The sequence below is a fragment of the Glycomyces sp. NPDC050141 genome, assembly GCF_055586545.1.
The window spans coordinates 57,076-112,413 of record NZ_JBVJHZ010000015.1 but is presented as its reverse complement, the minus strand read 5'-3'; the positions used below and the strand labels follow the sequence as shown (position 1 = coordinate 112,413).

Sequence of the window (55,338 nt, the reverse complement as noted above, 5' to 3'; positions counted from 1 at the left end):
TTCTTCCCTCCCCCCCCCCTTAGGGAGAAAAGGACCCTAGCGGAAGTCTGGGGCTAGCCTCCCCCGAGGAGAAGGGGGAGGGGTCGCACCAAAGGGACTGCCCCCCCCCCCCCCCCCTCCCCCCCCCCCCCGGGACTGGTCAGGAAAGGATGGGGTCGAGGGCTTCGAACCAGTTGGCGGCGAGTTTGACGTAGCCGTCCTCGTCGGGGTGGACCCCGTCGTAGGTGTCGACGGTGGTGTCGAAGCCGGTCCACTGGTCGACCACGATCACCGGCGAGGCGGTGGTGGTCTGCCCGGCGGCCCAGGCGGGGATGGCGGCGTTGAAGTCGATCGCGCGCTGCGGACAGGCGTCGCAGTCCGCGGGTTCGAGCGGGATGATCTGGGCGACGAGGATGACCGCATCGGGGTTGAGTTCGCGCAGGTCGGCGACGATCTGGGTGTAGGCCGCGAGGATCTGGGCCGGCGGGATCGAGGACCAGACGTCGTTGGTCGCGAAGTGCATCATGAGCACGTCCGGGGTGTTCAGCTCCAGCCAGGAGCGGACGTTGCCGTTGGCGACGGACTGGGTGACCTGGAAGCCGCCGTGGCCTTCGTGGTCGGGGTCCGAGCCGGTCGGGTTGCAGGCCTGGGAGAGGGAGCCGACGAAGTCGACTTCGTGGCCGGCCTGGTCGAGGAGGTCCCAGAGGTTGCCGCGCCAGCAGCCGGGGCTGCCGGTGATGGAGTCGCCGAGGGGCATGATCTTGACGGCCTCGCCGGGCGGTTCCTGGGTGGGGGTCGCGGTGGGGCTGGTGGGCGGGTTGGTGGGGTCGACCTGGCCGTCGCAGAGGTCGCCGTTGATCCTGATGTTCTGCGGGGCGGCGGTGCTGCCGGAGCCGATGAAGCCGAAGACCTCGCGGGTCTGGCCGGAGGCGACGGCGGCGTTCCAGCCGACGTCGGCGCCGGTGAAGGCGGTGCCGGACTGGGTCCAGCCGACGTTCCATGCGCTGGTGACCTGGGTTCCTGCCGGGAAGTCCCAGGTGAGGTCCCAGCCGTTGACGGGCTCGGCGGCGGTGATGGAGACATTGGCCTGGAAGCCGCTGCCCCAGCTGCTGACCACGTTGTACTGGACTTCGCAGCCGTCTTCGGCTTGGGCTTGGTTGGCGGTCGCGATCGTCAGCGCTCCCGCGCTGAGGGCCGCGACCGCGGCGGTGGTGAGGGCCAGCCGCCTGTTTCGAGTGCTTCGCATATCGCAACGTCCTTTCGGGAGCGCTCCCGATGAGCGTAGCGATATTTTATTTACGTAGTCAAGTATATGGATCTAGTCGGCGCGCGGCCTCGGCTCTTCGGCCCGGCCCGCCCACCAGCCGATGGCGTGGCGGATGTGCTGGCGCATCAGGGTTTCGGCGGCGTCGGCGTCCCCTGCGGCGAGGTGGTCGAGGAGGCGGTGGTGCTCGTCGGCGGAGGTGTGGAGGCGGCTGGACTCGACCATCGAGACGAGACCGACGAGGCGGGTGCGCTCGCGGAGGTCCGCGATGGTCTCCACGAGGACGTCGTTGCCGAGCAGCGCGGTGAGTTCGAGGTGGAACCGCTGGTCGGCGAGGAGGTAGGCGGGCAGGTCCCCGGTGCGGGCACCTTCGACGATCGCGTCAGCCTGGGCCCGGAAGTCCGCGAGGCGGTCGGCCGGGAAGGCCCCGGCGAGGCGGGCCATCGCTGGCGGTTCGAGGAGCAGCCGGATCTCGACGAGGTCCTGGAGGAGCTCGTCGCTCACTGCGGTGACGCGGAAGCCCTTGTTGCGCACCGTCTCCACGAAGCCGCGCTTCTCCAGGTCGAGCATCGCCTCCCGGACCGGGGTCGCCGAGACCGCGAACCGCTCGGCCGTTCGCGGGACGGTGAGCAGCGTGCCGGGCGCGAGTTCGCCGGAGATGATCGCGAGCGAGAGCATCCGGCCCACGCGCACGCGCAGGCTCTCGCCGGGTTCGAGGCGGCGGTCCCTCATCGCGGGCCGTCCTTCCCGGGGATCACGAGGCGCCTGCGCGGTTCCTCGTTGCCCGCGCGGTCGGTCGCGGCGTACTCGATGACCTGCGGTTCGGGGCCGATCGCGCGCACGAACGCCTCTTGGAAGGTGCCCCAGAACGTGCCCGGGCCCTCCCACTGAATCCGTTCGACGCCCGAGACCCCGTCGTCCGCGTGGAGGGTGATCTCCCAGCTCGACCCGAGTTCCTTCACAGTGGCGCGGGAGACCGGCGGGGCCGTGTCGATGCTGAGTTCGCGGCCGGTGGTCGCGAAGGTGCCGTCGCTGCCGTGGGCCCGGGCCTCGATGTACTGCACCCCTTCGGTTTCGATGGTGACGGGCGCGGTGTAGGGCTGCCAGTCGCCTGCGCCGATGCGGAGTTCGAGGTGCACGGCCGCGTCTTCGAGCGTGCGGAGGCGGACCTTTGGCGCGGTCGTGTACCAGCCGGACGGGGCCGGTTCGCCCAGGATCTCGATCGCGACGGGCGTGGCGGCGCTGAGGGCGATCTCGGGTTCGCGGGTGCGGACGTACATGTGGTACTTCGTGTCCAGGCCCGACCAGCACGGCTCGAACTCGGTGCCGTCGAGGACCACGGTGCCGTTCGCGGCGAGGTCGGCGAGCAGTCCGGCCGTGTCGTTGATCGACTCTGGGTCGAACGGGAGCGCCGTTGTCAGCTCCGAGCGGGCGAGGAGGAGGGTCGGGCCGAGGAAGAGCGCGCGCTGGCGCGAGTCGTCGACCGCCGGTTCGGCGCGGAGCCGCACCGGGGTGGTGAGGTGGAGGACGTCGCCGGATTTCCAGGCGCGGGTGACGCTCGCGTACTCCCCCGGGACGAGGTCCGCGCTGACGGCTCTGCCGTTGAGGCGCAGTTCGCGATCGCCTGCGGCCCATGAGGGGACGCGGAGGTGGATCGTGCGCGGCTCGGTCGAGGCGCCCTCGAAGAGGAGCGTGAGGCCCTCCCCCAGCGGGTAGCCGGAGCGCAATCGGACGCTGAGCCCGGCCTCGGCCCAGTCGAGATCGGAGTCGAACGGCAGGTTCACGTAGAGGCCGTCGGGACCGTGGAAGTAGACCGTGTCCTGGTACTTGACGTGGTTCTCCAGGCCGGTGCCGCCGCAGCAGGTGCCGGTGTTGCCGTACTCGCGGAACGCGCCCGCGTGCACCGGGAACATGTACGTGACTTCGGGGCTGGTGTCGGACCTGACCGCGCGGCGCGAGCCGAGGACGTGGTTGAGGACCGTGCGCTCATAGTAGTCCATATAGGCCGGATCGAGAGTGTGCGCGAAGAGCCTGCGGGCGAGTTTCAGCAGGTTGTAGGCCGCGCAGGTCTCGGCGTTGCGGTGGCCCGTGTCCCCGGCCACGGTGCCCGGCGGGCCCCACAGCTCGCTCTCGCCGGTGCCGCCGTGCGCGTACATGCGGCCGGGCACGATCTGCGCCCAGATACCTTGCGCCGCTTCGAGGTAGCGGGCCTCACCGGTCTGCTCATATTCATCGACGTAGCCGATGAGCTGCGGCAGGTGCTGGTTGGCGTGCATGTCCGTGAGGATGTCGGTGCCCGAGGCGCCCGCTTCGAGGACGTTCTCCTGGTCGAAGAACGCGGCGGTCTCCAGGAACAGCGGCACGCGGGCCACTGCCGCGAGGCGGGCCATGGTCTCGTTCATGCCGCCGAACTCCCCCGCGATGTACAGCGACCACATGCGCTGGCGGCGTTCGGGTTCGAGGCGCACCAGGCGCTGGTGGACCCAGTGGCCCATCGCGATGGCGATGGGGAGCGCCTGCTTGTTGCCGGTGTGCTCGTGGGCGTCCAGCAGCCCGGCCATGAGCTTGTGGCAGGTGTAGTAGGGCGCCCAGATCTCGCCGTAGGGTGCGTACTCCTCCAGGCGGGAGAACTGCCATTCGCCGTAGGCCGCAAGGAAACCCGGGTGGGAGTAACGGCCCGTGGAGGCCAGCGCGGCCTGGACTTCGCCCAGGCCCATGACGAAGCCGTCCACTTTGGCTTTCAGGACCGGGTCGCGTTCGCCTGCGGCCGCGAGGGCGAGCATGGAGAGGAAGTGCCCGGCGTAGTGGCCGCGCAGGAGGTTCGCGGTGGGGGCGTGCTCGCGGCCGGGGTAGTCGGCCTCGCCCCAGGCCTCTTCGTCCGGGTGGCCGAAGTCCTCCCAGTTGCCGGGGGGTTCGGCGCCGCGCGTGTCGAGTCCGGCGTTGCGGCGGAAGACGGCGAGGAGGCGGTCGACGGGGTAGACGCGGGCGAGGTGCAGCATCTCGTCGCGGGCGCGGGCGAAGACGCTCGCGTCGCCGATGCGGACCGCGCCGAGCGGGAAGGGCCGCAGGGCGGGTGCGGTCATGGGGTTTCCTGCAGGCGGGCCTGCGTCCAGGCTTCGACGCCCGCGGCGTCGATGGGGAGGGCGCCGGAGAGGACTTCGGCGCCGTCGGCGGTGACGAGGAGGTCGTCTTCGAGGCGCACGCCGATGCCGCGCAGTTCGGGCGGGACCGTGAGGTCGTTGGCGTGGAAGTAGAGGCCGGGTTCGACGGTCATGACGACGCCGGGTTCGAGGGGCGCTCCCGCGTACTCCTCGTATTCGGCGTGGCCGCAGTCGTGGACGTCGAGGCCGAGGTGGTGGCCGATGCCGCACGCGAGGTAGCGGCGGAACTGCTGGCCCTGCGGGGAGAGCGCTTCGTCGACGGAGACCTGGAGGAGGCCCCAGTCGTGGAGGCCCTGGGCGATGACCTCCATTGCGGCGTAGTGGAAGTCGAGGTATTCGACGCCGGGGCGGATCTGGGCCATGCCGGCGCGGTGGGCCTGCTCTACGAGGTCGTGGACTTCGCGCTGCTGGTCGCTGAAGGTGCCGCTGGCGGGGAGGGTGCGGGTGACGTCGGCGGTGTAGAGGCTCTTGGCCTCGACGCCCATGTCGAGGAGCAGGGTGGCGTCGGGGAGGACGGGTCCGTCGCAGCGGGTCCAGTGGAGGATGGGGGCGTTGCGGCCGGAGCCGACGATGGTGGTGTAGCCGACCCCGTTGCCGTGGGTGCGGGCGTGGCGGTCGAAGGTGCCTTGGAGCCAGCGCTCGCCGAGGCCTTCGCTGACGGCGCGCGGGATCTCGCGGGCGACGGCGGCGAAGCCGGTGACGGTGGTGTCGACGGCGAGGCGCATCTGGCCGATCTCCCACGCGTCCTTGACCATGCGGAGGACGGAGAGGTGCCGGTCGAGGTCTTTGGAAGGTTCGAGGCCGTGTTCGGTGGTGAAGGCCGGGTCGGCGGTCTGGATCGTCAACGCGCCCTTGACGTCCAGGTCGGCGAGGGTGTTGAGGGGCTGGACGTCGACCTGGAGGGCTTCGGCCCAGGCCTCCAGGCCGGGTGAGGCGCCGACCCAGAGCTCGCCGTGGTTCATGTCGCGGAAGAACCCGTTCTCGCCGGGGCGGAAGGGCGGCGGGAGATAGAGGCGGGCGTCGTGGCCGCCGGGGCGCGGGGTCATGACGAGGACGGCGTCCTCGGCCTGGCATCCGGTGAGCCACACGAAGTCGCTGTCGGGCCGGAAGGCGTACTCGTTGTCGTCGTTGCGGGTCGGCGCGGTGCCGGAGTGGACCGCTATGGACTCGCCGGGGAGGCGTTCGCTGAGGCGGCGCCGGTGGTCGGCGGCGGCCTCGGCGGCGCCCGCGACGGGGTTCGCGGGGACGGGGGTGGTGTCCCAGCCGGTGGCGATGAAGTCGGTGAACGCCTTGATCTCGGCGATCCTGGGGCTGCGGGTGCCCGCGTGGGGCGGCCTTGCTTCGGTCATCGCTGTTCTCCTCCTCGGTCGCGCACCAGTTCGCGCAGGCGGGCGAAGACCCGCTCGGCGCCGATGCCGTCGTGTTCGTATTCGTTGGTGACCCAGGCCTGGGCGTTGCCGAGGCCGCGCAGGGTGTCGAGTTGCAGTCCGGAGTCGACGAACATGTCGTCGAAGTAGACGGCCGCCGCGACCGGGACGGTGTTGGCGGCGAGGCGTTCGGGGTCCAGGACCGGGCTCCACTCCTCGCGGGCGGCGAGGGCGTGGACGGCGGGTGCGAAGCCCTTGAGGAGCCGGACCTCCTCGAACATCCACGGGAAGGCCATCTCGCCGGTGAACGGGAGGGGCCTGCGGCCCTCGTCGAACTCAGGGCGGCGATCGCGTTCGCGCTGGGCGGCCCAGGCGGTGGGGCCGTTGGGGCCGTCGCCGTAGATGGACTCCTGGAGGGTCCAGAAGAGCGGGTTCCCGGCGGAGGAGGTGCGGGCGAGGACGCCTGCGAGGAAGCCTTCGGAGAGGCGGTCGCCCCTGATGAAGGCGTCTTCGACGAGCCAGTGCATGCGTTCGAAGCCGGGTTTCATGCCGAAGTCGATGCCGAGGGACTGGAAGCGGCGCACGGTGAGCACGTCGCCGTCCGGGAGCAGGACGGGATCTGCCGCAAGGCGGTCGGCGATCCTCGCGACCTGGTCGACGTCGTGCGGGTAGCGGCGGTAGTACTCGGCGGTCTTGGCGGCGACGCGGTCGAAGGTGCGGCGGTAGACCTCGTCGGCGCTCATCGGGTTGCCGGGGATGCCGCCGCACACGTACGCGGCGGCGAGGGCCTCGGGCGCGTGCGAGAGGTAGGCGAGGGTGAGCCAGCCGCCGTAGCTCTGCGCGAGGGTGGCCCATTTCCGTCCGTTGTAGACGGCAGTGCGGACGTGTTCGAGGTCGCGGACGATCGAGTCGGCCCTGAAGTGCGCCAGGTAGTCCGCACCAGACTCGGCGTCCATTTCGGAGAGGATCTGGGCGTCGAGCGGGGTGCTGCGGCCGGTGCCGCGCTGGTCGACGAGGACGATCCGGTAGTCCTGCAGCGCCTCCTTGATCCAGCCGCCCGGTTCGAGCGGGCGGGGGTTCGACCCGCCGGGGCCGCCCTGGAGGTAGGTGAGGAGCGGGAGGTCGTCGCCGCGCCTGTCGGGGTCGACGAGCTCGCGCACGAAGACCTCGATCGCGCCCGACTCGGGGCGCCACCAGTCGAGCGGGACTGGGACGTACTGCTCGCGCACCCAGATCCCCGGCAGCTGGTACTCGCTCATAGTGCGGCATCCTCTCGTTCGCGGCGGGCCGCTTCGTTCCGCCTCCGTGCGGCGTCCCATTCTGGCCGGATGCGCGGCACGGCCGCGAGGAGCTTGCGGGTGTAGGCGTCCTGCGGCGTGTCGAACACGGCGTCGCGGTCGCCGGACTCGACGATACGGCCGCCGTTCATCACCGCCACGCGCGTCGCGATCTGCCGCACCACCGCGAGGTCGTGCGCGATGAACAGGTAGCTGAACCCCTCCTCGTCCTGGAGGCGGCGCAGCAGGTTGATGACCTGCGCCTGCACCGAGACGTCGAGGGCCGAGACCGCCTCGTCGGCGATGATCAGCTTGGGCGAGACCGCCAGCGCGCGGGCGATGCCGATCCGCTGGGCCTGCCCGCCCGAGAACTGGGCGGGGAAGCGGGTCGCGTGGTCGGGGTCGAGGCCGACGCGTTCGAGCAGCGCGCCGGTGAAGACGCGCGCGCCCCCGGGGATCGGGCGGCGCTGGTAGGCGAGCGGCGCGGTGACGATCCGCTCCACGGTGTGCTTGGGGTTCAGCGACGAGTACGGGTCCTGGAAGACCATCTGCACTTCACTGCGGAAGGCGTGCAGGGACTTCCCGGCGAGCGTGTGGACCTCGCGGCCGTCGAACTCGATCGTCCCGCTCGTGGTGTCGATGAGCCTCGCGATGAGGCGCGCGGTGGTGGATTTTCCTGAGCCGGATTCGCCGACGAGCGCCAGGGTCTCGCCTTTGCGCACCTCGAGCGAGACGTCGTCGACGGCGCGGAACTTCGCGGCGCGGCCCAGGAGGCCGCCGCCGGAGACGGTGAACTCCTTGACCAGGTTCCGGGCGCGCAGCAGGGGTTCGCCGGTCATCGGGCCTCCTCGGTGTGCGGCATGGTGCGGAGCAGCCCGATCTCGTCGTCGATGCGGGGCACCGCGTCGAGCAGCATCCGGGTGTAGGGGGCCTGCGGGTCGGTGAAGATCCGCTCGGCCGGGCCCTGCTCGACGAGGTCGCCGTCGCGCATGACGACGATGTGGTCGGTGACCTCGCTGACGACGGCGAGGTCGTGGGTGATGAGGATGAGCCCGGCGCCGGTGTCGGCGCGGATCTCGGCCAGGAGGTCGAGGATCTGGGCCTGCACGGTCACGTCGAGGGCAGTGGTGGGCTCGTCGGCGATGATGAGTTCGGGGTCCATGCTGAGCGTCATCGCGATCATGACGCGCTGGCGCATGCCGCCGGAGAACTGGTGCGGGTAGTGGTCGACGCGTTTCGCGGCGTCGCTGATGTGGACGCGCTCCATCGCCTCGATCGCGACGGTGCGGGCCTGGCGGCGGGTCACGCCGGAGCGGTGCGAGCGGTAGGCCTCGCTGATCTGCGTCCCCACGGTGTAGTACGGGTTGAGCGAGGACAGCGGGTCCTGGAAGATCATCGCGATCCGGTCGCCGCGGACGGAGCGCATCGCGCGCTCGGCCAGCATCGTCAGTTCGGTGCCGTCGAACTCGATGGAGCCGGTGCGCTTGGCGCCCTTGGGGAGCAGCCCCAGGATGGCGAGGCTGGTCATGGACTTGCCGGAGCCGGACTCGCCGACGATGCCGAGCGCGCCGCCTCTGGCGAGGTCGAAGTCGAGGTTCTTGACGACGTCGTTCGGACCGAAGCCGACGGTGAGGCCGCGGACGCGCAGCAGGGTGTCTGAAGTGGTCATGCGGAGCTCCCTACTCGCACTCGCGGGTCGATGGCGGTGTAGAGCAGGTCGACGACCATGTTGCCGACGACGACCAGGAAGGCCGCGAGCAGCGTGACGCCCATGATGACCGGCTGGTCGTTCTTGGTGATCGAGTCGGCGGCCATCTTGCCGATGCCGTTGAGCCCGAACACGGTCTCGGTGATGAGGGCGCCGCCGAGGAGCCCGGCGAAGTCCATGCCGAAGATCGTGACGATCGGCGTGAGCGCCGGGCGCAGGGCGTGCCGCCGCCATATGAGTCCGGGGCTGAGCCCCTTGGCGCGGGCGGTGCGCACGTAGTTCTCCTGCAGCGTCTCGATGACGTTCGCGCGCGTGAGTCTGGTGTAGACGGCCGCCATGCCGATGGCGAGCACGATCCAGGGCATCAGGAAGTTCTGGAACCACTGGAGCGGGTCCTCGGTGAACGCGACGGCGTGCGGGAACGGCAGCCAGCCGAGCGTCACGACGAGGAGGAACTGGAGCGAGAGCGCCAGCACGTAGTTGGGGATCGACATGCCGGTGAGCGTCAGGCCCGCGATGAAGCGGTCGGCGAACTTGCCTTCCTTCACGGCGCTGAGCAGGCCTCCGGCGACGCCCGCGAGGAGCCAGAGCACGGCGGCCCCGACGGCGACGGTGGCGGAGACGGGCAGGCGCTGCACGATCATGTCCGTCACGGCCTGGCTCGACTGGAACGAGTAGCCCAGGCACGGTGCGGCGCAGTCGATCGCGTTCGGTCCCGTCCCGTACGTGCGGCCCGCGAAGAGCGCGGTCAGGAACGTCCAGAACTGGGTCCAGAACGGCTGGTCGATGCCGATGTTCGCGCGGATCTGGTCGATCGCCTCGGGCGTGCAGTTCTTGCCGCAGATCTGCACCGCCGGGTCGGGCGAAAGCACGAAGAAGATGACGAAGGTGAACAGGCACACCAGGAACAGCACGACGACCATGCCGAGCACGCGGTTGGCGACGAAGCGGATCATGCGGCCCCCTCCCCGAGGAGTTTGCGGATGCGGTCGCCCAGCACCGTGAACGAGAGCACGAGCAGGAACAGGAAGGCCCCCGGGATGAGGAAGTACGCCGGGTCGACCGCGTACCAGGGCACGGAACTGGCGATCATCTGGCCCCACGACGGGGTCGGCGGGACGACGCCGACGCCGAGGAACGACAGGCCGGCCTCGGTGCCCACATAGCCGGGCACGGCGAGCGTGGTCATGACGATGATGGTGGAGGCGAGGTTCGGCAGGATCTCCTTGAAGATGATCTGCGCGCTGGTCGCACCGGAGGCCTTCGCGGCCTCCACGAACTCCCTTTCCTTGAGCGACATGGTCTGCCCGCGCACGATGCGCGCCAGGTACGGCCAGCCGAAGAACGAGATCACCAGGACCAGCAGGAACTGGCGGTTCTCGGCGGGCAGGGCCGAGAGCACGGCGATCATGAAGATGAGCGCCGGGAAGGCCATCAGGAACTCCATGACGCGCGAGACCACCATGTCGACGCGGCCGCCGAAGTAACCGGCGATGAGCCCGAAGACCACGCCGAGGAAAGTGGTCAAGAGCGTCGCAGAGATCGCGATGAGCATGGAGACCCTGGCGCCGTAGACGATCCGGGCGAAGATGTCGCGCCCGTTCCCCGGCTCGACGCCGAACCAGTGGTCGGCGCCCATGCCGCCCGCGGTCCCGAGCGGGATGCCGCCCAGGTTCGGGTCGACGGCGGCCTGGTCGAATTCGAGCGGGCCGTACCCGCTGATCTTCACCAGCAGCGGCGCGGCGACCGCCATCAGGATGATCAGCAGGATGTAGACGGCGCAGGCGACGGCCGCCTTGTCGCGGAGGAAGGCGCGGGCGATGTTCCGCCCGGAGGCGGGCGGCGCCGCGCTGCCCTGCAGCGCTTCACCGCCCGCCGCGCCTTCGGCTTCGAGTTCGCTCGGAGCGAAGGACATCGGAGATCAGCCTCGCGACGGGTCGCTCAGGCCGATGATCGTCAAGTCGGTCATGCTCGTGTTCGGGATGTACCCGGCGATGTTCTCGCCCGGCAGGAACACGCTCGGCTCCTGCAGCAGCGGGACCATCGGCGCGTGCGCCATGACCTCCTCGTCGAAGTTCCCCCACTCGACGTTGGCCGCCGCGAGGTCGGTCATCGCGCGGATCTCGTCGATCCTGGCGTTGATGGCGGGGTCGTCGAACATCCCGATGTTGGTGTTGCCCTTCTCGGTGATGACGCGGCCGTCCACGAGCGGCGGCACCATGGTGCTGGAGCTGGAGGCCCAGTCCGGGCACCAGCCGGTGATCGCGGCGTCGCTCATCTGCGAGGGCGTGCCGATCGTCTCGTAGTAGGTCGAGACGTCGATGACGTTCAGGGTCACGTCCACATTGATCTTGGCCAGCGCCTGCTGGATGGACTCGGCCTGCGCCTGCATGATCGGGTTCGAGCGGATGTCGAGGGTGAACGAGAAGCCGTCGCCCAGGCCCACCGATTCGAGCAGGGCCTTGGCCTGCTCGGGGTCGCCGTTGTTGCCTTCGCTCGGGTAGAGGTCGAAGTCCTTGTGACCGTTCACCGCATTGGGGATGATCGTGGTGGCCGGGAGGGCGAGCTGGGTGCCGCCCGAGGCGGTCTGGAGCGAGGTGCGGTCGACGGCGTAGTTCATCGCCTGGCGCACTTCGAGCTTGTCGAACGGGGCCTCGCTCGTGTCCATGCCCATGTAGGTCACGCAGTAGGCCTCGGCGCTGATGACGCGGTCCTGGAGGTCGGGGCTCTGGAGGCGCGCCAGGGTGGCGGGCTGGATCTTGCCGGAGATCGCGTTCACGTCAGAGCCCTGACCGGCGAGGAGGCGCTCGTCGATCGTGGCCCCTTCGAGGCCGATCTCGAACTCCCACGCGTCCGGGTAGGCCTTGCGCACGTCGTCCGTGTCGGCGCTCCAGTGCTCGTTGCGCACCAGCTTGATCGAGCTGCCGGGCGTGTACGAGTCGAGGGTGTAAGGGCCGGAGGCGATCACGTCCTTGATGAACTCGTCGCCGGCGCCCGTGCCGACCGGGAACGGCACGGCGTTGACCTGGGCCACGACGTTGTCGAACTCGGGGAACGGGGCCTTGAGGTGGAAGACGATGGTCTTCTCGTCGGGCGTCTCGATGCCCGGGTGGTCGCCGGTCTGGTAGGGGCCCTTGTAGTCCTCGGGGGCCTCGACGGTGTTCTTGAGCCAGGGCGAGCCGATGCCGATCTCGGGGTCCCAGGCGCGGGAGATGCCGAACTCGAGCTCGGCGGAGGTGATGGGGTCGCCGTTGTCGAACTTCAGGCCCTCTTTGAGGGTGTAGGTCCAGGTGAGGCCGTCTTCCGATGCGGTGCCGAGGCTTTCGGCCATGTCGGGGACGACGGCGTTCGGGTCTTCGGCGTCGCCCGCGGCCTGCATGGTGAGGCCGCGGTAGATGAGGCGGTAGAAGGCGTTGACGCCGCCGTCCCAGCCGCGGGCCGGGTCGAGGTAGGAGAAGTCGGCGTTCTGGAGCATGTGGACGGTGCCGCCCTGCTGCGGCTCACCGCCCGGTCCGCTGCCGCCGCCACCGTCGTCGCCGCCGCCGGAACAGGCGGTGAGGAGCAGCGCCGCGGCTGCGAGGGCCGCCGCCGCGCGGGTCGCTTTTCTGATCATGGGGGGATTTCCTATCGCTAGTTCGCGCCGTAGGCCGCGTCAGCGGAGTGGGGGTGCGCGCCGTTGGAACCCTCTGACGACCGGCCCAGACTTCGGGATTCGCAGTAACATATCACATATCACATACCATTGGAATGGCGCGAGATTCCGATTTCATTAACCCGGTTAAGTACGGTACTGTGCCCCTCGACATGCCGAAACGCGCCGCGGCGCCATACGAACGACTTCCCAAGCGCCGCAAGCACTGTCCTCACATTGAAGGAACGACGTGAACCAAGGAACCTGGACCCTCCTGCGCCGCGACGGCGTAGCCCTCGTCCTCAAGGCCGCCGACGCGGGCCTCCCGGCCGTACTGCACTGGGGTGCCGACCTCGGCCCGCTCGAACCCGGGGACCTCGACGGGCTCGACCAAGTGACCGGCCGCCAGACCGCGCCCGGCACGCTCGACGCCGCATGGCGGCTCTCGTTGGCGCCGCAGGAATCCGAGGGCTGGTCGGGCCGCCCGGCGCTCCTCGCGACCCGCGACGGCCGACCGATCTTCCCGCGCTGGCAGGCCACGGTGGAGCAGCAGGGCGAAGCCACGGTTGCTATCACGGCCGTCGATCCCGAAGCGGGCCTGACGCTGCGGACCCGGCTGGAGATCGGCGCGGGCGGGCTCGTCCTGGTCGACCACGAGCTGCAGAACGACAGCGAAGGGGCCGTTGAGGTCTCGTGGCTGGAGGCGACGCTGCCGGTGCCGAAGGCCGCCGACCACCTCACGTCCTTCACCGGCCGCTGGGCCCGCGAGAAGGCACCCGTGACGATCGCGATCCCGCGCGGGTCCACGGTGCGCGAGTCGCGTCGCGGGCGCGGCGGCCACGACGCGCCGTGGGTCACTCTGGCCTCCAACGGGACCCCGCGCAACCGCACCGGCGACGTGTGGGCCGTGCACCTGGGCTGGAGCGCCGACGTGCGCCACCGCACCGACCGCCACACCGACCACGTGACACTCATCGGCGCCGGGGAGCTGCTGCGCCCCAGCGAGATCCGCCTGGAGAACGGCGAATCGTACGCCGCGCCGACCGCGTACTTCTCGTGGTCCGGCACCGGGCTCGACGGCATCGCCGACCGCTTCCACACGTGGATGCGCGCCCGCCCGCAGCACCCGCAATCCGCGCGGCCGCTGGTGCTCAACACCTGGGAGGCCGTGTACTTCGACCACGACCCGGCCCGGGTGGAGGCCTTGGCGCGCAAGGCGGCCGAGGTCGGCGTCGAGCGGTTCGTGCTCGACGACGGCTGGTTCATGGCGCGCAGGCACGACCGGGCCGGGCTCGGCGACTGGGAGGTCGACCCGGCGGTCTGGCCCGAGGGCCTGGAGCCGCTGACCGAGCTCGTCAGGTCCCTGGGGATGCAGTTCGGGCTGTGGTTCGAGCCCGAGATGGTCAACCTCGACTCGGATCTCGCACGCGCGCACCCGGACTGGCTGCTCGCCAGCGCCGAGTCCGTGCCGGCGCCCGAAGGGATCTCGTTCCGCACGCAGTACGTGGTGGACCTGGCGAACGATGCGGCATTCGAGCATGTGCGCGTGCAGATGTCCCACATCGTTGACCGGCTCGGGATCGCGTTCATCAAGTGGGACCACAACCGGGACCTGGTCGAGGCGGTGCACGAGGGGCGGCCGGGCACGCACCCGCAGACCCTCGCGGCCTACCGGCTCATCGACCGGTTGAAGGCGGACCACCCGGGCCTGGAGATCGAGTCGTGCTCCTCGGGCGGCGCCCGCACCGACCTGGGCATCCTTGCGCGGACCGACCGCGTGTGGGCCTCGGACTCGAACGATCCGGTCGAGCGCCAGGACATCCAGCGGTGGACCGAGCTCGTGCTGCCGCCGGAGATGATCGGCGCGCACGTGGGCCCCTCCCCCGCCCACTCCACCGGGCGGGCCACGGGGCTCGCCTACCGGATCGCGACCTCGCTGCAGGGTTCGGCCGGGTTCGAGTGGGACCTCCTGTCCTGCAATGAAGAAGAGACCGAGCAGATCAAGGCGTTCGGCGCGCTGTACAAGGAGCTGCGCGGGCTCCTGCACACCGGCAGTGTGGTCCACCCGGATGTCGTTGACCCGGCGCTGCGGGTGCGCGGCGTCGTCGCGGCCGACCGCTCCGAGGCGGTGTTCACCGTAGCGACCGTGGCGTCCCTCGAAGACGCACTGCCGCAACGGCTCCGGCTCGACGGACTCGACCCCGAGCGGCGGTACGCGCTGCGCGTGCGGGACGAGATCGGCGCGTCGAAGCACGGTTGGACGACCCCGCCGTGGCTGGGCAAGGACGAGGTCCGGGTCTCCGGCCGGGTGCTGACCGAGGTCGGCGTGCAGCTGCCGGGCCTGTGGCCGGTGCAGGCGGTCATGATCCATCTGACCGCCGAATGATGTAGCGGCGCAACACGATCCATGCGGGGTCGTCCGTCTCGGCGGGCGGCCCCGCGTTTTTCTTGGAACTGCCCTCTTGTAGATCGGTCTACATCATGTGTAGATTGATCTCCATCACTAGGACCAGGGGGTTCCCATGGCGGCGCAGAAGGCCGGATCGGTCACCATCGAGGACGTGGCCCGCGAGGCCGGGGTCTCGCGGGCGGCCGTCTCCAAGGTCATCCGCGACGCCTACGGGGTCAGCCCGGCCATGCGCGAGCGCGTGAACACGGCGATCGGGAAGCTCGGCTACCGGCCCAGCGTCTCGGCGAGGGGTATGCGCGGCAAGACGTTCACGCTCGGGATCGAGATCCCCGAGCTGTCGAACCCGTTCTTCCCGCTGCTGCTCGCGGGCGCCACGGCGGCCCTCTCCGGCTCGCCGTACCAGCTCATCATCGCCCCGGCCGACCCCGCGCACAGCGAGGGCTACCGGGCCATCCAGGCCCTCGTCGACCGGCAGGTGGACGGGGTCATCGCGGTCTCGCCGCTGGTCGAACCGGCCTGGCTGAGCGAGCTCTCGGCCACGGTGCCGGTGGTGATGCTCGGCCGCCACGACCGGGCCGAGGGGTACGACACCGTGGTGAGCGACGACGAGGCCGGGGCCCTCCAGGTCATGCGGCACCTCATCGGGCTCGGGCACCGCGACATCGCCCACCTCACCGGCGAACCGGAACGCACCAGGCCCGATTCCGGTGTGCCGCAGGCGATCCGCCTGGAGGCCTACCGGAAGGCGATGCAGGAGGCCGGACTCGGCGACCGCATCAGCATCGCGCGCGCCGCCGACGTCACCGCCGACGCGCACCGGACCGCCCTGCGGCTGCTCTCCGGCGCGGAGCGGCCCACGGCGGTCTTCGCCTGCCACGACGAACCGGCGCTCGGCGTCCTGCGCGCCGTCGCCGACGCGGGCCTCACCGCCGACGAGGTCTCCGTCGCCGGATACGACGGCATCGAGATCGCCGGCCACCCCGGCATCTCGCTCACCACCGTCCACCAGGACGGCGAGCGGATGGGCCGCCTCGCCGTCGAGCTCCTGCTCGAACGCATCGCCGGGCGCACCGAGGCGCGGCACGAAACGGTCCAGCCCGACCTCGTCGTCCGCTCCAGCACCCGGCCGCCGCGCCCGCGCGGCACCGCCACGCGCGTCGGCGCGCTCGGCGACCACTGAAAGCAAGCCCTACGAGCACAACCGCATACGCGATCCCTCACGAAATGAATCGTTCCAATCGGGACGTGAAGGGCTAGGAGACACGAATGCACCCATCAGTCCACAGTGTCCGATCCGAGTACCGCACCGACTCGGCCTTCGTAGGCACGAGCCGCCCGCGCCTGTCGTGGAAGACCGAGACCACCGCCCCGAACTGGACGCAGACCGGCGCCGAGATCGAATGGCTGCGGGGCGAAGCCGTCGCCGTGGCGCAAGTCGAAGGCCCCGAATCGGTGCTCGTCGCGTGGCCGTTCGAGTCGCTGCTCCCCCGCGAGCGCGGCGAAGTGCGCGTGCGGGTCCACGGCCCGGATGGGACCTCCGAGTGGAGCACGCCGCTGGCGATCCGCGCCGGGTTCCTCGCCGAAGGCGAGTGGCGGGCGAAGTTCCTCACCGTGCCCGAGCCCGCCGATATCGGGCAGCCGGTCCTGCTGCGCCGCGAGTTCCAAGTGCGCGAAGGACTCCGGGCCGCGACCCTGTACAGCACCGCGCGCGGGCTGTTCCAGATCGAGATCGGCGGCGTCCCGGTCGACGATGAGCGGTTCAAGCCCGGGTGGACGGCGTACAAGAGCCGCCTCGTGCACGAGACGAACGACGTCACCGCGCTGCTCGTCAAGGGCGCGAACGCGATCGGCGCCGCGCTCGCGGGCGGCTGGTACACCGAGAGCTTCGGTTTCCACGGCGAGGCCCGGCCGTACTACGGCAAGTACCCGAGTTTCGCGGCGCAGCTCGTGCTCGAATACGAGGACGGGACAACGGAAACCGTCGCCACGGGCGACGAGGGCTGGCGGGCGGCCGCCGACGGGCCGGTCACCGCGAGCGGGATCTACGCGGGCGAGGACTACGACGCGCGGCGCGCGATGCCGGGCTGGTCCGCGCCGGGCTTCGACGACAAGGCCTGGCTCGACGCGCGCCACGACAACACGAAGGCGATCACGCCCGTGCCGCGCACGGCACCGCCGGTGCGGGCCACCGAGGAGCTGGCGGTCGCCGAGGTCATCACCACCCCTAGTGGACGTACGGTGCTCGACTTCGGGCAGAACCTCGTGGGGCATCTGCGCATTCGCGTCTCCGGCCGCGAGGGCGACACCGTCGTGCTGCGCCACGCCGAGGTCCTCGAACACGGCGAGCTCGGCGTGCGCCCGCTCCGGCACGCCAAGGCCACCGACCGGTACACCTTGGCGGGCAACGGGGTAGAGACCTGGGAGCCCGCGTTCACGTTCCACGGGTTCCGGTACGCCGAGGTCCAGGGCTGGCCGGGCGAGTTCGATCCGGCCGACGTCACCGCCATAGTGGTGCACTCCGATATGGACCGCACCGGCTGGTTCGACTCCTCGCACGAGCAGTTGAACCGCCTGCACGAGAACGTGGTCTGGGGCATGCGCGGCAACTTCCTGTCGATCCCCACCGACTGCCCGCAGCGCGACGAGCGCCTCGGCTGGACCGGCGACATCCAGGTCTTCACCCCCACCGCGTCGTACCTCTACGACGCGAGCGGGTTCCTCGCGAGCTGGCTCGAAGACCTCGCGCTCGAGCAGGAGGCGATCGACGGGGTGCCGTTCATCGTGCCGAACGTGCTCGAATGGGCCAAGACCCCCGCGGCGGCCTGGGCCGACGCCGCCACCGTCGTGCCCTCCGTCCTCTTTGAACGGTACGCCGACCGCGCGGTGCTCGAACACCAGTACCCGAGCATGAAGGCCTGGGTCGACCAGGTCGCGGCGCTCGCGGGCGAGCGGCGGCTGTGGGAGGGCGGCTTCCAGTTCGGCGACTGGCTCGACCCGAACGCCCCGCCGGACGAGCCCGGTCAGGCCAAGACCGACCACGACATCGTCGCCAGCGCCTACCTGTTCCGGTCCTCGCGGCTCGTAGCGGACGCGGCGCGGCTGCTCGGTCTGGAGGAGGACGCGAAGCGGTACGAGGTGTACGCGGAGGAGGTGCGCGAGGCCTGGCTGCGGGAGTACGTGACCCCGGCGGGGCGGATCGTCTCGGATGCGCAGACGGCGTACGCGCTGGCGATCGTGTTCGGCTTGGCGACGGATGCGGAGCTGCTTGGGCGCCTTGGGGACCGGTTGGCGAGACTGGTCGAGAAGGCGGACCACCGGATCGGGACGGGGTTCGTGGGGACGCCGCTGATCCAGGACGCGCTGGTGGGCACGGGCCATGCGGGGACGGCGCGGGCGCTGCTGCTGCAGACGGGGGTGCCGTCGTGGCTGCACCCGGTGACGATGGGGGCGACGACGGTGTGGGAGCGCTGGGACTCCATGTTGGAGGACGGCACGATCAATCCGGGGCAGATGACCTCGTTCAACCACTACGCGTTCGGGGCGATCGCGGACTGGATGCACCGGACGGTGGCGGGTCTGGCGCCGCTCGAACCGGGGTACCGGAAGCTGCGGATCGCGCCGGTGCCGCTGGCGGGGCTGGAGTGGGCGGCGACGGAGCTGGAGACGCCGTACGGGCGGGCGACGGTGCGCTGGGACGCGGGTGACGGCGTTGTAGTCGTGCGGGCGGCGGTGCCGCCCAATACGACGGCGCTGGTGGAGCTGCCCGGACGGGAGCCGGTGGAGGCGGGTTCGGGCGAGCACGAATGGACGTGTGCGGACCCGCGTCCGGCCACGGCGTAGGCGGCTTGGTCCCGGGCCGCGCACCGGCCCGGGGCCGTTCGAAACTTTTTATATGTCCCGGTAAACCAACTGTGCCCGGGAAGGCCGTTGCGGTCGGTCGCGGCATCGGCTACGGTCGATCGTCGAGGCTTGAAAACGATTCGACAAGCGGTGTCAGAGCGCCGGTGAAGGAACCATATGAGTGAGCGAAAAGCCCTGGTCGTCCGAGGCGGATGGGAGGGGCACGCACCGGTCGAGGCGACTGAACTGTTTCTACCCTTCCTGCGAGAGCAGGGGTTCGAGGTGCGGATCGAGGAGACCCGCGAGGTGTACGCGGACGCCGAAGTGCTCGCCGGGACCGACCTCATCGTCCAGAGCGTCACGATGGCCGACATCACCCACGACCAGTTCAAGGGCCTCCGCGCGGCAGTCGAAGCGGGCACGGGCCTCGTGGGCTGGCACGGCGGCATCGCCGACTCCTACCGGAACTCCTCGGACTACCTGCAGCTCATCGGCGGCCAGTTCGCCACGCACCCCTCCAAGGAGCCGGGCCTGTGCGGCGGCGGCCAGGAGGACAACTACCTGAAATACACCGTGGAGATGACCGACCTGGGCCGCGAGCACCCGATCACCGCGGGCATCGCCGACTTCGAGCTCGACACCGAGCAGTACTGGGTCCTGCACGACGACCTCATCGACGTGCTCGCCACGACCACGCACCCGGTGCAGCCGTACCACCCGTGGCACCGGCCGATCACCTCCCCGGCCGTGTGGACGCGCCTGTGGGGCGAGGGCCGCATCGTCGTGGCCACCCCCGGCCACAGCGTCGACGTCCTCAAGGACGAGAACGTCCGCACCATCATCGAAAGGGGCATGCTGTGGGCGACCCGCACGGCGTAGGCATCATCGGCCTCGGGGCCATCTCAGGCCAGTACCTCAACACCTTCGCGGACTGCCCGGCCGTCCGCGTCGCGGCCGTCGCGGACCTGAACGCGGCCCGCGCCGCCGAGGTCGCCGAGGAGACTGGCGCCGCGGCGCTCACCGTCGACGAGCTGGTCGCACACCCCGATGTGGACACCGTCCTCAACCTCACGATCCCCGTGGCCCACGCGGACATCGCACTCCAGGCCATCGCCGCCGGGAAGCACGTCTACGGCGAGAAGCCGCTCGCGGCGACGTTCGAGGACGCGCAGCGCGTGGTCGAGGCGGGCATCGCCGCGGGCGTGAAGGTCGGCTGCGCGCCGGACACGGTGCTCGGCACCGGGACGCAGACCGCGCGGGCCGCGATCGACAAGGGCGACATCGGGGTGCCGACGTTCGCCACGGCCACGATGATCGCGCAGGGGCACGAGGTCTGGCACCCGAACCCGGACTTCTACTACACCGAGGGCGGCGGGCCGCTGCTCGACATGGGGCCGTACTACGTGACCGCGCTCGTGCACCTGCTCGGCCCGGTCGTCGCGGTCACCGGCGCGTCCAGCCGCTCGCGCGACCAGCGTCTGATCGGCTCGGGTCCCCGTGCGGGCGAACAGGTCCCGGTCTCGATCGACACGCACGTCACCGGCATCCTCGAGCACGCGGGCGGGGCGCTGAGCACCCTCGTGATGAGCTTCGACGGGTACGCGACCTCGGCCCCGAACATCGAGGTCCACGGCACCGAGGGCACCGTCGGCGTGCCCGACCCCAACCACTTCTCGGGCGACGTCCAACTCGATCGCCGCGGCGGCGAACGCCACGTGCTCCCGGTCAGCGCCGGGTACGTCGACTCGGGCCGGGGCGCGGGGCTGGTGGACATGGCCCGCAACGAATCGCCCCGGGCGAGCGGGGCGCTGGCGCTCCACGTCCTGGAGGTCATGACCTCGCTGCTGCGGTCGGCCGAGACCGGTGGGCGCCTTGACATCCAGACCCGGGTGCTGCGTCCCGACCTGGTGCCGCTGACGGCGCACGCGGACTGGACCGCCGCTTAAAGTATCGAAATTGATCAATCTGACAATCTTCACATTACCGCGGAGTAACGGTAGTCTCGCTTCTACGATCCGTCGACAGCGATGTTTCCGAACAGGAGACTGCCATGTCCACTCCCCGGAACCGGATCACCGCCGCGCTGGCCGCAGCGGTGCTCTGCACCCTCTCACTCTCCACAATGGCCTCATCGGCCCAGGCGGCGGCACGGCCCGACCCCGTGCCGCTGCCCGACCACCTCGAAACCCTCCGCGCCGCCGAAGCGACCGAGCTGTACGGCAGCCCCGGCATCCGGCCCCTCGCCGAACGCCAGACCTCGCTGGTCTCCATGGGCGACAGCGAGATCTCCGGCGAAGGCGTCGGCAACTACGAACCCGGCACCCACACGGACGGGAACTGGTGCGACCGCTCGCTCGACCAGGCGCTCTTCCGCACCGGCATCGAGAGCGACCAGCAGTACAACGTCGCGTGCTCCGGTGCCGCGTCCCCGCACCTGATCCAGAGCACCGGGCAGACGCAGTGGGACGAGCTCAACCAGGGCGACCAGCTCGCGGTCAAGGCCCGCAACACGCACGTCAAGCTCGTGTGGATCGTGGTGGGCGCCAACGACGAAGGCGGCATCGAGTTCGGCCCCGTCGCCACCGAGTGCGCCACCAACCGCATCCTGTTCCTCGGCCCGTGCTGGGACAGCCACACCGACACCTGGGAGGCCCGCGTCGAGGTCAGCCAGGACGGCGTCGAGAACGCGATCGACGGCGTGCGCCAGACCATGACCGACGCCGGGTACCTCGCCTCAGACTATGACCTGGTCGTCATGTCGTACCCCAGCCCGGGCGGGCCCGACGTGGAGGACAACCCGGACTTCCCCGGCTGGTACGCGGGCGGGTGCCTGCTCTACCTCGCGGACGCGGCCTTCGCGCGCAACAAGGCCGTGCCCATGTTCGAGCGCGGCATCCGCGAAGCGGCCCTTGGCAAGGGCGTGCGGTACCTCGACGCGCAGCGGCTCTTCGACGGGCACGGCGTGTGCGAGGAGGAGCCGTGGGCGCGCGGCGTCTACGTCGAGGTCGGCGAGCTGCCCTCGGAGCACGCGTTCCGGCAGTCCTTGCACCCCAACTACCTCGGGCACGGGGCGTTCGCGCAGTGCATCACGGAGTTCTACGAGCACCCCGACTGGGAGACCTCCACGTGCGTCGACACTGCCAGCACCGGCAGCGCCCACCTCTATGAAGGGCTGCTTGAGTTCCAGGACCTCAAGAACGCTGCCGCGGGCCTGTGCGCCGACGCGGAGGGCTACGACTCGCGCAACGGCACCGACCTGATCGCGTGGGGCTGCAACGGCGCCCGCAACCAGGGGTTCTGGTTCGACGAGGCGGAGGGTTCGCTGCACGTGGAGCTCAGCCACGACCGGTGCGTGGACATCGAGAGCGGCCGTGTGCGGGCCGGGACCCCGCTGATCCTGTGGGACTGCCACGGCGGGATCAACCAGCAGTTCACCGCGAACGCCACGGGTATCCACCCGGTCGGCAGCCCGAGCCTGTGCCTCGGTTTCGACGGCACGAGTGCGGGCGCGTCGCTGGTCCTGACCCAGTGCGGCGGGGGCGCGGTCGCACCCGCCGACCGGAACTACGCCGACCCGGCCGGGTACGGCTACGACGACTGGATCGGCTCGAGCGTCTACTAGCTAGTACATGAACGGTGCGAAGACCGCTTCGCACTGGACTTGCAGCTCCGCGAGGACCGACCACATAGCGTCCTCAAGGTGCACGGCAGGGTCGATGAACGCGTACACATGCGCCTCGACCCTGCCGTACGAGTCGATCAGGCCGAACAGTTCGCGGCCGTCGTCCTGGGCGATCACCGCCGAGAACCCGCCGCCCCAGCCGTCGGTCTCGATGCCGGCCAAGTCGCTCCCGGCCCGGTTGTCCTCGACGGCCGTGGCGGCGCCCTGCTCCGTCGGCCAGAGCCGCATGAGGACCCAGCCCGTCCACTGCTGCTGGTCGCCCCACCAGCAGGTCAGCGTCGTCTCGATCGCGGCGTTGTCCGGGTCGGGGCCGATGTCGGCGTCGGTCCGGCCGGTGTCGGTCTCGGGGACGACGTCGGCGATGCCGGACGCGTCGAACTCCTCGCAGAGCTCGACGGTGACCTCGTCGGGCACGGCTGCTTCCGAGGTCGCGGACTCGGCCGCCTCGCGCTCTTCGTCGGACCGCACGAGGTACAGCGCGGACGCCAGGATCACGGCCAGGGCCAGGACGATCGCGCCGCAGGCCAGCCAGAGCATGCGGTGTCTCGCGCCTTGCGGCTGCGGATAGGTCATGAAGGGCTCCAAGGGGTGCGGGGCGGCCGCTCCACATAGTAGTGGCCCCGGGCCCGGAAGCGTGCCGCGCGGGCACCGGGGCGCGTAGGCTTCGCCTCTGGGACGCATCGGAAGGGGCGGGGCGGATGGCAGCCGAGGTACGCGAGGTCGACCTGGTCGTAGTCGGGGCCGGGCCGGTGGGCGAGAACGTCGCCGACCGGGCGGTCAAGGGCGGGCTGGAGACGGTGATCGTCGAGAGCGAGCTCGTGGGCGGCGAGTGCTCGTACTGGGCGTGCATGCCGTCCAAGGCGCTGCTGCGCCCGGTGCAGGTGATGAACGCGGCACGGGCGCTTCCCGGTGTGGCCGAAGCGATCACGGGCCGACTCGACGTGGCCGCGGTGCTGCGCAGGCGGGACTCGTTCACCAGCGACTGGTCCGACGACGGTCAGGTCCGGTGGTTGGAGAGCGCCGGGATCGGCCTCGTGCGCGGGCACGGCCGGTTGAGCGGCGAACGCGAGGTCACAGTGACCATTGAGGACGGCAGCACTGCGGTGCTGCGGGCCCGGCACGCGGTCGCGGTGGCCACCGGCTCGGTGCCGAACCTGCCGGACGTTCCCGGTCTGTACGAGGCGAAACCGTGGTCGAGCCGGGAGGCGACGAGCGCGACCGCCGTGCCCGAGAGCCTCGCGATCATCGGCGGCGGCGTGGTCGCGCTGGAGATGGCGACCGCGTACGCCGGATTCGGCGCGACGGTCAAGGTCATCGCGAAAGGCGGGCTGCTCGGCAGCGTCGAGCCGTTCGCGGCCGAGCACGTGGCCCGGTCCCTGCGCTCGCAGGGCGTCGAGATCTACACGGACACAGCGACATTCCGCGTCGACCGCACCGGCGACGGCGTGCGGATCGAGACCAGTGCCGGAACGGTGACCGCCGAGGAGGTGCTGGTCGCCACCGGGCGCACGCCCGCCACGGCCGACCTCGGCCTTGAAGCGATCGGGCTGGACCCTGGAAAACGGCTCGCCACCGACGACACGCTGCGGGTCGACGGCTTCGACTGGCTGTACGCGGTAGGCGACGTCAACGGGCGGGTCCTGCTGACGCACCAGGGCAAGTACCAGGCGCGCGCGGCGGGCGACGTGATCGCGGCCCGCGCGGCGGGCCGGACGGTCGACGACGCGCCCTGGGGCGCGCACGTCGCGACCGCCGACCACGGCGCCGTCCCGCAGGTCGTGTTCACCGATCCCGAGGTCGCGGCCGTCGGTCCGACCGCCGATCAGGCTCGCGCGCAAGGGAAGACGATCCGCGTGGTGGACTACGACCTCGGCTGGGTCGCTGGGGCGGGCCTGTCCCGCGACGACTACCAGGGCGCGGCCCGGATGATCGTCGACGAGGACCGGGGCGTCATGATCGGGGCAACGTTCGTCGGCCCGGACGTGGCGGAACTCGTGCACGCCGCGACCATCGCGGTCGTCGGCGAGGTCCCTGTCGACCGGCTCTGGCACGCCGTGCCGTCCTACCCGACGGTCAGCGAGATCTGGCTGCGGCTGCTGGAAGCGTACGGGCGGCCGGTCTCGGCCTGACCCCCGCGAGGCGGGCACGCACGGCGAGCCCCGCGCAGGCGATCACCGCGAGCCCGCCCGCGACCGTCGGCACCGTGAGCGGTTCGCCGAGAAGGATTGCGGCCCAGGCGATCGTCATCACCGGCTGCGTCAACTGCACCTGGCTCACCTGCGCCATCGGCCCGATCGCGAGCCCCCGGTACCAGGCGAAGAACCCCAGGAACATGCTCACGGCCGCGAGGTAGGCGAACGCGAGCCACTGCACGGGCGTCGCCGACGGCGGCTCCTGCGCTATCGCGATGCCGCCCAAGGCGATCATGACCGGGGCCGCGAGGACCAGCGCCCACGACACGGTCTGCCAGGAGCCGAGCTCGCGCGCGAGCAGCCCGCCCTCGGCGTACCCGATCGCGCCGGCCGCCACCGCGCCGAACAGCAGCAGGTCGCTGGCGCCGAGGGACCCGAACCCGCCGCCTTGCAGCGCGGCGAAGCACACCGCAGCGCCCGCGCCGAGACCCGCGAACGTCCAGAACCGGGCGGACGGGCGCTCCTTCACCCGCAGCACCGCCGTGATCGCCGTCGCGGCCGGGAGCAGGGCGACCACGACCGCGCCGTGCCCGGCCGAAGCGGTCGTGAGCGCGTACGAGGTGAGGAGCGGGAAGCCGAGCACCACGCCGCCCGCGACGACCGCGAGCCGGACCCATTGGGCCGCAGTGGGAAGGCGCTGCCGCGTCGCCGCCAGCGCGACCGCCGCGAGCCCTGCGGCGACTACGGCCCGGCCGGAGCCGATGAACAGCGGGGACAGGCCTTCGACGGCGACGCGGGTGAACGGGAGGGTGAACGAGAACGCCAGGACTCCGAGGAGGCCCCACCAGAGGCCCGCGCGTTGCGATAGCGCGGGCGGCTTGGGAACGATAGTGTTACTCTCTATCTTCATGTCGAATAGTAGCACTCAGCGGATCGTGGACGGCCTGCGCGCGTGGATCAAGGCCGCCCCGCCCGGATCGAAGGTCCCGACGAACCGGGAGCTGATGAGCGAGTACGGCGCGAGCCCGGTGACGGTGCAGAAGGCGATGCACGCGCTGAATGCGCTTGGGCTGGTGGAGAGTCGGCCTGGCGTGGGCACGTTCGTGCGGGCGGTGCGGGCGCCGCGCGCGGTGGATTTCGGCTGGCAGACGGCCGCTCTGGGCTCGCCGCACGCGCGGCTGCCGGTGGTGTCCTCGACGCAGCGGTCGGCCGCGCCGGACGCGATGAGCCTGCACTCGGGCTACCCGGACCGGGACCTGCTGCCGGAGCGGATGGTGCGGGCCGCGCTGGCGCGGGCGGCGAAGTCCGAAGTGGCGCTTCTGCGTTCGCCGGTGCGGGGGCTACCGGAGCTGCAGGCGTGGTTCGCGGCCGAACTGGGTAGCACCGCCCCGGCGGGGGTCGCCGCGCCGACCGCGCGCGACGTGATGATCGTGTCGGGCAGCCAGAGCGGGCTCGGTTCGGTGTTCCGCTCGGTCGTGGGTCCGGGCCGGCCGCTGCTTATCGAGTCGCCCACGTACTGGGGCGCGATCCTCGGGGCCGAGCAGGCCGGGCTCGAACTGGTGCCGGTCCCGAGCGGTCCTGAGGGGCCGGACCCGGAGGAGCTGGACCGGGCGTTCCGGCGGACGGGCGCGCGGGCGTTCTATGCGCAGCCGACGTTCGCGAACCCGACCGGCGTGCAGTGGTCGCCGGGTCGCGGGAGGGACGTGCTGGAGGTCGTGCGGAGCCACGGCGCGTTCCTCGTCGAGGACGACTGGGCGCACGACCTGGCGATCGACGCGGACCCGGCTCCGCTTGCGGCCCTTGACGACAGCGGGCACGTGGTCTATCTGCGGTCGCTGACGAAGAGCGTGTCGCCCGCGCTGCGGGTGGCGGCGGTGGTCGCGCGCGGGCCGGTCCGGGACCGGATCGCGGCCGACCAGGGCGCCGAGGCGATGTACGTGAGCGGGGTGCTGCAGGCGGCGGCGCTCGACGTGGTCACGCAGCCGGGATGGCGGAACCACTTGCGGGGCTTCAGGAACCAGCTGCGGCTGCGCCGGGACCAGCTGGTGGAGGCACTGCGGGAGCACGCGCCGGGCGCGGTGCTCGACCGCGTCCCGGCGGGCGGCCTCAACCTGTGGCTGCGGCTGGCCGACGGCACCGATGTCGAACGGCTGGTGCGCGACTGCGAATCGCGCGGGCTGCTCATCGCGCCCGGCACCGAGTGGTTCCCGGCCGAGCCCGCCGGGCCCTGCGTGCGGGTGAATTTCTCCGGCCCGGCCCCGGACCGCTTCGGCGAGGCGGCCCGGCTGCTCCAGGCGGCCCTGGACGAGCAGGCCTGAAAACGACTTGGCACGGCCCCAGAACCTAGGTACCTTAGGATAAAACCTAGGAAGGTTAGGAAACTATGCCGCGCGTAGGACTCACCCGGGACGCACTGATCAACGCCGCCGCCGACGTGGCCGACGAGATCGGCTTCGAGCATTTGACACTCGCCGTGATGGCGAAGCGGTTCGGCGTGCGGGACGCGAGCCTGTACACCCACGTGCGCGGGCTCTCCGACCTCATGGAGGGCGTCGCGCTGCTCGCGCACGACGAGTGGGCGGAGGTCCTGGGGCAGGCGGTCGCCGGGCGCTCGGGGCACGCGGCCCTGACGGCTTTCGCCGACGCGTACCGCGCGTTCGCGACGGGGCACCCGGGCCGGTACGCCGCGACCCGGCACCCGATCACGCCGGAGAGGCTCGCGGCCTCCACGGGCGTCGCGCGCATCATCGAGGCCTGCTACGCGCTGCTGCGCGGCTACGACCTGCCCGAACCCGACGCGACCGACGCGGTCCGGCTGCTGCGCAGCACCTTCCACGGGTTCAGCGATCTGGAGGCGACCGGCGGCTTCACCGCCGACCGCTCCCTTGACGCGTCGTGGCGGCGCGCGGTCGACGCGCTCCACCACACCCTGACCGAATGGCAGCGGATCTAAGACAGGAGCGAACCCCATGCACACCATCGACATCGACGACGCCACTGTGGAATACAGCGGGCGGGGCGAAGGCCCGCCGCTACTGCTCATCCCGGGCGGCTCGGGCCACGGCGGCGTCCTCGAACGCCTCACCGCCGAGCTCAGCGAGGCCTACGGCGTCGTCACCATGACCACCCGGGTGGCCTCGGCGCAGCGGCCGGGTTTCGTCCTCGGCGACCAGCACCCGAAGGTCCATGCCGAGGACGCCGTAGCCGTGATCGACGCGCTCTTCGACGAGGCCCCGATCGTGTTCGGCTTCAGCGCGGGCGCGATCACCACGCTCGAACTGCTCGCGAACCATCCGGAGCGGGTGCGTCTCGCCGTCGTGCACGAACCGCCGCTCGTGAACCTGCTGCCTGAAGCCGCCCGGTTGCGTACGGCGATCGCGTCGGTGCGCGATGCGGCGCGGGCTGGCGACTTCGAGCGGGCCGGGTCGATCATGACCGGTCTGATGATCGACACCGACCTCCGCTCCGAGGCACCGGCGCTGCGCCGCTTCGGCACCTGGCCCGAGGGGTACGCCGACACCGCGCCCGAGCCGCCCACGCCCGAACTCGTGGAGCTGTTCGGCCGCCTCGGCGATCTGCAGCCGCTGTTCCTCGAGCACGTGCTGGTCCAGTTCACCGGGTACGACCCGGACCTGCCCGCGCTTGCGGCCCAAACGGACCGGCTCGTCCTCGCCGCCGGGGTCGACTCCCGCGCCGACCTGCCGTTCCAGACCACTGCCGCGCTCGCCGCGCGGCTCGGCCTGCCCTTGACCGAGCTGCCCGGCGGGCACCTCGGCGCGGTCGAGCGCCCGACCCAGTTCGCCGGAGCGCTCAAGGCGCTTCTCAGGCGCGGCTAGGGCTCGCGGTGCGGTCATCCGGCCGCGCGGACAATGCGAGGATTGGACGGAGAACATCGGCCGCTTCGAGAGTCAGGAGTCCACATGGAGGTCAGCGGAGTCTTCACGGACGCGTTCAGCCGGGTGCAGGAGGAGGTGCACGCCGTCCTGGAGGGCTTGTCGCAGGAGGACCTGGACGCGCGGCCGGGGCCCGGGGCCAACTCGATCGGGTGGCTCGTGTGGCACATCGCGCGGGTCCAGGACGACCACGTCGCCGATGTGGCCGGGCGCGAGCAGACCTGGACCGCCGACGGCTGGCACGACCGGTTCGGGCTGGAGCTCGAGCCGCGCGACATCGGGTACGGGCACACGAGCGAGCAGGTCGCGAAGGTCAGCGGCGTCAAAGCCGACGAGCTGCGGGCGTACTACGACGCGGTGCACGCGGCGACCCTCGGCTACGTCGCCTCGCTCGTCCCGGCCGACCTCGACCGGATCGTCGACACCCGCTGGGACCCGGCGGTGACGCTCGGGGTGCGGCTGGTGAGCGTCGTCAACGACAACCAGCAGCACACCGGGCAGGCCATGTACGTGCGCGGGCTCCTCGAATCGCGTTGAGCCGAGGCCGTCGAGCTGATCCGCGAAGCGGACTGAAGGTCACTGTTCGATACTGGACAGGGAAGCGCGCTGCTGCGAGAATTGCGCCCGTTCACACCCTCACGGACGGGAAGCAACCCCTATGCGCCGCAAGTCCATGACCACGAGCGTCCTCAACGTACTCCTGCAGCCGACCATGTCGACCCGACGCGACCCCGACAAGATCTTCGCTGGCATCGTCGCGAAGTCCGCGCGCTCCACACAGGGCGACCCCGCCGCCATCGGCGAGTTCCTCGACGGCATGCGGGTCCTCACCCGAAACTTCGCAGCGAGCCCGAAGCTCAGCCCGATGGGCTGGCAGAGCGTCCAAGGCGACCTGCGCCTGCGCATCGAGAACCGCCTCCGCGTGCAGCGCCTCGTCACCGAGCACCCCGAGATCGCCGCCGAGCCGATCGAGCGGCCGGTCTTCATCGTCGGGCTCCCCCGTACGGCGACCACGCTGGCGCACAACATCATCGCCAAGTCGGCCGACCACCGCGGCCCGGCCCTGTGGGAGTGGATGTTCACCGACATCGACCGCGGCGAGGACGCGCGGGTCCGCCGCATCAGGCAGACCGAGCGCCTGGTCGGCACGTTCATGCGGCTCGCCCCGGCGTTCAAGGTCATCCACCCGCTCAACGCCCAGAAGCCCGACGAGTGCAACTACCTGCTGCCGCACGGCCACCAGCACCTCGCCCGCGTGCACATGCCGAACTACTACAAGTGGATCGAGCAGCACGACGTCCTGCCCGACTACGAGTACCTGAAACTCGCACTGCAAGTCCTCCAGTACGGGCGGGAGAGGAAGCGCTGGATTCTCAAGTCCCCCATGCACCTCGACCACCTTCCCGAGATCCGCAAGGTCTTCCCCGACGCGACCATCGTGTGGACGCACCGCGACCCGATCACCGTGCTCGGCTCCCTGTGCTCGCTCGTGGAGTCCTCGCAGGTCATGCACGAGCGCAACCCCGACCTCCACGCGATCGGCGAGACCTGGCTGCGCCTCCAGGCCACCGCGATCGAGCGCGCCCGCAAGGCCCGCGTCGACTGGCCCCGCGCCTCCTTCGTCGACGTCCCCTACCCGTGGCTCGCGGCCGAACCGCACGACAAGGTCCCGCTGCTCTACGAACGCCTGGGCGCCAAGTGGACCAACGCCGACGCCCGCACCCTCGACTCCGTCCTCGCCCGCCCCGGCATCGGCCGCCAGCACGAGTACGAGCTCGCCCGCTACGGCCTCAACCCCGAACAGGTCGAGGAGGCCTTCGGCGACTACCCGCGCATGGTCGAGAAGCTCCGGATGGAGTAGTCAGCTGCCCCGGCGGAGGATCGGGGGGTTGAGGAGGGCGGCGTCGCCGCGGCGGTAGAGGCGGGCCGGGCGGCCCGGTTCGCCTTCGGTCGAGCGGCCGGTCGGTTCGACGAAGCCCGGGGTGGTGGTGGCCTTGCGGTGGAAGTTGCGCGGGTCCAGGGTCTCGCCCCAGACCGCCTCGTAGACCTGCCGCAGGGCCGCGATGGTGAACTCCGGCGGGCAGAAGGCCGTCGCCAGCGGCGTGTACTCCAGTTTGGAGCGGGCCCGCTCGACGCCGTCGGCGAGGATGCGGTCGTGGTCGAAGGCGAGGCCGTGCTTGCCGATCGGCGTCCAGGCGGCGGCCGCCGCGTCCGTTCCCGCTACGGGCGTGGGAAGGTCGGGCAGGAGCGCCAGGTACGCGACCGTGACGACGCGGCCGCGCGGGTCGCGGTCGGGCGCGCCGTAGCTGCCGAGCTGCTCGAGGTGCCCGGCGGGGCCGTCGAGGCCGGTCTCCTCGCTGAGTTCTCGGCGCGCGGCGGCATTCAGGTCCTCGTCGCCGAGGACGAAGCCGCCGGGCAGGGCCCAGCGGCCCAGGTGGGGCTCGATGCCCCGTTCGACAAGGAGCGCGTTCAACTCGCCGTCGCGGACCGTGAGGACCACGAGGTCGACAGTGACGGCAAACACCGGATAACTCATTATCACCACCTTGACGATAACCTATCACAATTATTATCGTCAGACTGACGAGAAAATAGGAGGTCCACCCCAATGGCCGATGTCACCAAGCTCCTCTTCCTGCGCCACCTGCGCGGCACGCCCACCGTCTGGGTCCGCTGCCAGAAGCGCGGCCGCACCTCCCGCGAAGGCACCAGCCAGTCGTTCTGGTACCGCCCCCTCGTCGCCGTGCTCTCCGAAGTGCCCGTCGACGACCGCGAACTCCCCCTGATGTTCCACGCCCGCACCGCCGACTTCGCCGACGTCACCGTGCAGGCCACCGTGACCTACCGGATCGACGACCCCGCGCTCGCCGCCACCCGCCTCGACTTCTCCGTCGACCCCTACCGGGGCCAGGCCCGCGCCCGCCCGCTCGACCAGGTCGCGACCCTCCTCACCGAGCTCGCGCAGCAGCCCGCGATCGACCTGCTCGCCGGGCTCCCCCTGGCCGAAGCGCTCACCAGCGCCGTCCCGCAGCTGCGCGAGGACGTCGCCGCCGCCCTCGCCCAGGACGCGCGGCTGGCCGACATCGGCGTGGCCGTCGTCAGCGCCCGCGTCGTCGCGGTCCGGCCCGAACCGGAGCTGGAGCGCTCGCTGCAGACCCCGACCCGCGAAGCGGTGCAGCAGGACGCGGACAAGGCCACGTACTCGCGGCGGGCGCAGGCCGTCGAGCAGGAGCGGGCCATCGCCGAGAACGAGCTGCAGAACAAGATCGAGCTCGCCCGGCGCGAACAGCAGCTCGTGGAGCAGAAGGGCGCCAACGCGCAGCGGCAGGCCGAGCTCGCCGCCGCCGCCGGACTCGCTGCGGCCCAAGGCGAGGCCGAACGCGAGCGCACGCTCTCGGCCGCGCAGGCCGACAAGGTGCGGGCCGTCGGCGCGGCCGAGGCGGAAGCGGAGGCGGCCCGTCTGGCCGCGTACCGGGACCTGCCGCCCTCGGTGCTGCAGGCGCTGGCGCTGCGCGAGCTCGCGGGCCAGCTGCCCGAGATCGGGCAGATCACGATCACGCCGGACCTGCTCACGGGCACCCTCTCGCGCCTCGCCGACGGGTCGCGATGAGCGCGACCCTAGCGCCGCGCGTGGTGGTGGTGAGCCGCCGCAGTGAACTCGACGAGCTGCTGGTCCGGCACGGCACCCGCGCGGCGGCCGAGCACTTCCTGCGCCAGCGGGGCCGCGACCTGGGCGAGGTCGCGGCCCGGCATGAGGCGCTGGAAGCAGCGCTTACCATTGTGGACTCGGCAGTCCCGGCGGACTGGCGCCGGGGCCGGGTCGACCGGGAGGACCTGCCGCGGTTCCTGTTCGGGCCCGAGGACATCGTCGTCGCGGTCGGCCAGGACGGGCTCGTGGCGAACCTCGCCAAGTACCTGTCCGGGCAGCCGGTCCTGGGCGTGGACCCGGAGCCGGGGCGCAACCCGGGCGTGCTGATCCGGTTCCGCGCCAAGGCGGTCGGGTCCGCGCTGAGGGCGGCGGCCGCTGAGGCGGCGGCGGTCGAGCGGTTGTCGATGGTCGCCGCGCGGCTCGACGACGGGCAGGTCCTGGCCGGGCTCAACGAGATCTACGCGGGCCACGGCGCGCACCAGTCGGCGCGGTACCGGCTCATCGGCGCGGACGGCCGGGAGGAGCGGCAGTCCTCGTCGGGCGTGCTGGTCGGCACGGGTACGGGCGCGACCGGCTGGACGGCCTCGATCGCGGCCGACCGGAGCTGGGGCCGGGCGCTGCCGGGCCCGGAGGAGCCGTCGCTGTCGTGGTTCGTCAGGGAGGCGTGGCCGTCGCCCGCGACCGGCGCGACCCTCACGGCGGGGATGCTGCAGAAGGGCGAGGAGCTGCGGCTGGTGTGCGAGAGCGAGCGGCTCGTGGTCTTCGCCGACGGCCTCGAGTCCGACCACCTCACGGTCACTTGGGGGCAGCAGGTCGTGATCGGGCTGGCCCCAAGGCATCTCAATCTGGTCGTCCCGGGGTAGCGGACGGGCGTCGGATAGGGAATCGTTGCGGCATGACGAATCCCGACTTGACCGAGGCGCCTCGGCTGCAGGCCCGCAACTCCGCCGCGTTCTGGGCGGCCACGGGCCGTTCGCGCGGGCACGAGGTGATCCGGAGGCGCGGCTTCCTGGCGGTGTGCGGCGATGCGCGCGCCGGGATGCGCGTCCTCGTCCAGGAGCCCGAGTTGACGGGTGAGGAGCTGGCGGAGATCGCCGAGCTGCGGCACGCGGCGGCGGGGCCGGTCGACATGGAGGACCCGTTCAGCGCGACCGGCCTGGGGCACTTGGGGATGGGGTCGTGGCAGATGCCGGTGATGCTGCGTCTGCCGGGGGCCGTGGAGGCTCCTGCGGTTGCGGTGGAACGGGTCCGGGGCGAGGAGGACCTGCACGGGGCCGAGCGGGCGGTGATCGAGAGCTTCGGGCTGGACCGGTTCGAGCCGCACCGGCCCGGGGAGCTGTTCCCTATGGCGCTGCTCGACGAGCCGGGCGTCGCGGTGTTCGTCGCGCGTGTGGACGGCGTCGTCGCGGGGGCGTGTGTCACGGTGGCCGCCAACGGCTTCGGCAGCCACTACTGGGTCGGGACGACGGAGGCCGCGCGCTCGAAGGGCATCGGCCGGGCCGTGATGCTCGGTTCACTCGAACCGCTCGCGGAGGTCCCGGTGACGCTGACGGCCTCGAAGCTCGGCGTGCCGCTCTACGAGAAGCTGGGGTTCGCGGCGGCGGCGCCGTCGACGTGGTGGTCCTCGAACCGGGCTTAGTCCTCCTCGTCGGGGTCTTCGAGGAGGCGCATCTCCTCGATGTCGAGTCGGTACTGCATCTGGCGGAGCACGGCGTCGTCGATGCGGCGCTCGTTGCGGAGCCTGACGAGGACCGACCGCTTCTCGGCGAGGACGGCCAGCCGCAACCGGTCGTAGTCGCCGCGTACGCGCGGGATCGTGTCGGGCCCTTCCTCGTCGGGGTCGGATTCGAGGAAGTCGAGGTGCTCGCGCATCTCGGTCTGCAAGCGCGCCAGCGCGTCCGCGTGGACGTCGAGTTCGGCGGCGAGGCGCGGCAGGGCCTCGGCGGCGGCGTTCGAGGTCTCTAGGCGCGCGTACTGCAGCTCCTCGTCGGGTTCGGTGTCGGCGGGCAGGCGCGCCCAGCGGATTACGGCCGGGAGGAAGAACGCGGGCAGGAGCATGACGACGATGACGCCGAAGGTCACGAACACGATGACGTCGCGGGCCGGGAACGGCGCGCCGGAGGCGATGGTGGTGGGCACCGCGATCGCGATCGCCAGCGAGATCGCGCCGCGGAATCCTGAGAGGCCCGAGACGATCCGCGCCCGGCTGCTCTGGCGAAGCAGCCGCTGCTGCGGGCGGCGGTCGAGCAGGCGGATGAGGAAGACCGAGGTGAACAGGAACGCGAGCCGCACCGCGACCAGGACGAGCGCGGTCGCGAAGACCAGGCCGATCGCCTGGGCGAGGTCGGCGCCTTCCATGCCGCGCAGGGCGGCCTGCGATTCGATGCCGATGAGGACGAACAGGGCGCCGTTGAGCAGGAACGTCGCGAACCCCCAGGTCGCGAAGACCTGCCGCCGGGCCGGGGCGCTGCCGTAGACGGGGCTGGTCTGGCTGACGATGAGCCCGGCCGCGACCGCCGCGAGGACGCCCGAGGCGTGGACGGACTCGGCGAGGAGGTAGCCGGTGAAGGGGATGAGGAAGAAGATCGTGCACGCGGTGAGGGTGTCGGTGACCTTGCGGCGCAGCCAGACCCAGAACAGGGCCGAGAGCACGCCCGCGGCGATGCCGCCCGCGTAGGAGACCAGGAACTCCCAGCCGACGAGCGCGAGGCTCAGGTGCTCCTCCCCTACGACGACGCCGGTGGCGAGGCCGAAGACGACGAGCGCGGTGCCGTCGTTGACGAGGCTTTCGGCTCGCAGGACCATGATCTGGCGGCGGGGCAGGTACCGCGCGACCACGTTCACGGCGGTCGCGTCGGTCGGGGCGAGGGCCGCGCCGAGCACCCACGCCGGGCCCCACGGTATGCCGAAGGCGTGCGCGGTGGCGGCGACGGCGGCCGCGGTGACGACCACGAGGATCGTGCTGGTGAGGAAGATGCCGCGCCGGTAGCGGCGGATCTCCCGCAGTGAGGTGTTGAAGGCCTCCCACCACAGCAGTGCGGGCAGGAACAGCAGGAGGACCACTTCGGACGGCAGCTCGAGGACGCCGAACGCGGGGATGAGCCCGAGGAGCACGCCCGCGCCGAGTTGGAGGACCGGCGCGGCGATCCCGCTGCGCTGCGCGGCGAGCCGGCAGGCGACGAGCGCCGCGCCGATCACGACGATGAGTTCAAGCCCGAGCATGAGCAGTATCCTGCCGCACCGCTGGGCGGGCCGGGCTGCTTCGGGCCGCTACTGCGCGAGTGCCTGGGCGGCTTCGGCGGCGGTCTTGGCGCGGAAGCCGTCGCTGCCTAGGGCGAGGACGCTTTCGAGGGCGCGGCGGTGGGCTTCGGCGAGGGCGTCGGCGGCGGCGGTCGGGACGTCGGGGACGACGCCGGTGCCTTCCCAGTTGCCGCCGGAGATCGGGCTGACGGAGCGCGCGACGGGCAGGGTCAGTTCGAGATGCGAGTCCACTTTGTACGCGTCCCTCGGGTGTGCGCCGCCGCGGGTCCGCTCGCCGACGACGACGGCCCGGCCGCGCTCTTGCAGGTCGAAGCTCATTGCCTCGCCGCCGGAGAAGGTCTTCGCGCTGGTGAGGACCCACATGGGTTTGGTGTCGCCGAATGTGGGGCCGGGGACGTGCGAGGTCCACAGCTGCGTGAACCGCGCGGGGTCGCGGAACGCCATGCCGGTGAGCTGCACGGGTTCGGCGCCGGTGAAGTGGCTGTAGAGCCAGGTGCCCATGTTCGGGTCGCCGCCCACGCACTCGCGCAGGTCGAGGATGAGCGCGTCGGTCGAGGCGAGGAGCCGCATCGCGGCGGCGACCTGGTCCCCCGCGACCGCGGGCGGGAACAGGAGCGGGGCGATTGCCAGGAGGCCGACGTTGCCGGGGAGGCGCTGCGCGTTCGCGACGCCGCCGCAGGTGACGGCGCTCCACTCCCGCATCTGCTCCAGCTGGGTCTCGTCGTCGTCGTGGGTGTCGCTGAGTTCGGTCTCGGAATGGACGAGCCGCAGGTGGAGGTCGCCGTTGACCGACTGCAGGTCGGGGGTGACGAGCTCGGCGAGGCGGGCCTGGTCGGCGCCGTCGTAGCGGCCTTCGGCGGCGGCGGCGTTGAGGATCGCGCCGAGTTCGGCGGCGACCTCGGGGAAGATGTAGTGCTCGTCGAGCAGTTTCACGATCTGGGGGATGACGGACATCGGACCTCCAACGGGGCGGGTGATGTCTAGTAGTGAACCACCGATTTGACAAAGAGTCCAGTTTTCTGGACACTTGATTTATGGACGACCCCGAAGAGCTGACGATCTCGACCCCGCTGCACTTCCGGGCGCTCGGGCACCCGGTCCGGCACCGGCTGCTCTTCGCCCTCGGCCGCGGGACCGCGACCCTCAGCGGCCTCGCGGCCGAACTCGGCGTCAGCAAGGGCAGCGCGGGCCACCACCTGAAGGTCCTGCTCGAAGCCGGGCTCGTGCGGCTCGACAGCACCCGCCAGGTCAGGGGCGGCACCGAGCAGCACTACCGGCGGGCCGCAACGAAACTCAACTTCGACGACGGCGAGACCACCAAGGCGGCACTCGCGGCGGTCGCCGACGAGATGGCCACCGACGACGACTCGCTGTTCATCCTGCGGAGCGTCCGCCTGGGCCCGGCGCAGGCGCAGCGGCTGCGCGAGACCCTCGAAACGCTCGCCCACGAGGTCGAGGACGAGGAGGGCGGGGCCCGCCACGGCGTCCTCGTCGGCTTCTACCGCCCCGGTCGGGTCAGTCGCGGCTAGCGCGGCCGGACTCGTACGCCCACATCGCGGCCTCGACCCGGTTGCGGACGCCGAGCTTCGCGAGCACGCCCGCGATATGGGTCTTCACGGTGCCGAGGGAGAGGAACAGCCGCTCGCCGATCTCGGTGTTGGTGAGCCCCTTGGCAAGCAGCGCGAGCACCTCCTCCTCGCGGGCGGTGAGCGGCGCGGACGGCTGTCGCACCGTCCTGGCAGGACGCGAGAACTCGCCGAGGAGCCGCAGCGTGACCTGCGGGGCGATGAGCGCGTCCCCGTTCGCGGCCGCGCGGACCGCCTCGCCGATCAGGTGCGGGCCCGCTTCTTTGAGCAGGAACCCCTTGGCACCGGCCCGGAGCGCGCCGTGCACGTACTCGTCGAGGTCGAAGGTCGTGATGACCACTACCGCGATCGGCTCCGCGACACGGTCGCCCGCCAGGAGCGACGTGACCTCGATGCCGTTCAGGCCCGGCATTCTGATGTCCACAAGGGCCACATCGGGGCGGACGCGCTGCGCGAGCCGCACCGCCTCCACGCCGTCTACCGCCTCGCCGACGACCTCGATGCCCGGCTGCGCGTCGAGCAGCAGCCGCAGGCCCGTGCGCACCGGCTCCTGGTCGTCCGCCACGATCACCCGGATCATCGCCTGTCCCCCAACGGTAGTGACGCCCGCAGCGTCCAGCCGCCGTCCGGGTCCGGACCGGCGTGCACGGCGCCGCCGAGCAGCGCCGCCCGCTCCGCCATGCCCCGCAGTCCGTGGCCGTCACTGGACGCCGACCGCACCGGCGCGCCGTCGTCGCGGACGACGATGCCCGCCGTCTCCGCCTCGACATCGACTGATATGTCGACAGTGGAGGCTCCTCGGGCGTGGCGGCGCGCGTTCGTGACGCCCTCCTGCGCGATCCGGAACAGCGTCGACGCGACGACCACCGGCAGCTCCCCCGGCGCCGCGATCCGCACGGTCACCTTGGGCGGACCCGCATCGGCGAGGCGGGCGAGCTCCGCGAGACCGGCGGTGGGCGCGAACTCGGCGGGCGCGCGCAGCGTCCGCACCAGCGACCGCATCTCCCCCAGCACCGCCTGCGCCTCGCGCTCGATCACCTCCAGCGAGTCGGACACTTGCTCCGAGTCCGCGACCGCCACCTGCGCGCGGATCACGATCGCCGAGACGTGATGCGCCACAGTGTCATGGAGGTCCCGGGCCAGCGCCTCGCGCTCCCGCGCCCGGACCGAGTCGAGCAGCCGCGCCCGCGATTCCAGGCGCTCGCGCCGCAGCGCCCCGATCAGGCAGGCCCCGCCCATGAACGCGACCCCGGCCGCGATGTCCGCCACCGGATCGCTGCCGAGCGAGCCTGACAGCACCAGCCCGGCGGCGGTCGCGGCACCGCCGATCATCCTGTCCCGGCCTGAGCCCCAGCGGAACAGGGCGTACGGGACGGTGAGGAACACGAACGTGGCGACGAGCGCGTCCGGTTCGAGTTCGGCGGCGGCGTACGCGGCGGCGAGAGCCGAGGTCGCGCAGGCGAGGACCACTGTGCTCGCGAGCGGCCGGGTCCGCCGCCAGAGCAGGGCCGGCAGGATCGCGATCGTCGCGATCGTGGTTGCGACCGGCCATTCGAGGTCGGGGCGGACGGCGCCTTCGATGATGCAGGCCAGGGCGGCCAGGCCGACGAGCACGGCGTCGCGGGCGCGCGGGCCGTCGGCTCCGGCGGCGCGGGGCCGCGACCACGCGCCGGTCACGTTCCGCTGCAGGGCCTCCACGCCGATCATGCGTTCATCGTCGCAGGCCGCCGGGAGGCCTTGCGCCTGCGGGCGATCACCCATTCGGCGACGAGGGCGTTGGCGAGCCATGCGGCGTCCATCTGGACGAGCCGCGCGAGTTCGCTCGGTTCGCCGAAGAGCAGCAGCGGCGGGCCGGAGGTGAGGACCTGGGTGCCCGCGCCGAGGGCGAGGGCGTAGGCGCGGACCATCCAGGAGCCGTGGGCGAAGTAGTCGCGCCGTCCGATCGCGGCGACCCCGAGGGCGAGGCAGGCCAGCATGGCCGTGCCGACGATGTAGCGGGAGACGGCGACGGCGCGGTCGTCGATGGAGGGCGTGTCGTAGAACGCGGTCATCCACAGCCCGGTGAGCGCGACGAGGAGCCCGGCGGGCACGAGGAGGTAGCGGCCTGCGAAGCGGTGCCAGGCGTTGCGGTTGCGGCGCAGGCGCGGCAGGAACTGGAAGGCGCCGACGAGGGAGTAGACGAGGGCGCCGATGACGTGGAGGACGACGGGCAGCGGTGTGCGCATGAAGCGGGCGTTCGCGGCGGTTTCGTTTGCGCCGGTGGCGATCTCGTCGATGCGGACGACGCCCGCGATCGAGGGGATGAGGGCGAGGAGCAGGAGCCCGGCAGCGATGGGCCATTCGCGGCGCGGGCGGGGTTCGAGGCGGGGAGTGTCCATGGCTCAATCCTGTGGGCCGCGGCCCCGCTGCCGCTTCAGCCATGTGGCCTAGTTCGGGCGCGGCCGCGCTTTTCCGAAACTTTCGAATGTTTGGGCCGAAAAATCTCCGATAGTTTTCCGGAAGTCATTGACACGTTATCGAGCCGCGGTCCACGATGGTCACTATCAATGAATAGATGTTCATCGATGCGGTTTGACCTTCAGGCCAACCGCCCGGCACCTTCGCAAGGAGTCAGGATGTCCACGGACAACCCACCCCCCGGCCTCTTCAGCCGCCGCGGCCTGCTGCTCGGCGGCACCGGGGCGCTCGCGCTCGGGGCCTCCGGGCTGCTCCTGCCCGGCTCGGCCCAGGCCCAGCAGGTCATCACCACCAACCAGGAGGGCACGCACAACGGCTACTACTACTCGTTCTGGACCGACAGCCAGGGCAAGGCGTCGATGACCCTCGGCGCGGGCGGGAACTACAGCAGCTCCTGGAACGGCGCCAACAACTGGGTCGGCGGCAAGGGATGGGCCAACGGCGGGCGCCGCGTCGTCGACTACACCGGCACCGTCAACCACGGCAGCAACGGCTACCTGGCCCTGTACGGCTGGACCTCCAACCCGCTCGTCGAGTACTACATCGTGGAATCCCACGGCCCGTACAACCCCAGCAGCGGCGCCACGCAGCGCGGCACGGCCACCATCAACGGCGGCACGTACTGGCTCGGCCAGTCCACGCGCTACAACGCCCCGTCCGTGGAGGGCACCAAGACCTTCAACCAGTACTGGAGCGTCCGCCAGGGGGCCCGCACCTCCGGCACGATCGACACCGGCGCCCACTTCGACGCCTGGGCCCGCGCCGGGATGAACCTGGGCGCCTTCAGCTACTACATGATCATGGCGACCGAGGGCTACCAGTCCACCGGCAGCTCCAACATCACCGTCGGCAGCACCGGCGGCGGAGGCGGGGGCGGCGGCACATGCACCGCGACACTCTCGGCCGGGCAGCGCTGGAGCGACCGCTACAACCTCAACGTGACCGTCTCCGGCAAGAGCGACTGGCGGACCACGCTGAACATCCCCTCCCCCGCGAAGGTCATCGCGACCTGGAACTGCAACGCGACCTACCCGACCGCGCAGCAGCTCGTCGCCACCCCCAACGGCAGCGGCAACACCTTCGGCCTCACCATCCAGGCCAACGGCAACTGGAACTGGCCGACAGTCGCCTGCGGTTAGCGGAACGGGCTCCGGGGCGAGCGGATAGTCTCGGCCCGGAGCCCGTTCCCTTTCCTGGAGGCACGATGAGCATGCGGACGTTCACCACCGAGGACTACGCCGCCCGGATGCGACGCGCCGCCGAGGCCGCGGCCGGGTCCGGCCTCGCCGGACTGCTGATCACACCCGGGCCCGACCTCGCCTACTTCACCGGGTACCGCCCGCCCGCCGACACCGAGCGCCTGACGATGCTCGTCATCGCCCCGGACCGCGACCCGGTGCTCGTCGTGCCGCGCCTGGAGCGCCCCGACGCCGAGCACGCCGACGGCGCCGCCGCGATCGGGTTCGCGGACTGGACCGACAACGAGGACCCGTACTTGCTCGCCGTGCGGCTCATGGGCGCCGGGGGCCGCTTCGGCGTCGCCGACAACGCCTGGGCCATGCACGTCCTCGGCCTCATGGACGCCGCGCCGGGAACGTCCTATGCGGCGCTGTCGCGGGCGATGCCGATGCTGCGCGCGGTCAAGGACGCCGACGAACTCGAGCGGATCGCGGCCGCCGGGGCCGCCGCCGACGCGACCTACCGGGAGATCCTCAAGGCGCCCTTCAAGGGCCGCAGGGAACGCGAGGTCGCCGCCGACCTGGCCGACCTCCTTCGCGCGCACGGGCACGAGCAGGTCGACTTCACGATCGTCGCCTCCGGGCCGAACGGCGCGAACCCGCACCACGAGGCCGGGGACCGCGTCATCGGCGAGGGCGACGCGGTCGTGCTCGACTTCGGCGGCCTCAAGGACGGCTACGGCTCCGACACCACCCGCACCGTCCACGTCGGCGGCGAAGTGGACAAGGAAGTGCAGCGCGTCCACGACCTGGTGCGCGAGGCGCAGCAGACCGCGTTCGAGGCCGTGCGGCCCGGCGTCGCCTGCCAGGACATCGACAGGGCCGCAAGGAAAGTGATCGAGGACGGCGGCTACGGCGAGTGGTTCATCCACCGCACCGGCCACGGCATCGGTCTCACCACGCACGAACCGCCGTACATGGTCGAGGGCGAGGTCAACACGCTCGTGCCCGGCATGTGCTTCTCGATCGAGCCGGGGATCTACCTGCCCGGCCGGTTCGGGGTGCGGATCGAGGACATCGTCACGGTGACCGAGGACGGCGGCCACCGGTACAACGACACCCCGCACGAGCTGGCCGTCGTCGGCTGACGCCGCGGACCCTCTGCGAAGCGTGTCGCCGCGCTTCGCAGAGGGATCGGCTACGAGCGGGCGCGGTCGATGATCGCGGTGCCGAACGGCGCGAGTTCGAGCGGGCCGTCCGCGAGGTCGACGACGGCCGGGGCCGGGTTGTAGTTCTGGACGAACACGTGGTCCGTGCCGCCGTCGGTGCGGACCTGCGCGGTCACGCCGTCAGGGAGGTCCGCGTCCAGCGCGCGTTCGACCCCTGTGGACGCGATGAGCCCCCGGTAGAAGTCGCCTAGGAAGTCGTCGCCTGTCCGGGCCGCGATGAAGTACGCCTGGCCCTCGCCGCGCGCGTTCACCGTGAGCGCCGGGCGCCCCTGGTAGAAGTCGGCGCCGTACGCGCCCAGGACCTCGGCGGTCTCGGCGTGCACCAGCTCGCACAGGTCGAACGCCGGGTAGCTCCGGCCCTCCCACTCGACCGAGTTCCGGTCGTCCTCGTAGAGCGCGTCGATCTCCTCGCACCACACGCCGAGCGTGTCGCGCAGCGGGCCGGGGAAGCCACCGGTGAAGGCCTTGTCGTTCTCGTCCACATAGCCCGTCGCGTAGCTGGCCACGAACGTGCCGCCGCGCTGCACGAACGCGTCAACGGCCGCGGCGACGCCGGGGCGCAGCATGTAGAGCATCGGCGCGACCAGGACCTTGTACCGGTCGAGGTAGCCGGGCTCGGCGATGAGCGAGGAGTCGATGACGTCGGTCGGGACGCCCTGCTCCCAGAACGCGCGGTAGTGGTCCACCACCGTGGCGTGGTAGCCGGTCTTCTCCTGGAGCAGGCCCTTCATGTCGTCCAGGGCCCAGCGGTTGTGCCAGTCGAAGACCACGGCGACCTCGGCCGGGGTGTCGGTGCCGACGACCGCGTCGAGCTCTTTGAGGCGCGCGCCGACCTCGGCGACGTCGCGGAAGACCCGGGTGTTCTCAGTGCCCTCGTGGTCGACGATCGCGCCGTGGAACTTCTCCGAGCCGCCGCGGCCCTTGCGGAACTGGAAGTACTGCACGGTGTCCGCGCCGTGCGCGACCGCCTGGAGCGACTGCTGCAGGTGGACGCCGGGCCGGTGGAGCTTGGCGACCGGCCGCCAGTTCGTGGCCGACGGCGAGGACTCCATGAGCATGAACGGCTTGCCTTTGAGGCTGCGCGTCAAGTCGTGGTGGAAGCCGGCCTCGGCCCCGGTGCGCACGTCCTTCCCGGTGCCCGACCACTGCGGGTAGGAGTCCCACGAGACCACGTCGAGGACTTGGGCGAGGCGGAAGTAGTCGATGCCGGGGTAGGTGCCCATGAGGTTCGTCGTGCACGGCACGTCCGGCGTCGCGGCCTTCAGCGGCGCGGTCTCGTGCAGGTAGAAGTCCACGAACTGCTCGGTCGTGAACCGCATCCAGTCCAGGTGCAGGCCGTGGATGTCCTGCTCGCCGCGACCGTGCGGGCTCGGGGACTCGATGTGTGACCAGTCGGAGTAGGTCTTGGACCAGAACGCGGTCCACCAGGCTTCGTTCAGCGTGGCGAGGTCGCCGTACTTGTCCTGGAGGAACGACCGGAAGCGCTCCTGGCACAGGTCGCAGTGGCACTCGCCGCCGTACTCGTTCGAGAGGTGCCAGAGGCCGAGCGCGGGGTGCGCGCCGTACCGCTCGGCCAGCGCGGTGTTGATCGCGAGGGTCTTCTCGCGGTACACGGGCGAGGTGAGGCAGTGGTTGTGGCGGCCGCCGTGGCGGTTCTTCGAGCGGTCGGCGTTGACGCGCAGGACCTCGGGGTAGCGGTGGCTCATCCAGCCGGGGCGGGCGCCGGAGGGGGTGGCGAGGACGGCGGTGATGCCGTTCTCGGCCATAAGGTCCATGATCTCGTCGAGCCAGCCGAACTCGTACCGGCCTTCTTCGGGTTCGAGTGCGGCCCAGGCGAAGATGCCGACGGAGAGGGTGTTGACCCCGGCGAGCCGGGCGAGGCGCATGTCCTCTTTCCAGGTCGTGTCCTTGGTCCGGAGCCACTGGTCGGGGTTGTAGTCGCCGCCGTGCAGCATGTGCGGCACGCCCTTGACGATGGGGTCATGGCGGACGATCTTCCTGGTCACGACGGGGGTGCTCCTTCGGTCAACGGTCTGATTTACCGGTACAACGTACGGTGCCGGTGACGGGTTGTCAATCGGCTTCGGGCCTTCAGCGGTGGCGGGCTTCGACGTGTCGGGCGACCTCCTGGAACGCCTGCAGCACATGGCGGACGGCGAGGCGTTCGGCCTTGTCGGGGCGGGACATCGCGGAGATGTGGCGCCGGGAGGGGATGCCGGTGAGCTCGCGCAGGACGAGGCCGCCGCCGGTGGGGGTGGTGAACCGGGGCAGGACGGCGAGCCTGCGGCTCCCGGCGACGAGGGATTCGACGAGGCGGTTGTCGCGGAGGCGCTGCACCACTTGGAGGGGGACGCCGGTGAACCGCTCGATCGACTCCACGACGGAGTCGAACGGGTAGCCCTTGGGGACGCCGATCCACTCCCAGCCGGGGAGGTCTTCGGGCCGGACCGAGTCCTGTGCGGCGAGCGGGTGGTCGGCGGCCATGGCGATGTCGAGGGGTTCGAGCGCGAGAGGCACGACGGTGAGTGCGCCCGCGCCGGTCGGGCGGGCGGTGGTGAAGCTGTGGGCGATGACGATGTCGTTGTCGAGGGCGAGGTCGGCGAACTCGGCTTCGGCGAGGTCGAAGTCGCCGCACCGCAGGGAGATCGCGGTGGGTTCCAGGCGGCGCATGACGTCGGCGAACAGGAACGCGGCGGCACTGGGCAGGGCCGCGACGCTGACGGTGCCGCTCGGTTCGCCCCGGAACCGGTCCCAGCGGGCCCGGACCTGCTCGACCGCTGTGGCGATGTCGGCGCCGCCTTCGGCGAGGAGCCGGCCGGCCTCGGTCAGGCGCAGGCCGCGGCCCGAGGGTTCCACTAGGGCCATACCGAATTCGCGGCCCGCGGCCTTCAGCTGCTGCGAGACCGCCGACGGGGTCCGGTGTGCGGCCTTGGCCACAGCGGTGACGCTGCCGCGCAGGGCCAGTTCGCGGAGGAGTTCCAGGTGGCGCACGTCCATGAAGCGATGCTACAACGTGCCTGTAGCACTTTTCAATTGTGCTTTACAGTCGCGTCGCGCATGATGGGCCCATGCCCATCCGCCACATCCTCCTCGCCCTCGCCGTCGCCCTCGTGTGGGGCCTGAACTTCATCGCCATCGACGCCTCCCTCGCGCACTTCCCGCCGATGTTCCTGGTGGCCTTGCGCTTCGCGCTCATCGCCGTTCCGACGATCCTGCTGGTGCCGCGCCCGGACGTGCCGCTGCGCTGGCTCGTCGGGTACGGCCTCGGCTTCGGCACCGTCCAGTTCGCGTTCCTGTACTGGGGCATGGCGACCGGGATGCCCGCGGGGCTCGCCTCGCTCGTCCTCCAGGCCTCCGGGCCGTTCACGATGCTCCTGGGCGCGACGTTCCTGCGCGAACGCGTGACCGGCCGCCAGGTCATCGGCATCCTCATCGCCGTCGGCGGCTTCGCGCTCGTCGGCTGGCAGCGGGCCGAGCAGGCCAGCACCATCCCGTTCCTCTTGACGCTCGCGGGCGCGCTCGGCTGGGCGATCGGCAACATCTGCAACCGGCAGGCCAAGGCCGCCAACCCGTTCCACCTCACGCTGTGGATGACCGTGGTGCCGCCGGTGCCGATGCTGGCGCTCGCGCTCGCAGTGGAGGGCCCGGCGCGCATCGGGGAGTCGCTGACGAGCTGGGACGAGCCGGGCGCGGTCGGGGCCGTCGTCGGGCTGCTGTACACGGTCGTGATCGGCACGATCCTCGGTTCGGGCATGTGGACGTGGCTCATGGCCCGCCACCGCGCGGGGGTCGTGGCGCCGTTCTCGATGCTGGTGCCGATCGTGGGGATGACCTCGGCGTGGCTGCTGCTGGGCGAGAAGGTGTCACCCGCCGCGATGCTCGGCGGCGTCCTGGTCGTGGGCGGGGTGCTCCTCGGCAGCGCGGCGTTCGGCCGCGCCGCGCGTGCGCCCGAACCGGAACCGGAGCCCGCCCGGGTCTGACGACGCGACCGGGCTCGCCGACCGGTCTGATTCGCAGGACAGGCCCTAGGCTGGGTCCCGACACACGGTGCGAGGGCGGGTCGATCATCCGCCGCACCGGCAACGGCGAAAGGCGGACTGACCGATGGCTGACGACGACCTGCAGCGGCGACGGGACCTGATCGGCGACCTCGGCGGCGAACTGCGGTCCCTCATCGAGACCGCCGTCCGCACCGACATGTCGGCCGAGACACTGCAGGAGCTCGTGGGCGAGGTCAAGCGGCTCGAAGACCGGTTCACCGGGGCGCGGCGCGAACGCTCGCACCTCCCCGACGTCGACGTCTTCCCCGGCGGCCTGCGCGTCTACAGCCCCGCGTCCGGGCCCGGCAACCCTTTCGCGCCGCCGCTCCAGATCGTGCCGGACGCCGAGGGCGTGACCGGGCGCTGCACCCTCGGCGTCGTCCACGAAGGCCCGCCCGGGTTCGCGCACGGCGGCGTCACCGCCATGCTCCTCGACGAGGCGATGGGCTGGGCCTGCTACGCGGCGCAAATGCCCGCCATGACGATCTCCCTTGAAGTCCGCTACCGCGGGCCCGTCCCCATCGAGGCCCCGCTGCTGCTGCGCTCGCGCATCACGGCCACAGTGGACAGGAAACTCACCGTGGAAGCGCGGCTCAGCGCCGAAGCCGACCCGGAGGCCGTGCTCGTCTCCGGCACCGGCGTGTTCATCGCGCCGGACCTCGAACAGGCGAAAGCGCTGTTCCCCGGCGCGAAGGGCTTCGCTGCGGACGCTCCGTGACGCCGGGCCGGGCCCGGACGTAGGATCGACCGGCCGCCGCGGCCCGTGCGAACGCCTGCGCGGCAGGCGGTGCAGCGCGCGGACTTCGGAGGTGGACCAGTGGCATCACGGCGGGTCACCGTGTACGACGTCGCCGAACGGGCGGGCGTCTCGATCGCGACCGTGTCGTTCGCGTTCCGCCGCCCCGACCAGGTCCGCGAACGCACCCGCGACGCCGTGTACGCCGCCGCCCGGGAGCTCGGCTACGTCCCCAGCGGCTCCGCCCGGGGCCTGGCGGCGGGCCAGACCGGCACGCTCGGCCTGCACGCCTTCGACCTCCTCATCGACCGCGCCCTGGAGGCGGACGCCGGCGCGGTGCCGGTCTCGACCCTGGACCTCAATGAGTCGGCGATCCCGTGGGACCGGCTCGACGACGAGGCCGCCGCCGACCCCCGCGCGTTCCCGCTGTATGTGGACGAGATCCAGCGCGGGTTCGAGCTCGAATGCCGCCGCCTCGGCAGGCCGGTCCTCCTGTCCCGCAGCTCGGACGCGATCGCCGACGTCACCGAGACCGCCGGGCGCGTCGACGGGCTCGCGGTGTTCGCCTCCGACCCCTCGGCGGCGGCCGTCGCCGCGCTCACGCAGGTGTCCAAGGCCCTGCCGGTGGTGCTGTTCAGCCTGCCGCCCGGCGTGGACGACCCGCACCACCGCATCCTGGTCGACAACCGGGGCGGCATGACCGCGCTCGTCGAGCACCTGGTCAGTGCCCACGACGCGACCGACCTCGAGTTCGTCGGGGGGCTCACCGAGGCCGACTACGGGGAGCGGTTCACCGCGATGCGCGAAGCCCTGCTGGCGCAGGGACTACCGGCCCCCGAAGCGCCGCTCGACCAGTCGCCGCTCGGCCGGGGCCGCGCTTTGGAGACCCTGCGGGAACGCATCGGTGAGCGGCGCCTGCCCCGGGCGCTGGTGTGCGCGAGCGACCAGCTCGCATTGGCCGTTATGGACCTCCTGCAGGACGCTGACCTGCGCGTTCCCGAGGACGTGATCGTCACCGGCTTCGACGGCGTCCTCGCGGGCCGGCTCGCCAGTCCCTCGCTGACCACGGTGCGCCAGCCGATGGAGGCCATGGGCCGCCTCGCGGCCCGCCTGCTCTGCGAGGAGACCCTGGCCCCGTCAGCGGCGCCCAGGATCTTCCGCCTCGGGACGCGCTTCTACCCGCGGGCCAGCTGCGGCTGCGCCTAAGTTCCTTACTGCGGCAAGGACTTCAGGCCGTCGAACATGACGGCGAGGACCTTGCGCGGATCAGCGGCGGCGTTGCCGCTGTGCCGCAGCGACAGGAGCACCCCGGACAGGACGGCCATGAGGTCGGCGAGGCCGATGTCGCCGCGCACCCCGCCGTCGCTTTGGGCCCGGGCCAGGAGCGCGCCGATCTCGCCGCGCAGTTCGTGCGCGCCGCCGGAGGTGACGGCGCGGAGGTCGACACCGGAGTCCGTGAGGGCGTCGACGAGGTCGGCCTTCTCTGTCGCGTCGGCGACGACGGCGTCCAGGACCGCGAACAGGGCTTCGGCGGCGTCGTCGGCGTCGCGCAGCTCCCGGGCCCGCTCGATCAGCGAGCCGAGCCGGTCCTGGACGACGGCCTCGAAGAGCGCGCTCTTGGTCGGGAAGTGGCGGTAGAGCGTGCCCGGGCCGACCCCGGCGCGGCGGGCGATCTCGTCCAGCGGGACGGCCGTGCCTTCGGCGGCGAAGGCCTCCTTGGCCGCGAGCAGGACTTTCTCCCGGTTGCGGCGGGCGTCAGCGCGCATGCGTGCCTCCTCAGGTCGGCCTTCAATAAGCGGGGCGCAGTCTCCGGTTACACTGGAATACAACCGGGGCGCAGTCTCCGAATATATGCGCTGCTGCGCGGACCACGAAGGAGACCCATGGACACGACGAAGACGGCGTTCCTCGCCCTCGATTTCGCCACCTACATCGTCGAGAACTTCAGCCACGACCCCGCGGTCGCCGAGCAGGCCGCGCTCGCGCTGGCCGGGGCCCGCGAAGCGGGCCTGCCGGTCTTCCACGTCGTCCACGAGGCGATGCTCGGGCAGCTCCACCCGGCGACGGCGCCGGTCGGCGGCGAGCCCGTGATCGGCAAGGCGACCCTCGGGGCCTTCGCCACGACCGACCTGCACGACCGCTTGCAGGCCAAGGGCATCGGCAGCATCGTCGTCGCAGGGGTCGCCACTTCGGGGACGGTGCTCTCCACCGCCCGGTGGGCGTACGACGCCGGGTACGAGGTGGCGGTCTGCGCCGACGCGTGCGCCGACCCCGACGCGGGCGCCCACGCCGCCCTGCTCGACCCGACCGTCCATCCGGAGAGCTGGCTCGGCCTGTGGCGCATCGCCCGCACGGTGAAGGCGAAGGAAATCGCAGGTCTCGGCCCCGAAATCAGCTAATTCAATCAACTGCCTTAATTTGTGCTACGGTTGCGGTCCGTCCGCCGACCAAGGGTCGGCCAGCGAAGGAGACAGCGATGAAATCAGTGATCGTCACCGGGCCCGGCAGTTTCGAGGTGCAGGAGGTGCCGGTGCCCGAACACGGCCCGACCGGCGCGCTCATCCGCATGCGCGCCTGCGGTATCTGCGGCTCCGACGGCTTCTACATCACCATCGGCGGCATCCCGCCGCTCCAGGGCGCCACTCCCCTGGGCCACGAACCGGTCGGCGAGGTCGTCGCGGTCGGCGCGCAGGTGCAGGGCCTCAAGCCCGGTGACCACGTGGTCGTCAACCCGATCGGCCCCGGCTCCGGCCGCATCGGCAGCGGCGGCCCGCAGGGCGCGCTCTCGGAGTACCTCACCGTCGAGGACGCCGAACTCGGCCGCAACCTGGCCCTCGTCTCGGACGACGTGCCCTGGGAGATCGCCGCGCTCGTCGAGCCCATGTCCGTCGCCCGCCACGCCGTCAACCGCACCGGCGTGAAGCCCGGCGACAAGGTCGCGATCTTCGGCGCGGGGCCGATCGGCCTCGGCGCGGCCATCGGGTTCAAGCTCAGCGGCGCCGCGAGCGTCGTCGTCGTCGACGTGCTCCCCGCCCGCCTCGAGAAGGCCCTCGCCGTCGGCGCCGACGCGGTGATCAACTCCGCCGACGAGGACGTGGCGGCCCGCCTCACCGAACTCCACGGCACCGGAACGACCGCCATGGGCAAGCCCCGCGCAGGCACCGACATCTACCTCGACGCCGCGGGCGTCCCGGCGGTGATCGACACCGCGCTCGCCGCCGCGAAGCAGCACGCGACGCTCGGCATCGTCGCCGTCCACAAGAAACCCGTCGAAGTCGACTTCGGCGCCGTCCTCGACGCGGAGGTCAACATCGTGACCTCGATGGGCTACCCGACCGAGATCTTCCAAGTGGCCGAGGAGATCAGCGAGCACTGGCAGCGCTTCGCCCCGATCGTCAGCGACGTCTTCCCCTTCGACGAGGTCGAGGCCGCCATCGCCAAGGCGACGACCCCGGGCGCGGCAGACAAGGTCGTCGTCACCTTCGACTGACCGCGCGGCGCGGTCCACTACGCTGCGGCGCATGGACCCGATCTTCCGGCTCTCACCCGAGTCCCCTTTGGCCGCAGCCGTTGCAGCAGACTGGGGCCTGCTCCCACTGCGGGTTCCGGCAGGCTGGCACGTCGTCTACAACGAGCTTTCGGCGCGGCGCCTGCCGGACGGGCGGGTCGAGGCCAACGACTCCGAGGATTTGTACTGGGCGCGTACTGCGATGCAGGGCCGGGAGGTCGGCATCGACGCGGGCTGGTACGGCGGCCACGGCTTCCGCGTCGTCGTGCTCGACCCCGACTGGGCGCACGAGCGGGCCTCGTTCACCACGCCCGACCTCGGCGAGCTCGTTGCGACGCTTGAGGCTTGGATGGCGCTGATCGCGCAGCGGGGAATACTGCCCTAGCCCGGCTCCCCGGCTGCGGCTCGCTCGCGGGCGGCGAGGATGTCGGGGACGTGCTCCTGGGCCCACTGCCGGACCGCGCGGAGCGGCACCAGCAGGGAGCGGCCGAGGTCGGTCAGGGCGTACTCGACGTGCGGCGGGTTGCCGCCCAGGTCGGTGCGGACGAGCAGGCCGTCGGCCTCCATCGCGCGCAGGGTCTCGGTGAGGGCCTTCGAAGTGATCCCGCGGATGTGCGCCTTCAGCTCGGTGAACCGCATCGGCCTATCTTCCAGGGCGTTGACGATGAACACCGTCCAGCGCGCCCCGATGCGGTGCAGCACGGTGCGGCTCGGGCACGTGGCCGCCATGACGTTGTACGCCTTGCCCATGGATCCTCCCGGTAGCGTTGCGTATACCGGTTGCAAATGTATACCGTCTCGGTCGTGAACCAACACCTGCACGTCGTCGCGACCCGGCGCGGCTGATCCCATGGCCGACAACAAGATTCGCGTCCGCGCCCTGGTCCGCGCCTCGGGAGGGCCGCGCTACGCCGCCGCCCTGGCCGTCGACGCGATCGGCACCGGACTCCTGCGGCCCTTCCTGCTCCTCTATGGAGTCACGGTACTGGGGCTCTCCGCACCGGCCACCGGCATCGCCATGACCGCGGGCATCGTCGCCGGGCTCGTGTGCATGCCCGCGGTCGGCCGCTGGCTCGACCGGGGCGCACGAAGCACCGTGGTGGCGGCCTCGATGCTCGTGCGGGTCCTCGGCGTGGCGCTGCTGCTGGCCACCCCGCCGGGAACCGTCTGGCTCTTCGCGACGGCGGCGCTCTTCCTCGGCATCGGCAACCAGGCCTGGCCCGCCGCCCACGCCGCGCTCATTGCCACCGTCGCCCGAGGCCGCGAACGCGACGCCGCCCTCGCGGCAGGCCGCGCCCTGCGCAACGCCGGCCTCGGCGCCGGTGCACTGCTCGCCACCGCGTTCCTCGCGGGCGGTGCCACGGCGCTGCAGGCGCTGGCACTGGTCACCGGCATCGCCTACCTCGCTGCGGCGGCCCTGGCGTGGTCGGTCCGCGTGCGCGCCGATCCCGCCGCCGCGGTCGCGGACGAAAGCAGCGGGCCCGCGCCCCGGATGCGAGGGCTGCTGGCCGCCAACGTGATCTACGTGTTCTGCCTCAACGTCCCCGAGATCGCGGTCCCGCTGATCCTGGTGACCCAGATGCACGCGTCACCGGTGTGGGCGGCGGCCGTCTTCATCGCCAACACGGTCCTGGTCGTGACCCTGCAGGTCCCGGTCACGGTCCTGCTGTCGCGCTTCCCCCGCCGGTCCGTGCTCGCCTTCGCCGGGGTGGTGCTCGCCGCGTCCTACCTGGGCTTCCTCGCGGCCGGATTCCTGGAGCCCGGCTGGGGCGCCCCGGCAGTAGCGGCGGTGTCCGTGGTCTGCACCCTCGGCGAGATCGTCTACGCGGGCAGCGCGACCGCGCTCGTGACTGCACTCGCCCCGGCGCATGTCCAGGGCCGGGCACTCGCCCGGTTCCAGGTCTCCACGGGATTCGGCCTCGCCGCGTCCCCGGCGGTCATCACCGTCCTCGCCGCCCACGGGCCGCTCGCCCTGTGGGGCAGCCTCACCGCCGCGACCCTCCTTGCCGCAGCCGCCGTCGACCGCGAGCGGCCCCGGCGCCGCGCCCGAACCGGTCCGCCAGCGCCCGCTCGGACCCTACGATCGGTTGCAGGATCGGGACCGCGCCGCGCTGCCGGGCGTTCCCGCAGGTCCGGACGGGGGAATCATGGCAGAGCCGCCAGCAGGCCGTTACATGCTCGACAACGACGCGACCGAGGCGCCGGGCCGTTTCGAGGTCCTGGAACGGCACTACGACCCGCACACCAGGTCCTGCCTGGAACGCCTCGGCATCGGGCCGGGCCTGCGGTGCCTGGAGGTCGGGGCGGGCGGCGGCTCGATCGCCTCGTGGATGGCCGACCGGGTCGGCCCGGCCGGCGCGGTCCTCGCCACCGACGTCAAACCGGCAGCGAGCGCTTCGGCCCGGCGCGCGAACCTGCGTCTCGTCCGGCACGACATCGCCGTGGAGGAGCTGCCCGAGCGCGGGTTCGACCTCATCCACGCCCGGCTCGTCCTGATCCATGTGCCCGGCAGGCTCGACGCGCTCGCCCGCCTGGTCGCGGCGCTCAACCCGGGCGGGTGGCTGCTGCTCGAAGACTTCGACACGGTCCGCGTCCCGGTGCTCCGTACACCGGACGCGGCGGCGGCGGTGCTGTTCGGGCGCGTCCACGACGCGTTCAGGACCGTCCTCGCCGACGGCGGCGCCGATCCCCTGTGGGCGGAGAAGACCGCCGGGGCCATGCGTGCGGCGGGCTTGACCGGTATCGGCACCGACACGTTCACCGAGACCTGGACCGGCGGGGGTTCGGGTATCCGCCTGCACCAGGTCAACACGGAGCAGCTGGCGGCGGACCTGGCGGCGTACGGCATCGCCGAGCAGGAGCTGCGGCGGTTCTGGCGGCTGCTGGCCGATCCGTCCTTCGCGATCGGCTCCTATCCCCTCGTCTCCACGTGGGGCCGACGCCCGTCCGGGTCCTGAACGTGAACGAGGACGCCCCGCCTTCAGCACGAAGGCGGGGCGTCTTTGCGGTTCAGCGGTCGGTCACTCGCCCGAGGGCGCGTTGATCACGACGCCGCTGGGGAGCGGGGTGCCGAAGTTCGGGGTGCCGTCGGCGTTCCACGTGATCGGCTGGACGCGGGTCTCGCGGGTCGAGCCGCAGCCCTGGGCGGAGGTGGTGTTGGCGTGGTAGACCAGCCACTCCTCGGTGCCGTCGGGCGAGGTGAAGAAGCCGTTGTGGCCGGGGCCGAAGGCGCCGCCGCCCTGCTGGAGGACCGGCGTCGAGGTCTTGGTCCAGGACGAGGCGGAGAGAGCGTTGGAGCCGGTCAGTTCGAGCAGGCCGAGCTTGTAGTCGGGCGTGTTGCACGAGGAGGCCGAGAAGGTCACGAAGGTGCGGCCGCCGTGCTGGAGGACCGCCGGGGCCTCGTTCGTCCTGCCGCCCTGGATCTCCCAGCTGTAGGTGGGCTGCGAGATGGTGACGTGCGAGCCGGACACGGTCCACGGGTTCGACATCAGCGCGATCCGGATGGACTGGTCGGCGCCGACCCACTCGGACCACATCAGGTAGAGGCTGCCGTTGACCTGGAGGTAGGAGCCGTCGATGTTCCACTGGTTCGGCAGCGGCGTGGCCATGAACTCGTACGGGCCCATGGGGGTCGAGCCGGTCGACCGGAGGACGTGGAGCTTCTGGCCGTCGAAGTTCGTCTGCGAGTTCCCGGAGGTGTACATGAGGTACCAGACGCCGTCGATGCGGTGGAACTCCGGCGCCCAGTGGGAGCAGCAGCGGCTCGCGGTGGCCGAGTCGTCCCAGACGACCGTGTCGGTGGCGGTCTTGAGGCCGTTCAGGGTCGTGGCGCGGCGCATGGTGACGGTGGAGTCCCAGGTCGTGGTCGCCATGTAGTAGTACCCGTCCCAGTACTCGATCCACGGGTCGGCGCCGTTGGAGCGCAGCGGGTTCGAGACGGTGGCCTCGCCGGAGGCGGGGACGGCGTCGAGGCGCCACTTCTGGGCGTTCAGGCCGTTGTAGGTGTACTGGGAGATGCGGGCGCCGTCGCTGGTGGACCACTCCCAGAGGTCGAGGGCCTTGCCGGAGAAGCGGTTGATGAAGCTGAAGGTGCCGTCGGCGTGCTCGGTGACCGACCACTGCTGGTTGGTGCCGCCGAGGTCGGTCCACTGGGAGATGGTGGCGCCGTCGGCGGCGTTCCACTCGAAGACCTCCAGGACCTGGCTGGAGTGCCGGGCCTGGATCTTGTAGTAGCCGCTGCCGACCGAGACGAACTGGAACTGCTGGCAGGTGCACTGGTTCGGCGCGTACTGGTTGAGGATCGCGCCGGTCGAGGTCGAGGCGTTGAGGATGTCGAGGGCCTTGCCGGAGTGGGCGCTCGTGATCGTGAACCAGGTGCCGGTGGTGATCGCGGCCTTCGCGGGCTTGGCGGTCGCGACCGAGAGGCCGAAGGCCGCGAGGGCGGCGATGAGGACGAACACGACGAGTGCGCGGCCCCGGCTGAGGGATATGGACATATGGCGCTCCAATCGGAGTGGCTACAGGTGTGAGGGAGGGGCGCACGGGCAGGGTGCACCCCCGGTCAGCGGCTTGTTCAGCCACTGCTCAGCCGGTTCGCAAGGAGTTCGATATCGGGATATTTGTGTCTGTCAATAGAACCGGGAATCGAAGCGTAGCCGAGGATTACCGCTAACACAATGGTTCTTACAACGTTGAAGGAAATTTTTTCGGCAGCGCCTCGCCCGGCCGGTGCCCGCGCGGCATCGCTGCACCATGGGGCATTTCCCTCTGCCCGAACGCCCGCACCGGATTCCGGGGGAACCCGGGCCCGCCGCCATAGCCTGGAAGCATGGTGAAGCGTGGGCCCGTCGAGCGCGATGACGAACGCGCGGCGGCGGCCCCGCGCGGGACCGCGCGCGCTCCCGGTGAGGAGCACGCGGCGGGCTCGTCGGCGGACCTCTTGCGCCTGCAGCGCCGGATGGGCAACCGCGCGGTCGGGCAGCTGCTCCAGGGTGGGCAGAAGTCGGTCCAGCGCAGCGCGGCCGCGCCGATCGCCCTCCAGCGCAAGCTCCCCGACCACATCGACATGTTCTCGATCGACCTCATGGCAGGCCGTCGAGACGCGCGCCGCGGCCCGGCGTACGTCGAGCGAGATGCTTGTCGCGCTTGACGAGTGCCGACAGGCGATCGAGGCGCTGATGCCCGAGGCGCTCGGGGTGTACCACAGCTTCGACTCGCTCGCCGCCTCCCGAACGGCCCGCGGCTCGGGGACCGTGCTGAGCGCCGAGCAGGAGGCCGAACTCGAATCGGTGGCGCAGAACGGCAAGCGCACCAGGACGTTCCTCGAGCAGCACCTCGAGCAGATCGACCG

The 55,338-nt window shown here is 71.2% G+C and carries 50 protein-coding genes and 1 pseudogene (1 of these 51 only partly in view); 28 read left to right on the top strand and 23 right to left on the bottom strand.

Annotated elements, in window-relative coordinates:
• Nucleotides 1-139: 139 nt before the first annotated feature.
• From ACZ60M_RS11745 to ACZ60M_RS11700, 10 genes are all read right to left on the bottom strand, one after another.
• On the bottom strand, nt 140-1,225 hold the full coding sequence (locus ACZ60M_RS11745) for a cellulose binding domain-containing protein (RefSeq protein ID WP_465417221.1): 1,086 nt from the start codon (nt 1,223-1,225) through the stop codon (nt 140-142).
• A gap of 72 nt (nt 1,226-1,297) precedes the next feature.
• A complete protein-coding gene (locus ACZ60M_RS11740; protein WP_465417219.1) occupies nt 1,298-1,975 on the bottom strand; it encodes a GntR family transcriptional regulator in 678 nt (225 codons plus the stop codon).
• Nucleotides 1,972-4,326: a glycoside hydrolase family 127 protein gene (locus ACZ60M_RS11735; protein ID WP_465417217.1), complete on the bottom strand. Its 2,355-nt coding sequence runs from the start codon at nt 4,324-4,326 to the stop codon at nt 1,972-1,974. Before ACZ60M_RS11735 ends, ACZ60M_RS11740 begins: the two co-directional genes overlap by 4 nt.
• Entirely contained in the window at nt 4,323-5,753 is a 1,431-nt protein-coding gene (locus ACZ60M_RS11730) for an aminopeptidase P family protein (RefSeq protein WP_465417215.1), read from the bottom strand. The genes ACZ60M_RS11735 and ACZ60M_RS11730 overlap by 4 nt, the downstream gene beginning before the upstream one ends.
• Entirely contained in the window at nt 5,750-7,030 is a 1,281-nt protein-coding gene (locus ACZ60M_RS11725) for an alpha/beta fold hydrolase (protein ID WP_465417214.1), read from the bottom strand. The genes ACZ60M_RS11730 and ACZ60M_RS11725 overlap by 4 nt, the downstream gene beginning before the upstream one ends.
• The gene (locus tag ACZ60M_RS11720; protein WP_465417213.1) at nt 7,027-7,887 is read right to left on the bottom strand and encodes an ATP-binding cassette domain-containing protein; all 861 of its coding nucleotides are present in this window, start codon (nt 7,885-7,887) and stop codon (nt 7,027-7,029) included. Before ACZ60M_RS11720 ends, ACZ60M_RS11725 begins: the two co-directional genes overlap by 4 nt.
• A complete protein-coding gene (locus ACZ60M_RS11715) occupies nt 7,884-8,717 on the bottom strand; it encodes an ABC transporter ATP-binding protein (protein WP_465417211.1) in 834 nt (277 codons plus the stop codon). Before ACZ60M_RS11715 ends, ACZ60M_RS11720 begins: the two co-directional genes overlap by 4 nt.
• A complete protein-coding gene (locus tag ACZ60M_RS11710) occupies nt 8,714-9,712 on the bottom strand; it encodes an ABC transporter permease (protein WP_465417210.1) in 999 nt (332 codons plus the stop codon). The genes ACZ60M_RS11715 and ACZ60M_RS11710 overlap by 4 nt, the downstream gene beginning before the upstream one ends.
• Nucleotides 9,709-10,671, bottom strand: a complete 963-nt coding sequence (locus ACZ60M_RS11705; protein ID WP_465417208.1) for an ABC transporter permease — start codon at nt 10,669-10,671, stop codon at nt 9,709-9,711. The genes ACZ60M_RS11710 and ACZ60M_RS11705 overlap by 4 nt, the downstream gene beginning before the upstream one ends.
• Nucleotides 10,672-10,677: 6 nt before the next feature.
• On the bottom strand, nt 10,678-12,369 hold the full coding sequence (locus ACZ60M_RS11700) for an ABC transporter substrate-binding protein (protein WP_465417206.1): 1,692 nt from the start codon (nt 12,367-12,369) through the stop codon (nt 10,678-10,680).
• Between the two features lie 268 nt (nt 12,370-12,637).
• On the opposite strand from ACZ60M_RS11700, the gene ACZ60M_RS11695 reads away from it, so the two are divergent.
• The 6 genes from ACZ60M_RS11695 (at nt 12,638) to ACZ60M_RS11670 (ending at nt 22,259) form a co-directional block, all read left to right on the top strand.
• Nucleotides 12,638-14,773, top strand: coding sequence for an alpha-galactosidase (locus ACZ60M_RS11695; protein ID WP_465417204.1), 2,136 nt, complete (start codon nt 12,638-12,640; stop codon nt 14,771-14,773).
• Nucleotides 14,774-14,909: 136 nt separating this feature from the next.
• The gene (locus ACZ60M_RS11690; RefSeq protein ID WP_465417203.1) at nt 14,910-15,977 is read left to right on the top strand and encodes a LacI family DNA-binding transcriptional regulator; all 1,068 of its coding nucleotides are present in this window, start codon (nt 14,910-14,912) and stop codon (nt 15,975-15,977) included.
• Between the two features lie 86 nt (nt 15,978-16,063).
• Nucleotides 16,064-18,637 (top strand): family 78 glycoside hydrolase catalytic domain, encoded by a 2,574-nt coding sequence (locus ACZ60M_RS11685; RefSeq protein WP_465417201.1) that lies wholly within the window; start codon nt 16,064-16,066, stop codon nt 18,635-18,637.
• Between the two features lie 177 nt (nt 18,638-18,814).
• On the top strand, nt 18,815-19,516 hold the full coding sequence (locus ACZ60M_RS11680) for a ThuA domain-containing protein (RefSeq protein ID WP_465417200.1): 702 nt from the start codon (nt 18,815-18,817) through the stop codon (nt 19,514-19,516).
• The gene (locus tag ACZ60M_RS11675; protein ID WP_465417198.1) at nt 19,495-20,583 is read left to right on the top strand and encodes a Gfo/Idh/MocA family protein; all 1,089 of its coding nucleotides are present in this window, start codon (nt 19,495-19,497) and stop codon (nt 20,581-20,583) included. The genes ACZ60M_RS11680 and ACZ60M_RS11675 overlap by 22 nt, the downstream gene beginning before the upstream one ends.
• 104 nt (nt 20,584-20,687) lie before the next feature.
• On the top strand, nt 20,688-22,259 hold the full coding sequence (locus ACZ60M_RS11670; RefSeq protein WP_465417196.1) for a ricin-type beta-trefoil lectin domain protein: 1,572 nt from the start codon (nt 20,688-20,690) through the stop codon (nt 22,257-22,259).
• On the opposite strand, the gene ACZ60M_RS11665 is transcribed toward ACZ60M_RS11670, so the two are convergent.
• Nucleotides 22,260-22,892, bottom strand: a complete 633-nt coding sequence (locus ACZ60M_RS11665; RefSeq protein ID WP_465417195.1) for a hypothetical protein — start codon at nt 22,890-22,892, stop codon at nt 22,260-22,262.
• Between the two features lie 125 nt (nt 22,893-23,017).
• Between ACZ60M_RS11665 and ACZ60M_RS11660 the strand changes: the two genes are divergently transcribed.
• Nucleotides 23,018-24,448, top strand: coding sequence for a dihydrolipoyl dehydrogenase family protein (locus ACZ60M_RS11660; protein WP_465417194.1), 1,431 nt, complete (start codon nt 23,018-23,020; stop codon nt 24,446-24,448).
• On the opposite strand, the gene ACZ60M_RS11655 is transcribed toward ACZ60M_RS11660, so the two are convergent.
• Nucleotides 24,393-25,361: a DMT family transporter gene (locus ACZ60M_RS11655; protein ID WP_465417193.1), complete on the bottom strand. Its 969-nt coding sequence runs from the start codon at nt 25,359-25,361 to the stop codon at nt 24,393-24,395. The two genes, ACZ60M_RS11660 and ACZ60M_RS11655, sit on opposite strands and share 56 nt — an antisense overlap.
• Between ACZ60M_RS11655 and ACZ60M_RS11650 the strand changes: the two genes are divergently transcribed.
• From ACZ60M_RS11650 to ACZ60M_RS11630, 5 genes are all read left to right on the top strand, one after another.
• Nucleotides 25,360-26,769, top strand: coding sequence for an aminotransferase-like domain-containing protein (locus ACZ60M_RS11650; protein WP_465417192.1), 1,410 nt, complete (start codon nt 25,360-25,362; stop codon nt 26,767-26,769). The two genes, ACZ60M_RS11655 and ACZ60M_RS11650, sit on opposite strands and share 2 nt — an antisense overlap.
• Before the next feature lie 65 nt (nt 26,770-26,834).
• Nucleotides 26,835-27,404: a TetR/AcrR family transcriptional regulator gene (locus ACZ60M_RS11645; RefSeq protein ID WP_465417191.1), complete on the top strand. Its 570-nt coding sequence runs from the start codon at nt 26,835-26,837 to the stop codon at nt 27,402-27,404.
• 16 nt (nt 27,405-27,420) lie between these two features.
• Complete coding sequence (locus ACZ60M_RS11640) at nt 27,421-28,287, top strand: alpha/beta fold hydrolase (RefSeq protein WP_465417189.1); 867 nt, start codon at nt 27,421-27,423, stop codon at nt 28,285-28,287.
• An 84-nt stretch (nt 28,288-28,371) separates the two neighbouring features.
• Nucleotides 28,372-28,881, top strand: coding sequence for a mycothiol transferase (locus ACZ60M_RS11635; RefSeq protein ID WP_465417188.1), 510 nt, complete (start codon nt 28,372-28,374; stop codon nt 28,879-28,881).
• A gap of 121 nt (nt 28,882-29,002) precedes the next feature.
• On the top strand, nt 29,003-30,205 hold the full coding sequence (locus ACZ60M_RS11630) for a sulfotransferase family protein (RefSeq protein WP_465417186.1): 1,203 nt from the start codon (nt 29,003-29,005) through the stop codon (nt 30,203-30,205).
• Here the strand turns inward: ACZ60M_RS11630 and ACZ60M_RS11625 are convergent, their stop codons facing one another.
• Entirely contained in the window at nt 30,206-30,880 is a 675-nt protein-coding gene (locus tag ACZ60M_RS11625; protein WP_465417185.1) for an NUDIX hydrolase, read from the bottom strand.
• Between the two features lie 72 nt (nt 30,881-30,952).
• On the opposite strand from ACZ60M_RS11625, the gene ACZ60M_RS11620 reads away from it, so the two are divergent.
• The 3 genes from ACZ60M_RS11620 to ACZ60M_RS11610 are packed head-to-tail and all read left to right on the top strand — an operon-like array spanning nt 30,953 to nt 33,632.
• On the top strand, nt 30,953-31,954 hold the full coding sequence (locus tag ACZ60M_RS11620) for an SPFH domain-containing protein (RefSeq protein ID WP_465417184.1): 1,002 nt from the start codon (nt 30,953-30,955) through the stop codon (nt 31,952-31,954).
• Nucleotides 31,951-32,856 (top strand): hypothetical protein, encoded by a 906-nt coding sequence (locus tag ACZ60M_RS11615; protein ID WP_465417182.1) that lies wholly within the window; start codon nt 31,951-31,953, stop codon nt 32,854-32,856. The genes ACZ60M_RS11620 and ACZ60M_RS11615 overlap by 4 nt, the downstream gene beginning before the upstream one ends.
• Before the next feature lie 32 nt (nt 32,857-32,888).
• Entirely contained in the window at nt 32,889-33,632 is a 744-nt protein-coding gene (locus ACZ60M_RS11610; RefSeq protein WP_465417181.1) for a GNAT family N-acetyltransferase, read from the top strand.
• On the opposite strand, the gene ACZ60M_RS11605 is transcribed toward ACZ60M_RS11610, so the two are convergent.
• Nucleotides 33,629-35,215, bottom strand: coding sequence for a Na+/H+ antiporter (locus tag ACZ60M_RS11605; protein ID WP_465417179.1), 1,587 nt, complete (start codon nt 35,213-35,215; stop codon nt 33,629-33,631). The two genes, ACZ60M_RS11610 and ACZ60M_RS11605, sit on opposite strands and share 4 nt — an antisense overlap.
• 48 nt (nt 35,216-35,263) lie before the next feature.
• On the bottom strand, nt 35,264-36,208 hold the full coding sequence (locus ACZ60M_RS11600) for a S41 family peptidase (RefSeq protein ID WP_465417177.1): 945 nt from the start codon (nt 36,206-36,208) through the stop codon (nt 35,264-35,266).
• Between the two features lie 80 nt (nt 36,209-36,288).
• Here ACZ60M_RS11600 and ACZ60M_RS11595 point away from each other — a divergent pair, with 80 nt between their 5' ends.
• Nucleotides 36,289-36,783, top strand: a complete 495-nt coding sequence (locus ACZ60M_RS11595; RefSeq protein ID WP_465417175.1) for an ArsR/SmtB family transcription factor — start codon at nt 36,289-36,291, stop codon at nt 36,781-36,783.
• Here the strand turns inward: ACZ60M_RS11595 and ACZ60M_RS11590 are convergent.
• From ACZ60M_RS11590 to ACZ60M_RS11580, 3 genes are read right to left on the bottom strand one after another with little or no spacing between them, the layout of a single operon-like run.
• Complete coding sequence (locus ACZ60M_RS11590; RefSeq protein WP_465417174.1) at nt 36,770-37,420, bottom strand: response regulator; 651 nt, start codon at nt 37,418-37,420, stop codon at nt 36,770-36,772. The two genes, ACZ60M_RS11595 and ACZ60M_RS11590, sit on opposite strands and share 14 nt — an antisense overlap.
• Entirely contained in the window at nt 37,417-38,547 is a 1,131-nt protein-coding gene (locus tag ACZ60M_RS11585; protein WP_465417172.1) for a sensor histidine kinase, read from the bottom strand. The genes ACZ60M_RS11590 and ACZ60M_RS11585 overlap by 4 nt, the downstream gene beginning before the upstream one ends.
• A complete protein-coding gene (locus ACZ60M_RS11580; protein WP_465417170.1) occupies nt 38,544-39,218 on the bottom strand; it encodes a DUF2306 domain-containing protein in 675 nt (224 codons plus the stop codon). Before ACZ60M_RS11580 ends, ACZ60M_RS11585 begins: the two co-directional genes overlap by 4 nt.
• 237 nt (nt 39,219-39,455) lie before the next feature.
• On the opposite strand from ACZ60M_RS11580, the gene ACZ60M_RS11575 reads away from it, so the two are divergent.
• Both ACZ60M_RS11575 and ACZ60M_RS11570 read left to right on the top strand, forming a co-directional pair.
• A complete protein-coding gene (locus ACZ60M_RS11575; RefSeq protein WP_465417169.1) occupies nt 39,456-40,436 on the top strand; it encodes a glycoside hydrolase family 11 protein in 981 nt (326 codons plus the stop codon).
• A 65-nt stretch (nt 40,437-40,501) separates the two neighbouring features.
• Nucleotides 40,502-41,623: a M24 family metallopeptidase gene (locus ACZ60M_RS11570; RefSeq protein WP_465417167.1), complete on the top strand. Its 1,122-nt coding sequence runs from the start codon at nt 40,502-40,504 to the stop codon at nt 41,621-41,623.
• A 50-nt stretch (nt 41,624-41,673) separates the two neighbouring features.
• Here the strand turns inward: ACZ60M_RS11570 and ACZ60M_RS11565 are convergent, their stop codons facing one another.
• Together ACZ60M_RS11565 and ACZ60M_RS11560 are read right to left on the bottom strand one after the other, a co-directional pair.
• The gene (locus ACZ60M_RS11565; protein WP_465417229.1) at nt 41,674-43,659 is read right to left on the bottom strand and encodes a beta-galactosidase; all 1,986 of its coding nucleotides are present in this window, start codon (nt 43,657-43,659) and stop codon (nt 41,674-41,676) included.
• Between the two features lie 136 nt (nt 43,660-43,795).
• A complete protein-coding gene (locus ACZ60M_RS11560; RefSeq protein WP_465417165.1) occupies nt 43,796-44,701 on the bottom strand; it encodes a LysR family transcriptional regulator in 906 nt (301 codons plus the stop codon).
• Nucleotides 44,702-44,772: 71 nt separating this feature from the next.
• On the opposite strand from ACZ60M_RS11560, the gene ACZ60M_RS11555 reads away from it, so the two are divergent.
• The 3 genes from ACZ60M_RS11555 (at nt 44,773) to ACZ60M_RS11545 (ending at nt 47,686) form a co-directional block, all read left to right on the top strand.
• Nucleotides 44,773-45,684 carry an EamA family transporter gene (locus ACZ60M_RS11555; protein WP_465417164.1) on the top strand — a complete coding sequence of 304 codons (912 nt, stop codon included), beginning with the start codon at nt 44,773-44,775 and terminating at the stop codon, nt 45,682-45,684.
• Nucleotides 45,685-45,808: 124 nt separating this feature from the next.
• The gene (locus tag ACZ60M_RS11550) at nt 45,809-46,462 is read left to right on the top strand and encodes a PaaI family thioesterase (protein ID WP_465417162.1); all 654 of its coding nucleotides are present in this window, start codon (nt 45,809-45,811) and stop codon (nt 46,460-46,462) included.
• A gap of 99 nt (nt 46,463-46,561) precedes the next feature.
• A complete protein-coding gene (locus ACZ60M_RS11545; RefSeq protein WP_465417160.1) occupies nt 46,562-47,686 on the top strand; it encodes a LacI family DNA-binding transcriptional regulator in 1,125 nt (374 codons plus the stop codon).
• A gap of 5 nt (nt 47,687-47,691) precedes the next feature.
• Here the strand turns inward: ACZ60M_RS11545 and ACZ60M_RS11540 are convergent, their stop codons facing one another.
• Nucleotides 47,692-48,246 carry a TetR/AcrR family transcriptional regulator gene (locus ACZ60M_RS11540; protein ID WP_465417159.1) on the bottom strand — a complete coding sequence of 185 codons (555 nt, stop codon included), beginning with the start codon at nt 48,244-48,246 and terminating at the stop codon, nt 47,692-47,694.
• Nucleotides 48,247-48,363: 117 nt separating this feature from the next.
• Between ACZ60M_RS11540 and ACZ60M_RS11535 the strand changes: the two genes are divergently transcribed.
• The 3 genes from ACZ60M_RS11535 to ACZ60M_RS11525 all read left to right on the top strand — a co-directional run bounded on the left by ACZ60M_RS11535 (nt 48,364) and on the right by ACZ60M_RS11525 (nt 50,373).
• A complete protein-coding gene (locus ACZ60M_RS11535) occupies nt 48,364-48,879 on the top strand; it encodes a cysteine hydrolase family protein (protein ID WP_465417158.1) in 516 nt (171 codons plus the stop codon).
• Nucleotides 48,880-48,956: 77 nt separating this feature from the next.
• A complete protein-coding gene (locus ACZ60M_RS11530; protein ID WP_465417156.1) occupies nt 48,957-49,970 on the top strand; it encodes a zinc-dependent alcohol dehydrogenase in 1,014 nt (337 codons plus the stop codon).
• 31 nt (nt 49,971-50,001) lie between these two features.
• On the top strand, nt 50,002-50,373 hold the full coding sequence (locus tag ACZ60M_RS11525; protein ID WP_465417155.1) for a hypothetical protein: 372 nt from the start codon (nt 50,002-50,004) through the stop codon (nt 50,371-50,373).
• Here ACZ60M_RS11525 and ACZ60M_RS11520 read toward each other — a convergent pair.
• Nucleotides 50,370-50,738: a winged helix-turn-helix transcriptional regulator gene (locus ACZ60M_RS11520; RefSeq protein WP_465417153.1), complete on the bottom strand. Its 369-nt coding sequence runs from the start codon at nt 50,736-50,738 to the stop codon at nt 50,370-50,372. The two genes, ACZ60M_RS11525 and ACZ60M_RS11520, sit on opposite strands and share 4 nt — an antisense overlap.
• Nucleotides 50,739-50,838: 100 nt before the next feature.
• On the opposite strand from ACZ60M_RS11520, the pseudogene ACZ60M_RS11515 reads away from it, so the two are divergent.
• Nucleotides 50,839-52,032: pseudogene (locus ACZ60M_RS11515) on the top strand (MFS transporter); the annotation flags it as partial.
• A gap of 103 nt (nt 52,033-52,135) precedes the next feature.
• On the top strand, nt 52,136-52,945 hold the full coding sequence (locus ACZ60M_RS11510; RefSeq protein WP_465417151.1) for a class I SAM-dependent methyltransferase: 810 nt from the start codon (nt 52,136-52,138) through the stop codon (nt 52,943-52,945).
• 63 nt (nt 52,946-53,008) lie between these two features.
• Here the strand turns inward: ACZ60M_RS11510 and ACZ60M_RS11505 are convergent, their stop codons facing one another.
• Nucleotides 53,009-54,484 (bottom strand): family 43 glycosylhydrolase, encoded by a 1,476-nt coding sequence (locus ACZ60M_RS11505; protein WP_465417149.1) that lies wholly within the window; start codon nt 54,482-54,484, stop codon nt 53,009-53,011.
• 332 nt (nt 54,485-54,816) lie between these two features.
• Here ACZ60M_RS11505 and ACZ60M_RS11500 point away from each other — a divergent pair, with 332 nt between their 5' ends.
• Together ACZ60M_RS11500 and ACZ60M_RS11495 are read left to right on the top strand one after the other, a co-directional pair.
• Nucleotides 54,817-55,137: a hypothetical protein gene (locus ACZ60M_RS11500; protein WP_465417148.1), complete on the top strand. Its 321-nt coding sequence runs from the start codon at nt 54,817-54,819 to the stop codon at nt 55,135-55,137.
• Nucleotides 55,121-55,338 carry the 5' portion of a hypothetical protein gene (locus tag ACZ60M_RS11495; protein ID WP_465417147.1) on the top strand. The gene runs 82 nt beyond the window's last position, so the window shows 218 of its 300 coding nt (coding positions 1-218); it begins with the start codon at nt 55,121-55,123; its stop codon lies beyond the right edge, outside the window. Before ACZ60M_RS11500 ends, ACZ60M_RS11495 begins: the two co-directional genes overlap by 17 nt.

Excerpts from the sequence above, each read along its gene's own strand:
- ACZ60M_RS11510 (WP_465417151.1), top strand. The coding sequence starts at position 52,136 with ATGGCAGAGCCGCCAGCAGGCCGTTACATGCTCGACAACGACGCGACC.
- ACZ60M_RS11530 (WP_465417156.1), top strand. The coding sequence starts at position 48,957 with ATGAAATCAGTGATCGTCACCGGGCCCGGCAGTTTCGAGGTGCAGGAG.
- ACZ60M_RS11625 (WP_465417185.1), bottom strand. The coding sequence starts at position 30,880 with ATGAGTTATCCGGTGTTTGCCGTCACTGTCGACCTCGTGGTCCTCACG.
- ACZ60M_RS11690 (WP_465417203.1), top strand. The coding sequence starts at position 14,910 with ATGGCGGCGCAGAAGGCCGGATCGGTCACCATCGAGGACGTGGCCCGC.
- ACZ60M_RS11565 (WP_465417229.1), bottom strand. The coding sequence starts at position 43,659 with ATGCTGCACGGCGGCGACTACAACCCCGACCAGTGGCTCCGGACCAAG.
- ACZ60M_RS11500 (WP_465417148.1), top strand. The coding sequence starts at position 54,817 with ATGGTGAAGCGTGGGCCCGTCGAGCGCGATGACGAACGCGCGGCGGCG.
- ACZ60M_RS11725 (WP_465417214.1), bottom strand. The coding sequence starts at position 7,030 with ATGAGCGAGTACCAGCTGCCGGGGATCTGGGTGCGCGAGCAGTACGTC.
- ACZ60M_RS11620 (WP_465417184.1), top strand. The coding sequence starts at position 30,953 with ATGGCCGATGTCACCAAGCTCCTCTTCCTGCGCCACCTGCGCGGCACG.
- ACZ60M_RS11585 (WP_465417172.1), bottom strand. The coding sequence starts at position 38,547 with ATGATCGGCGTGGAGGCCCTGCAGCGGAACGTGACCGGCGCGTGGTCG.
- ACZ60M_RS11540 (WP_465417159.1), bottom strand. The coding sequence starts at position 48,246 with ATGCGCGCTGACGCCCGCCGCAACCGGGAGAAAGTCCTGCTCGCGGCC.
- ACZ60M_RS11650 (WP_465417192.1), top strand. The coding sequence starts at position 25,360 with ATGTCGAATAGTAGCACTCAGCGGATCGTGGACGGCCTGCGCGCGTGG.
- ACZ60M_RS11685 (WP_465417201.1), top strand. The coding sequence starts at position 16,064 with ATGCACCCATCAGTCCACAGTGTCCGATCCGAGTACCGCACCGACTCG.
- ACZ60M_RS11555 (WP_465417164.1), top strand. The coding sequence starts at position 44,773 with ATGCCCATCCGCCACATCCTCCTCGCCCTCGCCGTCGCCCTCGTGTGG.
- ACZ60M_RS11610 (WP_465417181.1), top strand. The coding sequence starts at position 32,889 with ATGACGAATCCCGACTTGACCGAGGCGCCTCGGCTGCAGGCCCGCAAC.
- ACZ60M_RS11735 (WP_465417217.1), bottom strand. The coding sequence starts at position 4,326 with ATGACCGCACCCGCCCTGCGGCCCTTCCCGCTCGGCGCGGTCCGCATC.
- ACZ60M_RS11665 (WP_465417195.1), bottom strand. The coding sequence starts at position 22,892 with ATGACCTATCCGCAGCCGCAAGGCGCGAGACACCGCATGCTCTGGCTG.
- ACZ60M_RS11535 (WP_465417158.1), top strand. The coding sequence starts at position 48,364 with ATGGACACGACGAAGACGGCGTTCCTCGCCCTCGATTTCGCCACCTAC.
- ACZ60M_RS11680 (WP_465417200.1), top strand. The coding sequence starts at position 18,815 with ATGAGTGAGCGAAAAGCCCTGGTCGTCCGAGGCGGATGGGAGGGGCAC.
- ACZ60M_RS11630 (WP_465417186.1), top strand. The coding sequence starts at position 29,003 with ATGCGCCGCAAGTCCATGACCACGAGCGTCCTCAACGTACTCCTGCAG.
- ACZ60M_RS11710 (WP_465417210.1), bottom strand. The coding sequence starts at position 9,712 with ATGATCCGCTTCGTCGCCAACCGCGTGCTCGGCATGGTCGTCGTGCTG.
- ACZ60M_RS11575 (WP_465417169.1), top strand. The coding sequence starts at position 39,456 with ATGTCCACGGACAACCCACCCCCCGGCCTCTTCAGCCGCCGCGGCCTG.
- ACZ60M_RS11655 (WP_465417193.1), bottom strand. The coding sequence starts at position 25,361 with ATGAAGATAGAGAGTAACACTATCGTTCCCAAGCCGCCCGCGCTATCG.
- ACZ60M_RS11730 (WP_465417215.1), bottom strand. The coding sequence starts at position 5,753 with ATGACCGAAGCAAGGCCGCCCCACGCGGGCACCCGCAGCCCCAGGATC.
- ACZ60M_RS11550 (WP_465417162.1), top strand. The coding sequence starts at position 45,809 with ATGGCTGACGACGACCTGCAGCGGCGACGGGACCTGATCGGCGACCTC.
- ACZ60M_RS11705 (WP_465417208.1), bottom strand. The coding sequence starts at position 10,671 with ATGTCCTTCGCTCCGAGCGAACTCGAAGCCGAAGGCGCGGCGGGCGGT.
- ACZ60M_RS11615 (WP_465417182.1), top strand. The coding sequence starts at position 31,951 with ATGAGCGCGACCCTAGCGCCGCGCGTGGTGGTGGTGAGCCGCCGCAGT.
- ACZ60M_RS11660 (WP_465417194.1), top strand. The coding sequence starts at position 23,018 with ATGGCAGCCGAGGTACGCGAGGTCGACCTGGTCGTAGTCGGGGCCGGG.
- ACZ60M_RS11645 (WP_465417191.1), top strand. The coding sequence starts at position 26,835 with ATGCCGCGCGTAGGACTCACCCGGGACGCACTGATCAACGCCGCCGCC.
- ACZ60M_RS11520 (WP_465417153.1), bottom strand. The coding sequence starts at position 50,738 with ATGGGCAAGGCGTACAACGTCATGGCGGCCACGTGCCCGAGCCGCACC.
- ACZ60M_RS11505 (WP_465417149.1), bottom strand. The coding sequence starts at position 54,484 with ATGTCCATATCCCTCAGCCGGGGCCGCGCACTCGTCGTGTTCGTCCTC.
- ACZ60M_RS11605 (WP_465417179.1), bottom strand. The coding sequence starts at position 35,215 with ATGCTCGGGCTTGAACTCATCGTCGTGATCGGCGCGGCGCTCGTCGCC.
- ACZ60M_RS11640 (WP_465417189.1), top strand. The coding sequence starts at position 27,421 with ATGCACACCATCGACATCGACGACGCCACTGTGGAATACAGCGGGCGG.
- ACZ60M_RS11600 (WP_465417177.1), bottom strand. The coding sequence starts at position 36,208 with ATGTCCGTCATCCCCCAGATCGTGAAACTGCTCGACGAGCACTACATC.
- ACZ60M_RS11560 (WP_465417165.1), bottom strand. The coding sequence starts at position 44,701 with ATGGACGTGCGCCACCTGGAACTCCTCCGCGAACTGGCCCTGCGCGGC.
- ACZ60M_RS11715 (WP_465417211.1), bottom strand. The coding sequence starts at position 8,717 with ATGACCACTTCAGACACCCTGCTGCGCGTCCGCGGCCTCACCGTCGGC.
- ACZ60M_RS11570 (WP_465417167.1), top strand. The coding sequence starts at position 40,502 with ATGAGCATGCGGACGTTCACCACCGAGGACTACGCCGCCCGGATGCGA.
- ACZ60M_RS11595 (WP_465417175.1), top strand. The coding sequence starts at position 36,289 with ATGGACGACCCCGAAGAGCTGACGATCTCGACCCCGCTGCACTTCCGG.
- ACZ60M_RS11525 (WP_465417155.1), top strand. The coding sequence starts at position 50,002 with ATGGACCCGATCTTCCGGCTCTCACCCGAGTCCCCTTTGGCCGCAGCC.
- ACZ60M_RS11580 (WP_465417170.1), bottom strand. The coding sequence starts at position 39,218 with ATGGACACTCCCCGCCTCGAACCCCGCCCGCGCCGCGAATGGCCCATC.
- ACZ60M_RS11740 (WP_465417219.1), bottom strand. The coding sequence starts at position 1,975 with ATGAGGGACCGCCGCCTCGAACCCGGCGAGAGCCTGCGCGTGCGCGTG.
- ACZ60M_RS11670 (WP_465417196.1), top strand. The coding sequence starts at position 20,688 with ATGTCCACTCCCCGGAACCGGATCACCGCCGCGCTGGCCGCAGCGGTG.
- ACZ60M_RS11590 (WP_465417174.1), bottom strand. The coding sequence starts at position 37,420 with ATGATCCGGGTGATCGTGGCGGACGACCAGGAGCCGGTGCGCACGGGC.
- ACZ60M_RS11745 (WP_465417221.1), bottom strand. The coding sequence starts at position 1,225 with ATGCGAAGCACTCGAAACAGGCGGCTGGCCCTCACCACCGCCGCGGTC.
- ACZ60M_RS11635 (WP_465417188.1), top strand. The coding sequence starts at position 28,372 with ATGGAGGTCAGCGGAGTCTTCACGGACGCGTTCAGCCGGGTGCAGGAG.
- ACZ60M_RS11720 (WP_465417213.1), bottom strand. The coding sequence starts at position 7,887 with ATGACCGGCGAACCCCTGCTGCGCGCCCGGAACCTGGTCAAGGAGTTC.
- ACZ60M_RS11700 (WP_465417206.1), bottom strand. The coding sequence starts at position 12,369 with ATGATCAGAAAAGCGACCCGCGCGGCGGCGGCCCTCGCAGCCGCGGCG.